The sequence below is a fragment of the Streptomyces sp. NPDC005141 genome, assembly GCF_053599975.1.
This window is the reverse complement of sequence record NZ_JBSFYW010000005.1, coordinates 55,529-106,485: the sequence shown is the minus strand read 5'-3', so window position 1 is coordinate 106,485 and position 50,957 is coordinate 55,529. Positions and strand designations below refer to the sequence as shown.

Annotated in this window: 47 protein-coding genes and 1 pseudogene (1 of these 48 cut by a window edge); 31 read left to right on the top strand and 17 right to left on the bottom strand. The window is 71.0% G+C overall.

From position 1 onward, the window contains the following. The 4 genes from ACWD68_RS05885 to ACWD68_RS05870 form a co-directional block, all read left to right on the top strand. Positions 1-462: SH3 domain-containing protein (locus ACWD68_RS05885; RefSeq protein ID WP_451805242.1), on the top strand; the 462-nt coding region annotated here is incomplete at its 5' end. 80 nt (positions 463-542) lie between these two features. After that, the gene (locus tag ACWD68_RS05880; protein WP_451805241.1) at positions 543-1,919 is read left to right on the top strand and encodes an FtsW/RodA/SpoVE family cell cycle protein; all 1,377 of its coding nucleotides are present in this window, start codon (positions 543-545) and stop codon (positions 1,917-1,919) included. Then, positions 1,916-3,373, top strand: coding sequence for a penicillin-binding transpeptidase domain-containing protein (locus ACWD68_RS05875; protein ID WP_451805240.1), 1,458 nt, complete (start codon positions 1,916-1,918; stop codon positions 3,371-3,373). The genes ACWD68_RS05880 and ACWD68_RS05875 overlap by 4 nt, the downstream gene beginning before the upstream one ends. Positions 3,374-3,511: 138 nt before the next feature. Beyond that, on the top strand, positions 3,512-3,985 hold the full coding sequence (locus ACWD68_RS05870) for a DUF3291 domain-containing protein (RefSeq protein WP_451805239.1): 474 nt from the start codon (positions 3,512-3,514) through the stop codon (positions 3,983-3,985). Here ACWD68_RS05870 and ACWD68_RS05865 read toward each other — a convergent pair. Together ACWD68_RS05865 and ACWD68_RS05860 are read right to left on the bottom strand one after the other, a co-directional pair. After that, a complete protein-coding gene (locus ACWD68_RS05865; protein ID WP_451805238.1) occupies positions 3,982-4,881 on the bottom strand; it encodes an ADP-ribosylglycohydrolase family protein in 900 nt (299 codons plus the stop codon). The genes ACWD68_RS05870 and ACWD68_RS05865 overlap by 4 nt on opposite strands. Positions 4,882-5,035: 154 nt before the next feature. Beyond that, on the bottom strand, positions 5,036-6,139 hold the full coding sequence (locus ACWD68_RS05860; RefSeq protein ID WP_451805237.1) for a ferritin-like domain-containing protein: 1,104 nt from the start codon (positions 6,137-6,139) through the stop codon (positions 5,036-5,038). Between the two features lie 140 nt (positions 6,140-6,279). Here ACWD68_RS05860 and ACWD68_RS05855 point away from each other — a divergent pair, with 140 nt between their 5' ends. The 5 genes from ACWD68_RS05855 (at position 6,280) to ACWD68_RS05835 (ending at position 10,518) form a co-directional block, all read left to right on the top strand. After that, positions 6,280-7,209, top strand: a complete 930-nt coding sequence (locus ACWD68_RS05855) for an AurF N-oxygenase family protein (RefSeq protein WP_451805236.1) — start codon at positions 6,280-6,282, stop codon at positions 7,207-7,209. A 483-nt stretch (positions 7,210-7,692) separates the two neighbouring features. Then, positions 7,693-8,418 (top strand): TetR/AcrR family transcriptional regulator, encoded by a 726-nt coding sequence (locus ACWD68_RS05850; protein ID WP_451805235.1) that lies wholly within the window; start codon positions 7,693-7,695, stop codon positions 8,416-8,418. A 10-nt stretch (positions 8,419-8,428) separates the two neighbouring features. After that, a complete protein-coding gene (locus ACWD68_RS05845; RefSeq protein WP_451805234.1) occupies positions 8,429-8,749 on the top strand; it encodes a hypothetical protein in 321 nt (106 codons plus the stop codon). Positions 8,750-8,858: 109 nt separating this feature from the next. Then, positions 8,859-10,016, top strand: a complete 1,158-nt coding sequence (locus ACWD68_RS05840) for an NlpC/P60 family protein (RefSeq protein ID WP_451805233.1) — start codon at positions 8,859-8,861, stop codon at positions 10,014-10,016. A gap of 79 nt (positions 10,017-10,095) precedes the next feature. Beyond that, on the top strand, positions 10,096-10,518 hold the full coding sequence (locus ACWD68_RS05835) for a hypothetical protein (protein ID WP_451805232.1): 423 nt from the start codon (positions 10,096-10,098) through the stop codon (positions 10,516-10,518). Between the two features lie 64 nt (positions 10,519-10,582). Here ACWD68_RS05835 and ACWD68_RS05830 read toward each other — a convergent pair whose 3' ends face one another. The 5 genes and pseudogenes from ACWD68_RS05830 to ACWD68_RS05810 form a co-directional block, all read right to left on the bottom strand. Beyond that, positions 10,583-11,836, bottom strand: coding sequence for a styrene monooxygenase/indole monooxygenase family protein (locus ACWD68_RS05830; RefSeq protein ID WP_451805231.1), 1,254 nt, complete (start codon positions 11,834-11,836; stop codon positions 10,583-10,585). Positions 11,837-11,867: 31 nt separating this feature from the next. After that, on the bottom strand, positions 11,868-12,506 hold the full coding sequence (locus tag ACWD68_RS05825) for a GTP-binding protein (protein ID WP_451805230.1): 639 nt from the start codon (positions 12,504-12,506) through the stop codon (positions 11,868-11,870). Then, the gene (locus ACWD68_RS05820; RefSeq protein ID WP_451805229.1) at positions 12,487-12,897 is read right to left on the bottom strand and encodes a DUF742 domain-containing protein; all 411 of its coding nucleotides are present in this window, start codon (positions 12,895-12,897) and stop codon (positions 12,487-12,489) included. Before ACWD68_RS05820 ends, ACWD68_RS05825 begins: the two co-directional genes overlap by 20 nt. Then, positions 12,894-13,433 (bottom strand): roadblock/LC7 domain-containing protein, encoded by a 540-nt coding sequence (locus ACWD68_RS05815; protein ID WP_451805228.1) that lies wholly within the window; start codon positions 13,431-13,433, stop codon positions 12,894-12,896. Before ACWD68_RS05815 ends, ACWD68_RS05820 begins: the two co-directional genes overlap by 4 nt. Before the next feature lie 923 nt (positions 13,434-14,356). Further along, positions 14,357-17,041, bottom strand: a pseudogene (locus tag ACWD68_RS05810) (sensor histidine kinase); the annotation flags it as partial. Between the two features lie 369 nt (positions 17,042-17,410). On the opposite strand from ACWD68_RS05810, the gene ACWD68_RS05805 reads away from it, so the two are divergent. Continuing rightward, entirely contained in the window at positions 17,411-18,199 is a 789-nt protein-coding gene (locus ACWD68_RS05805; protein WP_451805227.1) for a protein phosphatase 2C domain-containing protein, read from the top strand. 29 nt (positions 18,200-18,228) lie between these two features. Here ACWD68_RS05805 and ACWD68_RS05800 read toward each other — a convergent pair whose 3' ends face one another. Further along, positions 18,229-18,747 (bottom strand): MarR family winged helix-turn-helix transcriptional regulator, encoded by a 519-nt coding sequence (locus ACWD68_RS05800; RefSeq protein WP_451805226.1) that lies wholly within the window; start codon positions 18,745-18,747, stop codon positions 18,229-18,231. A gap of 280 nt (positions 18,748-19,027) precedes the next feature. Between ACWD68_RS05800 and ACWD68_RS05795 the strand changes: the two genes are divergently transcribed. Further along, positions 19,028-19,846 carry a lysozyme gene (locus tag ACWD68_RS05795; protein ID WP_451805225.1) on the top strand — a complete coding sequence of 273 codons (819 nt, stop codon included), beginning with the start codon at positions 19,028-19,030 and terminating at the stop codon, positions 19,844-19,846. A 207-nt stretch (positions 19,847-20,053) separates the two neighbouring features. Here the strand turns inward: ACWD68_RS05795 and lon are convergent, their stop codons facing one another. Next, positions 20,054-22,468: an endopeptidase La gene (lon, locus tag ACWD68_RS05790; RefSeq protein WP_451805224.1), complete on the bottom strand. Its 2,415-nt coding sequence runs from the start codon at positions 22,466-22,468 to the stop codon at positions 20,054-20,056. Between the two features lie 269 nt (positions 22,469-22,737). On the opposite strand from lon, the gene ACWD68_RS05785 reads away from it, so the two are divergent. The 7 genes from ACWD68_RS05785 to ACWD68_RS05755 all read left to right on the top strand — a co-directional run bounded on the left by ACWD68_RS05785 (position 22,738) and on the right by ACWD68_RS05755 (position 31,911). Continuing rightward, positions 22,738-23,439 carry a GNAT family N-acetyltransferase gene (locus tag ACWD68_RS05785; protein ID WP_451805223.1) on the top strand — a complete coding sequence of 234 codons (702 nt, stop codon included), beginning with the start codon at positions 22,738-22,740 and terminating at the stop codon, positions 23,437-23,439. Positions 23,440-24,105: 666 nt separating this feature from the next. Further along, the gene (locus ACWD68_RS05780; protein WP_451805222.1) at positions 24,106-24,501 is read left to right on the top strand and encodes a hypothetical protein; all 396 of its coding nucleotides are present in this window, start codon (positions 24,106-24,108) and stop codon (positions 24,499-24,501) included. A gap of 90 nt (positions 24,502-24,591) precedes the next feature. Continuing rightward, the gene (locus ACWD68_RS05775) at positions 24,592-25,269 is read left to right on the top strand and encodes a spermine/spermidine synthase domain-containing protein (protein WP_451805350.1); all 678 of its coding nucleotides are present in this window, start codon (positions 24,592-24,594) and stop codon (positions 25,267-25,269) included. 113 nt (positions 25,270-25,382) lie between these two features. Continuing rightward, positions 25,383-26,120 (top strand): response regulator transcription factor, encoded by a 738-nt coding sequence (locus tag ACWD68_RS05770; RefSeq protein ID WP_451805221.1) that lies wholly within the window; start codon positions 25,383-25,385, stop codon positions 26,118-26,120. 61 nt (positions 26,121-26,181) lie between these two features. Beyond that, the gene (locus tag ACWD68_RS05765; protein ID WP_451805220.1) at positions 26,182-27,321 is read left to right on the top strand and encodes a HAMP domain-containing sensor histidine kinase; all 1,140 of its coding nucleotides are present in this window, start codon (positions 26,182-26,184) and stop codon (positions 27,319-27,321) included. Between the two features lie 281 nt (positions 27,322-27,602). Further along, the gene (locus ACWD68_RS05760) at positions 27,603-31,412 is read left to right on the top strand and encodes a multifunctional oxoglutarate decarboxylase/oxoglutarate dehydrogenase thiamine pyrophosphate-binding subunit/dihydrolipoyllysine-residue succinyltransferase subunit (RefSeq protein ID WP_451805219.1); all 3,810 of its coding nucleotides are present in this window, start codon (positions 27,603-27,605) and stop codon (positions 31,410-31,412) included. 313 nt (positions 31,413-31,725) lie between these two features. Next, positions 31,726-31,911: a DUF6104 family protein gene (locus ACWD68_RS05755; RefSeq protein WP_030190019.1), complete on the top strand. Its 186-nt coding sequence runs from the start codon at positions 31,726-31,728 to the stop codon at positions 31,909-31,911. A 14-nt stretch (positions 31,912-31,925) separates the two neighbouring features. Here the strand turns inward: ACWD68_RS05755 and ACWD68_RS05750 are convergent, their stop codons facing one another. Next, positions 31,926-32,765: a hypothetical protein gene (locus ACWD68_RS05750; protein WP_451805218.1), complete on the bottom strand. Its 840-nt coding sequence runs from the start codon at positions 32,763-32,765 to the stop codon at positions 31,926-31,928. A gap of 165 nt (positions 32,766-32,930) precedes the next feature. Between ACWD68_RS05750 and ACWD68_RS05745 the strand changes: the two genes are divergently transcribed. Next, entirely contained in the window at positions 32,931-33,932 is a 1,002-nt protein-coding gene (locus tag ACWD68_RS05745) for a DUF4097 family beta strand repeat-containing protein (protein ID WP_451805217.1), read from the top strand. A gap of 1 nt (position 33,933) precedes the next feature. Then, positions 33,934-35,013 carry a helix-turn-helix transcriptional regulator gene (locus ACWD68_RS05740; RefSeq protein ID WP_451805216.1) on the top strand — a complete coding sequence of 360 codons (1,080 nt, stop codon included), beginning with the start codon at positions 33,934-33,936 and terminating at the stop codon, positions 35,011-35,013. Positions 35,014-35,394: 381 nt separating this feature from the next. Here ACWD68_RS05740 and ACWD68_RS05735 read toward each other — a convergent pair whose 3' ends face one another. The 4 genes from ACWD68_RS05735 to ACWD68_RS05720 form a co-directional block, all read right to left on the bottom strand. Then, the gene (locus ACWD68_RS05735) at positions 35,395-35,964 is read right to left on the bottom strand and encodes a Clp protease N-terminal domain-containing protein (RefSeq protein ID WP_451805215.1); all 570 of its coding nucleotides are present in this window, start codon (positions 35,962-35,964) and stop codon (positions 35,395-35,397) included. Next, the gene (locus tag ACWD68_RS05730; RefSeq protein WP_121405930.1) at positions 35,964-36,173 is read right to left on the bottom strand and encodes a helix-turn-helix domain-containing protein; all 210 of its coding nucleotides are present in this window, start codon (positions 36,171-36,173) and stop codon (positions 35,964-35,966) included. Before ACWD68_RS05730 ends, ACWD68_RS05735 begins: the two co-directional genes overlap by 1 nt. 196 nt (positions 36,174-36,369) lie before the next feature. Then, the gene (locus tag ACWD68_RS05725; protein WP_451805214.1) at positions 36,370-37,335 is read right to left on the bottom strand and encodes a zinc-binding dehydrogenase; all 966 of its coding nucleotides are present in this window, start codon (positions 37,333-37,335) and stop codon (positions 36,370-36,372) included. Between the two features lie 382 nt (positions 37,336-37,717). Continuing rightward, positions 37,718-38,941, bottom strand: coding sequence for an NAD(P)-dependent malic enzyme (locus ACWD68_RS05720; protein ID WP_451805213.1), 1,224 nt, complete (start codon positions 38,939-38,941; stop codon positions 37,718-37,720). 538 nt (positions 38,942-39,479) lie between these two features. Between ACWD68_RS05720 and ACWD68_RS05715 the strand changes: the two genes are divergently transcribed. Genes ACWD68_RS05715 through ACWD68_RS05705 form a run of 3 tightly spaced genes read left to right on the top strand, consistent with a single transcriptional unit; the run spans position 39,480 to position 42,194 of the window. Next, positions 39,480-40,442, top strand: coding sequence for an ABC transporter substrate-binding protein (locus ACWD68_RS05715; RefSeq protein WP_451805212.1), 963 nt, complete (start codon positions 39,480-39,482; stop codon positions 40,440-40,442). A gap of 28 nt (positions 40,443-40,470) precedes the next feature. After that, positions 40,471-41,436, top strand: a complete 966-nt coding sequence (locus ACWD68_RS05710; protein ID WP_451805211.1) for an amino acid ABC transporter permease — start codon at positions 40,471-40,473, stop codon at positions 41,434-41,436. Beyond that, entirely contained in the window at positions 41,433-42,194 is a 762-nt protein-coding gene (locus tag ACWD68_RS05705; RefSeq protein ID WP_451805210.1) for an amino acid ABC transporter ATP-binding protein, read from the top strand. Before ACWD68_RS05710 ends, ACWD68_RS05705 begins: the two co-directional genes overlap by 4 nt. A gap of 182 nt (positions 42,195-42,376) precedes the next feature. On the opposite strand, the gene ACWD68_RS05700 is transcribed toward ACWD68_RS05705, so the two are convergent. Beyond that, positions 42,377-43,135 (bottom strand): class I SAM-dependent methyltransferase, encoded by a 759-nt coding sequence (locus ACWD68_RS05700; RefSeq protein ID WP_451805209.1) that lies wholly within the window; start codon positions 43,133-43,135, stop codon positions 42,377-42,379. A 100-nt stretch (positions 43,136-43,235) separates the two neighbouring features. On the opposite strand from ACWD68_RS05700, the gene ACWD68_RS05695 reads away from it, so the two are divergent. Further along, positions 43,236-43,865, top strand: coding sequence for a CGNR zinc finger domain-containing protein (locus ACWD68_RS05695; RefSeq protein WP_451805208.1), 630 nt, complete (start codon positions 43,236-43,238; stop codon positions 43,863-43,865). On the opposite strand, the gene sodX is transcribed toward ACWD68_RS05695, so the two are convergent. After that, the gene (sodX, locus tag ACWD68_RS05690) at positions 43,769-44,203 is read right to left on the bottom strand and encodes a nickel-type superoxide dismutase maturation protease (protein WP_451805349.1); all 435 of its coding nucleotides are present in this window, start codon (positions 44,201-44,203) and stop codon (positions 43,769-43,771) included. The two genes, ACWD68_RS05695 and sodX, sit on opposite strands and share 97 nt — an antisense overlap. Positions 44,204-44,348: 145 nt before the next feature. On the opposite strand from sodX, the gene sodN reads away from it, so the two are divergent. Continuing rightward, positions 44,349-44,744 carry a superoxide dismutase, Ni gene (gene sodN / locus ACWD68_RS05685; RefSeq protein ID WP_451805207.1) on the top strand — a complete coding sequence of 132 codons (396 nt, stop codon included), beginning with the start codon at positions 44,349-44,351 and terminating at the stop codon, positions 44,742-44,744. 113 nt (positions 44,745-44,857) lie between these two features. Here sodN and ACWD68_RS05680 read toward each other — a convergent pair whose 3' ends face one another. Then, a complete protein-coding gene (locus tag ACWD68_RS05680; protein ID WP_326785570.1) occupies positions 44,858-45,055 on the bottom strand; it encodes a hypothetical protein in 198 nt (65 codons plus the stop codon). A 711-nt stretch (positions 45,056-45,766) separates the two neighbouring features. On the opposite strand from ACWD68_RS05680, the gene ACWD68_RS05675 reads away from it, so the two are divergent. The 6 genes from ACWD68_RS05675 to ACWD68_RS05650 all read left to right on the top strand — a co-directional run. Next, complete coding sequence (locus ACWD68_RS05675; protein WP_451805206.1) at positions 45,767-46,987, top strand: DUF2254 family protein; 1,221 nt, start codon at positions 45,767-45,769, stop codon at positions 46,985-46,987. A 629-nt stretch (positions 46,988-47,616) separates the two neighbouring features. Beyond that, positions 47,617-48,036: an SHOCT domain-containing protein gene (locus ACWD68_RS05670; protein ID WP_451805205.1), complete on the top strand. Its 420-nt coding sequence runs from the start codon at positions 47,617-47,619 to the stop codon at positions 48,034-48,036. A 200-nt stretch (positions 48,037-48,236) separates the two neighbouring features. After that, entirely contained in the window at positions 48,237-48,617 is a 381-nt protein-coding gene (locus ACWD68_RS05665) for a helix-turn-helix transcriptional regulator (RefSeq protein ID WP_451805348.1), read from the top strand. A gap of 120 nt (positions 48,618-48,737) precedes the next feature. Continuing rightward, positions 48,738-49,157 carry a VOC family protein gene (locus ACWD68_RS05660; RefSeq protein ID WP_451805204.1) on the top strand — a complete coding sequence of 140 codons (420 nt, stop codon included), beginning with the start codon at positions 48,738-48,740 and terminating at the stop codon, positions 49,155-49,157. A 194-nt stretch (positions 49,158-49,351) separates the two neighbouring features. Continuing rightward, positions 49,352-50,224, top strand: coding sequence for a hypothetical protein (locus ACWD68_RS05655; protein ID WP_451805203.1), 873 nt, complete (start codon positions 49,352-49,354; stop codon positions 50,222-50,224). Beyond that, positions 50,221-50,957 carry the 5' portion of a VOC family protein gene (locus ACWD68_RS05650; protein ID WP_451805202.1) on the top strand. It continues 16 nt past the right edge of the window, so 737 of the gene's 753 nt are visible here — the first part of the coding sequence; its start codon is at positions 50,221-50,223; its stop codon lies off the right edge, out of view. The genes ACWD68_RS05655 and ACWD68_RS05650 overlap by 4 nt, the downstream gene beginning before the upstream one ends.

Here is a 50,957-nt window from a genome sequence, read left to right as displayed (position 1 = left end):
CAGACGTGGAACAACGGCGGCGGCGGTGACGGCCGCGAACCGGCGACCGGTGGCGGCGGTGACGGCGGCACCGGCCAGACGTGGAACAACGGCGGCGGCGGTGACGGCCGCGAACCGGCGACCGGTGGCGGCGGTGACGGCGGCACCGGCCAGACGTGGAACAACGGCGGTGGCGGTGACGGCCGCGAACCGGCGACCGGTGGCGGCAACGGCCAGAACAACCCGCGCCTGTACCAGGGCAGGATCACCGCCCCCGGCGGACTGGACCTGCGCAGCGCCCCGACCCGCGGCAGCCAGCTGATCCGCGTCGCGCGGCACGGCGAGATCGTCTCCATCTACTGCAAGACCCCGGGCCAGAACGTCCAGGGCAACCCCCTCTGGTACCTCCTCACGGACGGCACCTGGGCCTGGGGCGCCGCCCGCTACATCGACAACATCGGCCCGTCCCCCCGCTGGTGCTGACACACCCGAAGACGAATCGGAACGGCCTGTTCGTCATCACATAACGGGACATCGGGTCGCCCGCTTGCTACGTTCCGGACATGATTCAGCCCGGAATGTCCGGAACGGCCGTGGCGGCGGACCCGGCCCCTCCCGCCGAACGCCTGCCCAGGCGCCGTGGCATCGAGTTCACCCTCATCGTCGTCGCCGTCCTGCTCTGCGTGTGCGGCTACTGCGCTGTCGGTCTCGCCAAGAACGGCACCGTCCCGCCCGGCGCCGCCGGTTACGGCGCCGGGCTCGGCGTGCTCGCACTGCTCGCCCACATCGCCGTGCGCCTCCGGGCCCCGTACGCCGATCCGCTGCTGCTGCCCATCGCCGTCCTCCTCAACGGCCTGGGCCTGGTGCTGATCTACCGGCTCGACCTGGAGACCCCGGCCGACCAGGCGGCGCCCATCCAGCTCATCTGGTCGACGCTCGGAGTCGCGTTCTTCATCGTCGCCGTGATCTTCCTGCGCGACCACCGTGTCCTCCAGCGCTACACCTACCTCTCGGTGGTCTGCGCGCTCGCCCTGCTCGTCCTGCCGATCTTCTTCCCGGCGGTGAACGGCGCCCGCATCTGGATCCGGATCGCCGGATTCTCCATCCAGCCGGGCGAGTTCGCGAAGGTGCTGCTCGCGGTCTTCTTCGCCGGCTACCTCGCCGCCAACCGCAACGCGCTCGCCTACAGCGGCCGCCAGATCTGGCGGTTCCGCCGGCTCCAGCTGCCCACCGGCCGTGTCCTCGGCCCGATCGTGGCGATCTGGCTGCTGAGCGTGCTGGTCCTGGTCCTGGAGCGGGATCTCGGGACCTCGCTGCTCTTCTTCGGCCTGTTCGTGATCCTGCTGTACGTCGCCACCGGCCGCACCGGCTGGATCGCGGTCGGGCTGCTGCTGGCCTGTGTCGGCGCGGTCGCCGTCGGCCGGCTGGAGCCGCATGTGCACAGCCGGGTGCAGGACTGGCTGGACCCCTTCGCGTCGATCGCCGCGGGCCGGGGCCCCAACCAACTCGCCCAGTCCCTGTTCGCGTTCGCGGCCGGCGGGATGCTCGGCACCGGCCTCGGGCTCGGCCACTCGATCCTCATCGGCTTCGCCGCCAAGTCCGACTTCATCCTCGCGACCGCGGGCGAGGAGCTCGGACTGGTCGGCCTGTCCGCGATCTTCCTCCTCTACGCCCTCCTCGTGGAGCGGGGCTACCGTGCGGGGCTCGCCCTGCGGGACCCCTTCGGCCGGCTCCTCGCGATCGGCCTCGCCTCGATCGTGGCCCTCCAGGTCTTCGTCATCGCGGGCGGCGTGACCGGCCTGATCCCGCTGACCGGCATGGCGATGCCCTTCCTCGCTCAGGGCGGCTCCTCGGTCGTCACCAACTGGATCATCGTGGCGCTGCTGATCCGGATCAGCGACTGCGCCCGCGGACAGTACGACGGGACACCGGCGCCATGACCAAGTACATCCGCCGGGCCATGGGACTGTGCGCCCTGCTGCTGGTCGCCCTCCTGGTCAACGCCGCCCGCGTCCAGGTCGTGCAAGCCCCCTCGCACGACCACAACCCCGCCAACCGCCGTCAGGCGATCGCCCGTTACGGCCAGCCCCGGGGCGACATCGTCGTCGACGGCCGCAGGGTCACCGGCTCCAAGGACACCGGCGAGCAGCTCCGCTACGAACGGACTTACCGGGACGGCCCGTTGTACGCGTCCGTCACCGGCTTCGCCTCGCAGGTGTACGGGACGACACTGCTGGAGGGCACCGAGGACGGCATCCTGTCCGGCACCGACCCGATGCTCGCCCCGTTTCCGCTGCTGAACGACGTCACCCGGGCACGGAACCCCGGCGGCGAGGTCGTCACCACGCTCAACGCGTCGGCGCAGCGCGCGGCCTACGAGGGGCTCGGCCTCCGCCGGGGGGCGGTCGCCGCGATCGAGCCGTCCACCGGCCGGATCCTGGCACTGGTCTCCACGCCGTCGTACGATCCCGCTGACCTGTCCGGGACGGGGCCGGCGGTCTCGACGGCGTGGGCGCGGCTGAACGGCGAGGACGACAAGCCGATGCTCAACCGGGCGATCCGGCAGACGTATCCACCGGGGTCGACGTTCAAGGTGGTGACCGCCGCGGCGGCGCTGGACGCGGGCGTGGTGGGCGATGTGGACACGCCGAGCACGTCGCCGAACCCCTACCGGCTCCCCGGCACCACGACGAGGCTCACGAACGAGATCGAGGGCTGCGAGGACGCCTCCCTGCGGTATGCCTTCACCTGGTCCTGCAACACGGTCTTCGCGAAACTGGGCGTGGACATCGGGCTCGACGCCATGACGAGGACGGCGGCGAACTTCGGCTTCAACGACCGCAAGCTGCGCATCCCCTTCTCGGTGGCACCCAGCAATTTCGACCTGCGGCTCGACAAGGCGCAGCTGGCGCTCTCCTCCATCGGCCAGTTCGACACCCGTGCCACTCCGCTGCAGATGGCGATGATCTCGGCGGCAGTCTCGGGGGACGGTTCGGTCAAGACGCCGTACCTGGTGGAGAGGACGACCACACGGGGTGGGGGGACGCTGACCACGACCGGACCGCGGACCCTCCACCAGGCGATGAGCCCGGCTACGGCGCGGCACATGCGTGACCTGATGACCGACGTGGTGGAGGACGGCACGGGAACCGTCGCCGCCATCCCCGGCGCCACCGTCGGAGGAAAGACCGGCACCGCCCAGCACGGCATCGGCAACTCCGGCACCCCGTACGCCTGGTTCATCTCCTGGGCGCGGGCCGACCACTCCATGGAGCCCGCGGTGGCCGTCGCGGTCGTCGTGGAGGACGCGGCGGCGGACCGGGGGGACATCACCGGGGGCGGGTTCGCGGGGCCGATCGCACGGGCGGTGATGGAGGCGGTGCTGGGGTCGTGAGGGGGTGGGCGAGAGGGCGCCGAACGGGGTGGGCGAGAGGGCGCCGAACGGGGTGGCGAGGGCGCGCGCGAGCAGGCGATCTCTCACTGCGTGAGACGGGGGGTGCGGCCGTCGCCTCGGCCGACCTAACGTTCGGTCATGACTCCGTCGACAGCCTCGTACGAGCTCGCCCAGGTCAACATAGGCCGCCTCAAAGCACCTTTGGACTCACCCCAGTTGAAGGACTTCGTCGAAGCCCTCGACCCCGTGAACGCCGTCGCGGACGCGGCGGACGGATTCGTCTGGCGTCTGCAGAGCGACTCCGGCAACGCCACGGACGTTCCGGTCCTCGGCGACGAATGGCTGATCATCAACATGTCCACCTGGCGCGACGCGAACGCGCTCACGGCGTTCATGTACCAGGGGCAGCACCGTGAGCTGCTGTCCCGCCGTCGTGAGTGGTTCGAGCGGCTGGAGGAGGCCATGACCGCGCTGTGGTGGGTCCCGGGCGGCCATCGCCCGACGGTCGCGGAGGCCGAGTCCCGCCTGCTGCATCTGCGGGAACACGGGCCCACCCAGCACGCGTTCACGCTGCGGACGTCCTTCCCGCCGGTGGCGCCGGCCACGCCCTAGGGGCCCCCGGGTACCGCTTCCCTGCGGTGCAGCCAGTCGGGGGCGACCGCGTCGACTCCCGTGCGGGCGGCCACGATCCCGCCGGCGATCGCGCAGGTCGTGTCGACGTCGCCGAAGCCCTCCGCGGTGCTCCAGAGGGCCGCGGTCAGGTCGTCGGGGTGACGGACGGCGCACCAGACCGCGAAGGGGACGGTGTCGTCGGCCCGGACGCGCTCACCGTTGCCCAGGATGTCCGAGGCCTTCCACGGCTCGGTGGAGAAGGGCAGGGCGGCCGCCCGCTCGAGACCGTCCCGGACGGCGCCCCGCGGGGTCGCCGAGGCGACCGCGGCGAGGTCCGGCTCGCCGCGCGCGGACAACGCGGCGGCCGTCGCCACCGCGACCGCGCCCGCGATGCCGTCCGGGTGGGCGTGTGTCACCTCGGCCGACAGCGCGGCCTGCTCCGCGACGGCCGGCAGGCTCGCGTGGAACCACGCCCCCAGCGGAGCGGCCCGCATGGCCGCGCCGTTGCCGAGGCTGCCCTCGCCGCCGAACAGTTCTCGGGCCAACTCCGGCCAGCGGTCCGGCTCCTGGACCAGGCGGGGCAGGAGTTCGCGCATACCGTGGCCGTACCCGCGGGCCGGGTCCGCGTCGTAGCCGAGCCCGAAGGCATGGGCCAGCTCCGTCCGCCGGATCTCACCGTGCTCGTCGAGGATCCGGAGGACGCCGAGCGCCATCGCCGTGTCGTCGGTCCAGTGCCACATGGGCTCCCGCGGTGGGCGCCGGGCGCGGATCTCCTCGTACGCCTGGAGCCGGTCCCGGGAGAGCGGGCACCAGCGCTCCCCGAAGGCGTCGCCGAGCGCCAGGCCTTCGAGGCTGCGTCGGGCGGCTGTGCGGTCGGCGGTGCTCGACGGGGTCATGAGGTGATGATGCCGGGCGCGGTGCCGTGCCGGGGAGCCGTTTTCGGACGCCTTCCCGGCACTCGCGGCTGCGGCGGTCGCGGCATGGCGACCGGACCGGGGCACCGCGCCCTCGGCCGCTCCTGGGTCTACGAGGCCTACGGGGCCCGTAGGCCTACGGGGCCCCCTTCTCGATCATCTCCTCGACCTCCGCGACGCGTTCCCGTTCCTCCGCCGCGAACCGTTCCGCGTCCAGCTGTTCGGCGATCTCCTCGTCCTGGGCCATCAGGAGGTCCAGGTTGGAGTTGCCCATGTCGAAGACGCCCATGTCGACGTAGGCCTGCTGGAGGCGTTTGCCCCACAGGCCGATGTCCTTGACGCAGGGGACGATGCGGCTGAAGAGCAACTGACGGAAGAGGTGCAGGAATTCGGACTGTTCGCTGTATTCCTCGGCTTGCGCCTTCGGGATGCCGAAGTTCTCCAGTACCTCGACACCGCGCAGCCGGTCCCGCATCAAGTAGCAGCCCTCGATGACGAATTCCTCGCGTTCGCGCAGTTCGGCGTCGGAGAGCTGTTTGTAGTAGTCGCGCAGGGCCATGCGACCGAAGGCGACATGGCGCGCCTCGTCCTGCATCACATAGGCCAGGATCTGTTTCGGCAGGGGCTTGTCGGTGGTGTCCCTGATCATCCCGAAGGCGGCCAGGGCCAGGCCCTCGATCAGGACCTGCATGCCCAGGTAGGGCATGTCCCAGCGGGAGTCGCGGAGGGTGTCGCCGAGGAGGGACTGAAGGTTGTCGTTGATCGGATAGAGCATGCCCATCTTCTCGTGCAGGAAGCGGGCGTAGACCTCCGCGTGCCGGGCCTCGTCCATGGTCTGGGTGGCCGAGTAGAACTTGGCGTCCAGGTCCGGGACCGATTCGACGATCCGCGCCGCGCAGACCATGGCTCCCTGTTCGCCGTGCAGGAACTGGCTGAACTGCCAGGAGCCGTAGTGCTTGCGCAGTTCGCCCTTGTCCCGGTCGGTCATCTTCGCCCAGTACGGGGTGCCGTACAGGGTCATTGCCTCGTCGGGGGTGCCGAGCGGATCACGGGGGTCGACCTCCAGGCCCCAGTCGATGCGCTTCTGGCCGTCCCACTGCTTGTCCTTGCCCTTCTGGTAGAGGGCGAGCAGCCGGTCACGACCGTCGTCGTACTCCCAGCTGAAGCGCGCCGCCCCCGAGGCCGGTACCTGCCAGAGGGGATCTCCCGAGTCCGTGGCGTACAGCTCATGCGTCGGCATACCTCGCAGGCTCACACGGGGTAGACGCGCCGTCAACAAGTCCGGCACAAGGGATTGACGAGCTTGCTGACAGGCAGTCTCATAAGTTGTGACCGCCGGTAACTCCTGAAGCGATCCCGTACGACGAGGTGGGAACAGCCATGACGACGGTGCCCGAAGCCGATGTGCTCCGTGACGCGCTCGGTCTGCTCAAGGACCGGGAGCAGGTGGCCGAGCGCTTCCTCGACTCGTCCGCCAAGCACTCCTTCGACCCCGACAAGGAACTCGACTGGGACGCACCCTTCGAGGAGGGCAAGTGGTTCTGGCCGCCGGAGCTGGTGTCGCTGTACGACACCCCGCTGTGGCGGCGGATGAGCGAGGAGCAGAGGATCGCCCTCTCCCAGCACGAGGCCGCCGCGCTGGCGTCGCTGGGCATCTGGTTCGAGATCATCCTGATGCAGCTGCTGGTGCGGCACATCTACGACAAGGCGGCGACGAGCGCACACGTGCGGTACGCGCTGACCGAGATCGAGGACGAGTGCCGGCACTCGAAGATGTTCGCCCGGCTGATCACCCGCGGGGGCACGCCGTACTACCCGGTGAGCCGGGCGCATCTCCAACTGGGGCGGCTCTTCAAGACCATCTCGACCACGCCGGGTTCCTTCACGGCGACGCTGCTCGGCGAGGAGATCCTCGACTGGATGCAGCGGCTCACGTTCCCGGACGAGCGGGTGCAGAACCTCGTTCGGGGTGTCACACGGATCCACGTCGTGGAGGAGGCGCGGCACGTCCGCTACGCCCGGGAGGAGTTGCGGCGGCAGATGGTCACGGCGCCGCGGTGGTCCCAGGAGTTCACCCGGATCACGTCGGGCGAGTTCGCCCGTGTCTTCTCGGTGGCCTTCGTCAACCCCGAGGTCTACACGAACGTCGGGCTCGACAAGCGCGAGGCCCTGGCCCAGGTCAAGGCCAGCGGGCATCGCCGGGAAGTGATGCAGACCGGGGCCAAGCGGCTGACGGACTTCCTGGACGACATCGGGGTGTTGCGGGGGGCGGGGCGGCGGCTGTGGAAGTCCTCGGGGCTGCTGGCCTGAGCGGCTCCTGCGGGCGGGCTCGGGTCGGCCGGGCCGGGCTGGGATCGGCTCCGCTCGACAGGGCTCGGGGCGCCGCGGTTTCGAGGGGGGCGGGGCCGCGCCGGTACATCCGCCCGCAGCCGAACGAATCGGACCGGCGTGCCGAGGAGACGCGTCTTTCGATCCGTCCGGCTGCGGGCATTCGATGTACCGGCACGTCCCCTCGCGCTGTTCGGCGGCTGCCGCCGTGTGGGGGCTTGTGCGGGAGGGCGGGGCCCTGTCGGTCGTACGACGCCAGGTGGGGACTTGTGCGTCGGGCGGGCTCGCCGGTCGTACGACGCCGGGCGGGGGAGGCGGCGGGGGCCTGTTTGTTGGCCGGGCGCCTCGGTCGTACGGCGCCCGGGTGGGGGTTGTGTGGCGGGGGTCGGCGATGGTGTCCCCGTGGGCGGTGACGGGGCCGTCGTCGTGCGGGGGGTTTGTGGGTGGGCGGTTACGCTGCCCGGCATGACCTCGCAGGCTCCTACCCCCGCATACCGTCGGCTCAGCGTCGAGGAGCGGCGCAGTCAGCTGCTCGAAGCCGCGCTGTCCCTGTTCGCCCAGCGGGTGCCCGAGGAGGTCTCGCTGGACGATGTGGCCGAGGCGGCCGGAGTGTCGCGGCCGCTGGTGTACCGGTACTTCCCGGGCGGCAAGCAGCAGTTGTACGAGGCTGCCCTGCGGTCCGCCGCGCAGGAGCTGGAGCACTGCTTCGCGGAGCCTCCGGAGGGGCCACTCACTCAGCGGCTCTCCCGGGCCCTCGACCGGTACCTCGCGTTCGTGGACCAGCACGACGCCGGGTTCAGCGCGTTGTTGCAGGGCGGGAGCGTCATCGAGACCTCGCGGACCACGGCCATAGTCGACGGGGTCCGCAGGGCGGCGGCGGAGCACATTCTCGATCATCTGGCGGTGAAGGATCCCGGGCCCCGGCTGAGGATGACCGTACGGATGTGGATCACGGCCGTGGAGGCCGCCTCGCTGATCTGGCTCGACGAGGGCAAGGAACCGCCGCTGGACGAGCTGCGGGACTGGCTCGTCGAGCAGTTCGTGGCCGCGCTCGTGGCTAGCGCGGGGCGCGATCCGCAGACCGCCGCGGTGGTCCGTGCCTCGCTCGCGATGGAGAGCCCGGACGGCATCGTGGGGGCCTTGGTCCGCCGGGTGCTGCCCGTTGTCGGGGATGCGGCCCACCTGCTGTGACACTGGTCCGGTGAAGAGCGAAGACACCCCCTTTGTCGGCGGCCCGCTGGACGGCCGCGTCCTGCCGGTCCTGCTCGGGATCACCGGTCACCCGCCGAAGACGTACCGGGTCCCGGTGCCCGACGCGGACGGCGGCAGGCCCACCGTGCTGGTCTACCGGCGCGTCCAGGCGGCGACGAGCAAGCGGCTCGGGCTGCACCAGGGGTGGAAGTACGAGTACGCCCCCGAGGGCGACGCGTCGGAACGCCGGTTCAAGTGGCCCTGGTCCTCGGGCACGCACGGCAGCCGGGACGGGGGCGGCGCCACGCCGGACCGCAACGCCGACGAGTGACCTTCTTGGGCCGAAGCGGTCACCCGGCGCGCGCCCGGGACGCGGTCGCCCGATCCTTCCGGTGCGAGACGGGTGGTGGACGGACCACCCCGGCACCGGAGGTGATGACGTGTCAGCAAGGCTTCTGCGTCTGGTCTGTACGGGGGCGATCGCGGCCGGGGTGCTGTTCTCGCCCGCGCCCGCGGCGGCCCTTCCCGAGCCGGGCCCGGGTTCCGGAACCGATGCCCAGCGGCCCGTCGCCTTGCTGCTGACGGATCTTCAGCGGCTGTACCGGGACGCCGAACGCGCCACCGAGACGTACAACGGGACCGCCGAGAAGCTGAAGAAGCAGCGCGCCGAGGTCGGCAGGCTCGACGCCGGACTCGCCAGGGCCCGCCTCTCGCTGCGCGACAGCCGCGGCGCCGCGGGGCGGCTGGCCCGGCAGCAGTACCAGAGCAGCGGCGAGATCTCCACGTACGTACGGCTGCTGCTCGCCCGGGATCCGCAGCACGCCCTCGACCAGGGGCATCTGATCGGACAGCTGTCTCTGGAGCGGGCCGAGACCGTGCAGCGGGTGGCGGGCAGCGAGCAGCGGACCGACGTGCTCGCGCGCGCGGCCCGGAAGGCGCTGGACGGTCAGCTCTCGCTCGCCGAACGGCAGAAGAAGGAGCGGGACGAGGTGCGCGAGCGGCTCGACGACGTCCAGAAGCTGCTCGCCTCGCTGACCGCGGAGCAGCTCGCCGAGCTGGACAGGTTCGAGAAGTCGGGGACGGCCACGGCCCAGAAGAAGATCATGGCGTCCGGCGCGCTCAGCAGCGTGCGGCCGCCGTCGCGGGAGGGCGAGGAGGCGCTGCGCTACGCCGTCGGGCAGATCGGGAAGCCGTACGAGTGGGGCGCGGAGGGCCCGAAGGCCTACGACTGCTCGGGGCTGACGTCGCAGGCCTGGGAGCGGGCCGGTCGGCCCATCCCCCGTACCAGTGAGGAGCAGTGGGCCCGGCTCCCGAGAATCCCGCTGAACGAGCTGCGGCCCGGCGATCTGGTGATCTACTTCCCCGAGGCCACGCACGTCGCCATCTACCTGGGCGAGGGGATGGTGGTGCAGGCGCCGCGGCCCGGTTCGAGGATCAAGGTGTCGCCCATCGCCGCGAACCCGCTGCTGGGCGCGGTGCGTCCGGATCCGCAGGGGTCGCCCCTGGCGCACTACACGCCGCCGAAGCTCCCCGAGGGCGCCACGGAGGGGTCCGACGAGGGCTACGCCCCCGTCGCGCCGGCTCCCGGGACGAGGTAGTCCCCGTCCCGCCCGGCACCGTCACGGCCCCACGCCCGCCGGGATCGAACGGAACGCGAACCCCGGGCGTCTTGGGACCATGAAGACATCGCGCCGAGCCGCCGTCCTGCTCCTGAGCGCCGGACTGTTGCTCACCGGCTGCTCGTCCCTGACCGACACCCCGACGGCCGAGGGGTACCACGGCCCCACCCTGCCCGCCCGCACCGTCACGAAGGGCGCCTGGCAGGAAGGACCTGCGAAGCCCGTGCAGCACAAGGCGTACCCGTACGACATCTATACGCACTGCGGAATCAAATGGGTGAAGTTCGGGGGCCGTTGGTGGGTCCTCGACACGGTCTTCCCCGGCGTCGAGCAGGTCAAGGGGGATCGGCCCCCGCCCTACAGCCAGTGGATCTCCGGCTACATGACCCTGATCGGCCCGGACACCGCCGACTTCGACGCCGCCGGGATGCCCACACTCCAGTTCGTCCCGGCCGGGAAGAACCCGCCCGGCTGCGAATAGGACCTGCCGGGGACGGCCACGGCCCGGCCGGTACGAGAGCGCCGGACGGCTGACCGTACTCCCGTCAGGCCCCGGTGACCGAGGCCAGGTAAGCGGCCGTCTTCTCCGGCTCGAAGAAGAAGTTCTCGAAGTCGGCCGGGTTGTTGAAGCCGTTGGCGAAACGGTCGGCGACGGGCGGGAGTTGGCCCGCGGCGCCGATCAGGTTGAGGACGTGCTCCGGCGGGACGCCCAGCATCGCGTTGGTCCACTTGGTGACGTGCTGCGCGGTGTCCCAGTAGCGGTCGAACGTCGCCTGCATCCACTCCTCGTCGAAGGGCTTGTCGCCCTGCTCGACGATCGAGGCGAGGTAGGCGGCGGCGCACTTGGAGGCCGAGTTGGAACCCTGGCCGGTGATCGGGTCGTTGGCCACGACGACGTCGGCGACCCCGAGGACCAGTCCGCCGCCGGGGAGGCGGCCGATCGGGTTGCGGACGGTGGGGGCGTACCGCCCGGACAACGTGCCGCCCGCGTCGGTCAGTTCGACGTTGGTGGCCCGCGCGTACTCCCAGGGCGTGAACCGCTCCATGAGTTCCAGGGTCAGGGAGAGGTGCTCGGCGGGGTCCTTCACACCGTTGAAGGCGTCGAGCGGGCCACCGGGTATGCCCTCCCAGAAGAGGATGTCGGCGCGGCCCGAGGTGGTGAGGGTCGGCATGATGAAGAGCTCGCCGACACCGGGGACCAGGTTGCAGCGGACCGCGTCGTAGTCCGGGTGCTCAGGACGCGGGCCGAGGCCGTGGACGTAGGCCACCGCGAGGGCGCGCTGCGGCTCGGTGTACGGGGAGCGGGCGGCGTCGCGGCCGAACATCGAGACGAGTTCGCCCTTGCCCGCCGAGACGAGTACCAGGTCGTAGGCGCGGGAGAAGTAGTCGAGGTCGGAGACCGCCGCGCCGTGGATGACCAGCTGGCCGCCGCGCTGAGCGAACGTCTCCATCCAGCCGGCCATCTTGACCCGCTGGTCGACCGACTGCGCGTACCCGTCGAGCTTGCCGACCCAGTCGATGGCGCGCTGCGAGGGGCCCGGGTCGAAGGAGCCGGGGGCCGCGACCGAGACGCCGAGACCTTCGATCTTCGGGGCCTGCGACTCCCAGAAGTTCAGCTGAAGATCGCGCTCGTGCTGGAGTGCCGTGTCGAACATGCACTGCGTCGACATGACCCGGCCGGACCGGATCTCGTCCGCGGTCCGGTTCGACATCAGGGTGACCTCGTACCCCTGCGACTGGAGGCCGAGGGCGAGCTGGAGTCCGGACTGACCGGCTCCGACGACGAGTATCTTCCGCATGCGGGTTGCTTCTCCTAGGACTTGGGCGTCCCTATTCGGGGCTGACTTCGAGCGCGTGGCCGACCAGGGCGAGCAGGGCCTCGACGACCGAGATCCGGCGACGTGCGTCCATGATCATGACAGGTATGTGCGGAGGAACCGTGAGGGCTTCGCGCACGTCGTCCGGCTCGAACCGGTCGCTGCCGTCGAAGTGGTTGACGGCGACGACGTACGGCAGTCCGCAGCTCTCGAAGTAGTCGAGCGCCGGGAAGCAGTCCGAGAGGCGGCGGGTGTCCGCGAGGACCACCGCACCGATCGCGCCGCGCACCAGGTCGTCCCACATGAACCAGAACCGCTGCTGGCCCGGCGTACCGAAGAGGTAGAGCACCAGGTCGTCGTCGAGCGTGATGCGCCCGAAGTCCATGGCCACGGTGGTGGTCAGCTTCTCCGGCGTACCCGTGAGGTCGTCGGTGTCCTCGCTCGCCCGGGTCATCAGCGCCTCCGTCTGGAGGGGAGTGATCTCCGAGACGGAGGTGACGAGCGTGGTCTTGCCGACGCCGAAGCCGCCCGCCACCACGATCTTCGTGGCGATCGGCGCGCGCGTGCGGTCCGTCTGCCAGGCCTGCAGATTCTCCTCGTCGTCGAGGAGAGGGGCGACGCCAGGTTCGGCGTCAGAGACGACGGAGTCCACTCAACACCCTTTCCAGCAGAGCGCGGTCCGGCTGTCCCGGGCCGTGACCTGTTCCGTACACACGGATCTTTCCCTGGTCCGCCAGGTCGCTCAGCAGCACCCGGACCACTCCGAGCGGCATCCTGAGGAGGGCGGCGATCTCGGCCACCGTGCGCATCCGGCGGCAGAGTTCGACGATGGCCAGCATCTCGGGCATCACCCGGTGGGTGAGCGAGCCGTTGGTCAGCTCCTTGCGCTCCTGCGGGGCCTCCAGCGCGGCCACGAAGGTCTCCACCAGCAGGACGTGGCCGAAGCGCGTCCGTCCGCCGGTGAGCGAGTAGGGGCGTACCCGGGCGGGCTTGCGGCCGCCGCCGCGCACCGGGAGCTTCGAAACACCGTTCGACACGGTCATCGGGTACTCCCGAGCGCCTCGGCCTCGGCGCCGGCCACGGTCTGGGCCTGGGCCTGGGCCTCGAGGGATTTTCGGAGCTCGATACGCAGCTCGGGGGTCAGGACGTGTCCGGCCCGGCCGACGAAGAGCGCCATGTGGTAGGCCACCACGCTCATGTCGCAGTCCGGGGAGCCGTGCACTCCGAGCAGCGAGCCGTCGCTGATCGCCATGACGAAGAGACTGCCCTCGTCCATCGCGACCATCGTCTGTTTGACGCCGCCGCCGTCCATCAGCTTGGCGGCGCCGATGGTGAGGCTGCCGATGCCGGAGACGATGGTGGCGAGGTCGGCGGCGGAGCCCTTGGGGCCGGTGGGCCTGGTGCTGTCTGCCGTCCGCGCCTCGGCGTTGCGGCCGGGGTCGGAGGAGAGCAGCAGCAGGCCGTCCGAGGAGACGACCGCGACCGACAGGAGTCCCGGCACCTCCTCGACGAGATTGGTCAGCAGCCAGTGCAGGTTACGTGCTTCGCTGCTCAGGCCGAAGGTACTGGTCGCGGTCAACTGCTTGCCTCCTCGACTGTGCCCCCCGATGCTTCTACGTCCTGTGCGTTGAGCCGGTGCGCCGTGGGCGCGTGTCCTGCGGGAGCGGGTGCGGTGGGCACGGGTGCCGACAGTTTCGGTCCGTCGGGCGCGGGGGTCTCCGCCGTCCGGTCGGCGATCTCCGCCTCCACGTCGCGACGCCCCTCGACCGCGCCCCGGTGGAAGCCGCCCAGCCTGCGGCGCAGGGCATCGGCGTCCACGCCGCCCACACGCGGCCGCGGGGCTGCGGCGGGGGCGGAGATCTTCGGCGTCCGCTTGGGCAGGCCCTTGTCGGTGACCCTGGGGTGCTCGTCGGGCGCCCGCTCGTGGCTGTCGGGGCCGATGGCGTACGGGTCGGTGGTGACCTCTGCGGACGGGTCCGTCGCCGGAGCGGCCTCGGCGACACCGGGGGCCGTCCCGCCCGGGGCGGGGGCGTCCGTGTCGAAGCCGGGAGCCGGCTCGGCGAGGTCTGCCGCCTGGGGGGAGACCGGTGCGGGTCCGGCGAGGCCGGGGTCCGGCTCGGCGGATCGGGGGGCGGGTACGGATGCGGGTCCGGAGCCGGGTGCGGGTGCCGCCCCCGGCGCGGTCGCCGCCCCGGTGGAGTCCGGTGCGGAGAATTCCGAAGCGTGGGACCCGGGCGCCGCGGCTCCCGGTGCGGGAGCTTCCGGTACGAGGGACTCGCGCGCGAGGGATCCCGGTGCCGAGATTCCCTGCGCCGGAGACTCGGGTGCGGGAGATCCCGGTGCCGAGATCCCCTGTGCCGGGGACCCGGGTGCCGGAGATGCCATACCGGAGGCGTCCGCTGCGAGGGACTCGGGTGCCGGGAACTCGGGTGCCGGAGATGCCGCACCGGGGGCGGCCGGTGCGACGGGCTCCGGTGCGAAGGGCTCCGGTGCCAAGGATCCCGGTGCCGGGAACTCGGGTGCCGGAGATGCCGCACCGGGGACATCCGGTGCGACGGGCTCCGGTGCGAAGGACTCGGGTGCGAAGGATCCCGGTGCCGGGAACTCGGGTGCCGGAGATGCCGCACCGGGGACATCCGGTGCGACGGGCTCCGGTGCGAAGGACTCGGGTGCGAAGGATCCCGGTGCCGGGGACTCGGGTGCCGGAGATGCCGTACCGGAGGCGTCCGGTACGAGAGCTTCCGGGGCGAGATCCGGGAGCAGCAGCTCCATCGTGGTCTCGGGCGTGAGTTCGGGCTCCGGCTCGGCGGCCGGCTGGGGCTCGCGGGGCGCCGGGATGAGCGGGGTCTGCGCGGCCGGTCCGGGCGCGGGAACGGGTGCCTGCCCGGGCGCCGGGTCCGCCTCGGGCCCGGCGTCCCGTACGGCCGCCTGGGCCGCCGCGATCACCGGGTCCTCGTCGCCGACCGGGGCCGACGCGGCGAGGGCCGAACGGCCGTGCAGGACATTGGAGTTGGCCTCGGCGTCGGCGCCGGGCAGGGCGACCTGGGGAGCGGCGCCGACAAGCCGGGTGGTGGCGGGGACGGTGGACGCGGGCGCGGCTGCCAGCAGTGCCTTCGGGAGGACGACCACGGCGGCCACACCGCCCTGCTTCTGCTCGCGCAACTGCGCCCGTACGCCGTGCCGGTGGGCGAGCCGGGCCACCACGTACAGGCCGAGCCCGAGTCCCTCGCCGCTCTCCTGGTCGTACGTGTCCTCGGGGTCGAACTCGTCGAGGCGGGCGTTGAGGTGGCTCATCCGCTCGTCGGTCATGCCGATGCCCTCGTCCTGCACGGAGAGCATCACCTCGCCGCTCTCCAGCAGCCAGCCGGAGACCTCGACGGGCACGTCGGGCGGCGAGAACGAGGTGGCGTTCTCCAGGAGTTCGGCCACCAGGTGGCTGAGGTCGTCGGCGGCGAATCCGACGATGTGCGCGTGCGGCGGCAGCGCGGCGATGCGCACCCGCTCATAGCGCTCGATCTCGCTGACCGCGGCCCGTACGACGTCGACGAGCGGGACCGGGCCCGCGTGGTGCTGGACGTGCTCGGCGCCCGCGAGGACGAGGAGGTTCTCGCTGTGCCGCCGCATGACGGTGGCGAAGTGGTCGAGCTTGAAGAGGGTGGCGAGGCGGTCCGGGTCCTGCTCCCGGTCCTCCAGGCCCTCGATGACGCCGAGCTGGCGCTCGACGAGGCCGAGGGTGCGCAGCGCGAGGTTGACGAAGGTGCTGTGGATGGTGCCGCGCACCTGCTGCAAGTGGGTCGCCGCCTCGGCGAGTTCGCCGCGCAGCTTGTCGCGCTCGTCGGCCATCAGCTGGCGCTGGCCGATGAGGTGCTTGCGGTCGCCTTCGAGGGTGGCGATCCGCTCGTGGAGCGTGGCGGCGTGCGTGTGCAGCGCGTTGACGGAGCGGACGACCTGGGCGAACTCGTCGTTGCGGCCGGTGAACTTGACCGGTTCCTGGGAGCCCGGGTCGGCGGCGAGCCGGGCCGAGCCGAGGCGCAGGACGGCGAGCGGCCGGGTGAGCGTGCGGGCCATGGCCATCGCGACGCCGACCGCGACGAGCAGCAGCACGCCGAGGGCGGTGATGCGGATCTCCAGCGCGGTGACGTCGTCGTCCCGCAGCAGTTCGAGGTCCTTGGTGCGGTGGTCGTTGAGGGAGGCTTCGGCTCCGCGCATCAGCTCGATCCGGGCGGACAGCGCGGCGTCCAGCTTCTTGGTGCCGGTGTCGAGCGCGGAGCCGGAGAGCTTCGGCTGAGCGGTGAGACTCGCCAGGTACTTGTCGGCGGAGGTGACGTCGGGGCCGGTGACGGTGGAGTCGTAGGACGCCACGGCCTTCTTGGGCGCGGTCTCGCGGAAGTCGGCGACGGCCGCGTCGGAGCGGAGGCGGGCCTGCTGGGCGGCGGCGCTCAGCGCGTCGCGCTGCTTGGTGTCGGCGGCCGACGAGGTGCTCGTGGTCGACGCCAGACCGGTGATCGGGTCGATGACGGTCTGGGTGGTGCGCGGGATGCCGAGGGCCGCGAGGAGCAGTCCGCGGGCGGCGGCGGACTGCTGGACGGCGGTGTCCAGTTCGGCGAGGGCGTGCGCTCCGGAGCCCGCGCGCAGCGGCGTCCGGTCGGCCAGGTCCTCGGCGAGGGCGTGGAGTTCGGTGATGGCCTCGGAGTACGCCTGGTGCGTTTCGAGGGCGGTGCTCTTCCCGGTGAGCGCCGCTCGCCGGAGGGCCGCGATGGCGTCGAGGTCCTTGAGCAGCGCGGCGGGGGCGTCCTCGTCGGCGCGCAGCTCGTCGACCTGCCGGTCGACCCGGGCGCTGCGCTGTTCGGAGGGCGCCTTGGCCTTGGGCCGGCCCGCGGCGACGTACGAGGTGACGTCGTCGCGCTCGTCGGCCAGCGAGTGCGCGAGGGTCAGCGCCTGCTGGGTGCGCTGGGAGAGCGTCACCAGGTTCTGGGAGTCGTTCAGTTGTTGCGAGGCGGACAGCACCGTGGGCGCGCCGGCTCCGGCGATGGCGGCCGCGACGACCGCCACGGCCACGATCAGCCGGTTGCGTACGTGGGCGGTCCTGCCCCGGCCCGTGGAGTCGGTGGCGTCGCCGACGGCGCCACTCTCTGTGGAGTTGGAGGCCGTCTTCTTGCCTGTGCGCCTCGGCCGCGTCTTCTGCACCGGTGCTCGCATTCCTGACTCGTGTACCCATTTGGGGCCCGGGTGACGTCCCGTCAATCGCGGCGTCCGCCCGGTACGGCTCCCGACCCTCCCAGTGCCGGTGGGCAGTGGTCCCGCATCATCTGACCCGCCACCCGAAGGAGTGAACATCGGAGGGGAGTTGGCGGGCAAGTTCCCGCGGCTCGCGTGTGGGGCCTGCGCGGCGGGCCGGTTGGACGTCGGGGACGTGCTTTGGCAGTATTCGCCGCCACGTGTTGCCGGAGTCGATCATTCCATGCCAAACCTGGCGCTGAGCTGCCGGTCCGCACGATCGCGCGACCCTTGCCGACGTTTCGCGGACCTTGTGAAGGGCTCGTGCAGACTGGCGGGATGCGCACTGAACTCGTCTCGGAGCCCGGTGACCCGGACCGCCCCAATGAGGACTTCGCATCGGTCGGACTTCCCGCCTCAGGACAGGGCGGTTCGCTGGTGGTGCTGGACGGGGTGACACCCCCTCGCGGCGACTACGGCTGCCTGCATCCGGTCTCCTGGTTCTCCGCGCGGCTCGGCGGGGCGCTGACCGAACTGTCCGTTTCGCAGGGGGATTTGCCCCTGCCGGAGGTCCTGTCACAGGCCATCGGCCGTGTGGCCGAGGCGCACGCCGGCACCTGTGACCTTTCTCACCCACGCACACCCCAGGCAACCGTCGCCCTCGCACGGTGGTCCCCGTCCAAGATCGAGTATCTGGTGCTCTCGGACTCGGCGCTGCTGGTGGAATCCCCCACCGGTGAGGTGAACGCCCTGCTGGACGACCGCCTCTCCCGCCTCCCGCGCGCCTCGCTCGCCACGGACGCCGTCGCCGACGCCACCGTCCGCAACAGGGAGGGCGGCTTCTTCACGGCGGCCGCGGACCCCTCGGTGGCCTCCCGCGCGGTGGCGGGCACACTCCCCCGGGCCTCCGTCCGCGCCCTGGCGGCCTTCACGGACGGCGCCACCCGCTGGGTGGAGCGCTTCCACATGGGCGACTGGGCCGAGCTGTTCGCCCTCGTGCGCAAGGAGGGGTCCTCGGCCCTCGTCGAACGCGTTCGGGTACTGGAACGCGCGGACGCGCCGGAGGGGTCGCGTCCTCTGCGGGGCAAGAGGCACGACGACGCGACGGTGGTGTTCGTGCAACTGTGAGGGGACGGGGACGGCGGCCGGACGGCGGGCTACTTCTCCATGCCGACGTTCAGCTGGTGCAGCAGCCGGGCGAGTTCCGCGACCTCGTCCTGGTCCCAGTGGGCGAGTTGGCTGACGTAGCGGGCCCGGCGGGCCTCGCGGACGCTGGTGACGCGGCCGCGGCCCTCGTCGGTGAGGTGCACGAGCCAGGCACGGCCGTCGGCGGGGTCGGGTTCGCGCGCCACGAGACCCAACTCCTCCAGGGCGCGCAACTGCCGGGACATGGTGGCCTTGCCGACGCCGATATAGGCGGCGAGTTCCGTGGCGCGCTGGCGGCCGCACTCCTCGAGGCGGACGAGCAGCCCGTACGCGGCGGACTCCAGGTCCGGATGGACCTCGCGGGCCATCTCCCCCTGGTTGGCCCGGGCGCGGCGCAGGAACACGGTCAACTCGCGTTCCAGGGACAGGAACTCGCGCTCCGCGCCGCCGCGCGTCACGGACCGGTCCACACCATTTCCCGACACGCCGGATTCGACCGGCCGTCCGCCGTCGTTTCCGTGCTCGTGCACGTCAGCACCCCTGACCCGGTTTCCCGATCCTGAAAGTTTCCGCCAGAACTCGCCGTTGCCGCAGCTCCGCCAGTATTTCGCAGGCGTAGACCAACGGCAGCCTCCGGCCCCTCTTCCCACGCCGCCGTCTACGTGCGTAGCTTCTTTATCAGACACTTATGTGCTGGCATGCGCACGCCACCCCAGGCCAGGGACGGCCTGATCCCCCCTTCGGCACGCGTGCCCGCGCTTCCCCCCACCGAGCTCCACCGGAGCTCCATCGCCCTTCGGAGGCACGCATATGCCCGTGCACAGATCCGGAACGGCCCACCGCCTGCGACCGCTCGTGGTAGGAACCCTGCTCGCCGCCTTCTCCCTTCTGTACTCCCTCCCCTCCTCCGCCGCCGACACTCCCGCCCGGGGATCCGCCCGGATGGGCATCGGGGTCATCGCCCACGACGGCCGGGACGGCACACCGTCCACCGGTGACGCCACCCGGACGGAAGGAGTGGACGTCTCCGGGTACCAGGGCAACGTCGCCTGGTCGACGCTGTGGAGCAGCGGGGTCAGGTGGGCCTACACCAAGGCGACCGAGGGGACGTACTACACGAACCCGTACTTCGCCCAGCAGTACAACGGCGCGTACAACGTCGGCATGATCCGCGGCTCGTACCACTTCGGGACCCCGGACACGACGACCGGCGCCACCCAGGCCAACTACTTCGTCGACCACGGCGGCGGCTGGTCCAGGGACGGCAAGACCCTGCCCGGCGTCCTCGACATCGAGTGGAACCCGTACGGCGCCGCCTGCTACGGCAAGACACAGAGCGCCATGGTCAGCTGGATCAGCAGCTTCCTCACCCAGTACAAGGCCCGCACCGGGCGCGACGCGGTGATCTACACGGCCACCACCTGGTGGACCCAGTGCACCGGCAACCACGGCGGCTTCGCCTCCGCCAACCCGCTGTGGATCGCGCGCTACGCCTCCGATCCGGGGACGCTCCCCGCGGGCTGGGGGTTCTACACGATGTGGCAGTACACCTCGTCCGGTCCGACGGTCGGGGACCACGACAAGTTCAACGGCGCCCTGGACCGCGTACAGGCACTCGCCAACGGCTGAGGCACGGCACGGGCGTACGGCGAGATCGCACGCCCGGACGCGCGTAGCCGGCGTACGGCCACGACCCCCGGCACCGGCGTACGGCGCAGGCCCGGGCCTCCCTCACGGGACCCGGGCCTTCCCTTCCGGCAGCGTCCTCCCCCAGTGCTCAACGCCTGGGAGGCGCCCCCGTCACCGCTACCGGAACCTTCGGCACGGCGCCGTCCGTCACGCCGCCACCGGAACCTTCGGCACAGCGCCGTTCGTCGCCGGCGCCAGTGCCAGCTCGAGGACCTGGCGGACGTCCGTGACGGCGTGGACGTCGAGCTTCTCCAGGACCTCGGCCGGGACGTCGTCCAGATCGGCCTCGTTGCGCTTCGGGATGATCACGGTCGTGACACCCGCGCGGTGCGCGGCGAGCAGCTTCTGCTTCACGCCGCCGATCGGCAGGACACGGCCGGTCAGCGAGACCTCGCCGGTCATGGCCACGTCGGTGCGGACCAGCCGGCCGGACAGGAGCGACGCCAGGGCGGTCGTCATCGTGACGCCCGCGCTCGGGCCGTCCTTGGGGACCGCGCCCGCCGGGAAGTGGATGTGCGCTCCCCGGTCCTTCAGGTCGCCGACGGGCAGTTCGAGCTCCGCGCCGTGCGAGCGCAGGAAGGAGAGCGCGATCTGTGCCGACTCCTTCATCACGTCGCCCAGCTGACCGGTGAGGGTCAGACCCGCCGCGCCCGTCTCCGGGTCTGCCAGCGACGCCTCCACGTAGAGGACGTCACCGCCCGCGCCGGTGACGGCCAGACCGGTGGCGACACCGGGCACCGCCGTACGGCGCTCGGCCGGGTCCTGAGCGGACTCGGGCACATGGTGCGGGCGCCCGATGAGCCCGCGCAGGTCGCCGTCGGTCACCGTGAACGGCAGCTCCCGCTCGCCCAGTTCGTGCTGGGCCGCGACCTTGCGCAGCAGCCGGGCGATGCCCCGCTCCAGATTGCGCACGCCCGCTTCCCGGGTGTACTCCCCGGCGAGCTTGCGCAGCGCGCTCTCCGCGAGGACGACCTCGTCCTTCTCGAGACCGGCCCGCTCCAGCTGGCGCGGCAGCAGGTGGTCCCGGGCGATGACGACCTTCTCGTCCTCGGTGTAGCCGTCGAGGCGGACCAGCTCCATGCGGTCGAGCAGGGCCTCCGGGATGGCTTCGAGCACATTGGCCGTGGCCAGGAACACGACGTCGGAGAGGTCGAGTTCGACCTCCAGGTAGTGGTCGCGGAAGGTGTGGTTCTGTGCCGGGTCGAGGACTTCGAGCAGCGCCGCCGCCGGGTCGCCCCGGAAGTCGGAGCCGACCTTGTCGATCTCGTCGAGCAGGACCACCGGGTTCATCGACCCGGCCTCCTTGATGGCGCGGACGATCCGGCCGGGCAGCGCGCCGACGTACGTACGGCGGTGTCCGCGGATCTCGGCCTCGTCCCGCACGCCGCCGAGGGCGACGCGGACGAACTTTCGGCCCATGGCGTGCGCGACGGACTCGCCGAGCGAGGTCTTGCCGACGCCGGGCGGACCGACGAGCGCGAGCACGGCACCGCCGCGCCGGCCGCCGACGACTCCGAGACCGCGCTCGGAGCGCCGCTTGCGCACGGCGAGGTACTCGGTGATGCGCTCCTTCACGTCCTCCAGGCCGGCGTGCTCGGCGTCGAGCACGGACTGGGCGCCCTGGATGTCGTACGCGTCCTCGGTCCGCTCGGTCCACGGCAGCTCCAGGACGGTGTCGAGCCAGGTCCTGATCCAGCTGCCCTCGGGCGACTGGTCGCTGGACCGCTCCAGCTTCTCGACCTCCTTGAGGGCGGCCTCGCGGACGTTCTCCGGAAGATCGGCGGCCTCGACGCGGGCGCGGTAGTCGTCGGACTCCTCCTCGCCGTCCTCGCCCCTGAGGTCACGCAGTTCCTTGCGTACGGCTTCCAGCTGGCGCCGCAGCAGGAACTCGCGCTGCTGCTTGTCGACGCCCTCCTGGACGTCCTTGGCGATGGACTCGGCGACATCCTGCTCGGCGAGGTGCTCGCGGAGCTGCTCGGTGGCGAGCTTCAGCCGGGCCACCGGATCGGCGGTCTCCAGCAGCTCGACCTTCTGCTGGACGGTCAGGAACGGTGAGTAACCGGAATTGTCGGCAAGGGCGGAAACATCGTCGATCTGCTGCACCCTGTCCACGACCTGCCAGGCCGCGCGCTTGCGCAGCCAGCTGGTGGCCAGGGCCTTGTACTCCTTCACCAGGTCGGCCACCCGGCCGGGCATCGGGTCGGGCACGGTCTCCTCGACACGGGTGCCCTCGACCCAGAGCGCGGCACCGGGACCGGTGGTCCCCGCGCCCACCTTCACGCGCCCGCGCCCGCGAATCAGCGCGCCCGGGTCGCCGTCGGCCAGCCGGCCGACCTGCTCGACGGTGCCGAGCACTCCGGTGCTCGCGTAGGTCCCGTCGATGCGTGGCACCAGGAGTACCTGAGGCTTGCCGGGCGTTGAACGGGCGGCGGCCTGGGCGGCCTCCACCGCGGCACGCACATCGGTGTCGTTCAGATCCAGCGGAACCACCATTCCGGGCAGCACGACCTCGTCGTCGAGCGGCAGCACGGGCAGAGTGAGTGATGCGGACGTCGAAGCCATGATCTCCCCTTCGGCAGTCAAGTTGAGCTATGCCGACTCAATGCACGGCGGCTCCCCAATGTTCCCCGGCGGCTGTTCGCTCTGAGCGATCACTTCCGATCGACTGTCACCCCGCACGCATCACCGCTGGTCATCACCGGTCCACGGGGCCGGGGGCCGATCGAGCGGGAAGCCGCCATCGGAGTGCCCTTCGAAGGGTGGCGCGACGTCGGCCCACCCTGGCATCATCACCGGATGAGTAATGGCTCAAATGGCAAAATGACCATTACATGAACCGGAAGCGAGCGCAGGGGGCAGCGGTGGACAGGATCGTGCGGGCCTGGGTGGACGGGTGGGTCGTCTCGCGCGGGGCGGCGCCGCCCGTCGTCGAGGGATGGGGGTACACGATCGACGTGGGGCAGAAGGGGCACGTCACGCGCCATGTCCTCGGGGCGGCGAACGACCACGTCGAGGAGGCCGCGGTCCGCAAGGTCGCGGACGCGGTGACCGCGGCCGGAGTCTGGCTCAAGGTCTTCGCCGAGCCTTCGGTCGTCCGGCCCTGGCTCGGCACGGGCTGGTGGATCGACCCCGAGCCCGGCTACCTGATGTCCGCGCCCCTGACCGATGCCGGGAGCGCCGCGCCGGAGCGTTCCCTGCCCGTCGGCTACCGGCTGCGCACCTGGACCCTCGGGGGCGTCACTCGCGCCCTGGTCACGGCATCGGACGGCTCCTGGGCGGCCCGCGGCCAGATCGCTCCCACCGGCAGGACGGCGGTCGTCGACCAGATAGAGACGTCGGTGGAGCACCGGCGGCGGGGGCTCGGCCGCCTCGTCATGCGAACCCTCACCCGGGCCGCCGCGGACCAGGGCGCCGAGACCGGAGTCCTGGCGGGAACGCCGGAGGGGCGGGCCCTGTACGAGTCACTGGGGTGGCGGGTGGAGGCTCCCCTGCTGAGCGGTCACCACGTCGGGAACCGGCACGAGGAGCCGTAGTCCGGCCGCTCCCGGCAGGATCACGGGGAACCTCCCAGGCCTGGGAGAGGCGCGCCCGACTCCGGCCCGGTGCAGGTGTCGGCTCGGCCGGTGCAGTGTCGGCTCGGCCGGTGCAGTGTCGGCTCGGCCGGTGCAGTGTCGGCTCGGCCGGTGCAGTGTCGGCTCGGCTGGCGCGGGCGTCCGCTCGGCTGGCGCGGGCGTCCGCTCGGCTGGCGCGGGCGTCCGCTCGGCTGGCGCGGGCGTCCGCTCGGCTGGCGCGGGCGTCCGCTCGGCTGGCGCGGGCGTCCGCTCGGCCGGTGGACGCGCCGGTTGGCCCGGTGGCGCTCCGGTCCACGGTGCGGCGCTCCTTCCGTCGCACCCCACCGTTCGCGCCCCCCGGGTCGCTGTCCATGACCGGCGCCCGTACCGGCCGACGCACAGCAACTCCTCGAGGAGCGGCTCCGCAGGAAGGGACCTCGGGGGTCAGGCATCCGCTGTAAGGCCCCGGCCCGCCACCGTGATCGACCGCAGCAGCCGGTCCGCGTAGGCGCGGAAGGGGCCCACCATGTCGAAGCCCTCGGGGCTGCTCGCCGAAGGACCGCCCGAAGCTGTACGTGCGGGGCGTCTCGGAGCGGACGGCGGGCGGACGGGCAGGTCGTCGCCGATCCCCTCGACGCGGACCTCTCCGTGCTGCGCCTGGCGACTCCGTACGAGCGGCGTCCCGGGCTCTTCGAGTCCTTCTTCCACGCCGGCTCGCTCGCCTTCCCCGAGGACGAATTGAAGGACGTCCTGCGGCTGCTGGACGCGGTGCCCACACTGGTGTGCGTCAACCTCGAACGGCCCGCCGTCCTCCCCGAGATCACCGAACGGGCCGCCGCCCTGATCGCCGACTCGGCGCGAGCGACGCAGCGCTCCTCGACGCGCCTTCGGGCGGGCGACGGCAGAGGGGCGGCTGCCCTTCGAACTGCCGCGCTCGATGGCGGCGGTGCGGGCGTCGCGCCCCGACGTGCCCGACGACACGCGGGATCCGGTGTTCCCGTACGGGCACGGCCTGGATCTCGTACGAGACGGCGGGGCGCCTGATCCCGCACCGCCCGGGGTCCGGACCGTGGGGGCCGGGCCCCGGGCGAAATTCCGGCCACCCATTCCGGCGAGAATGCCAGGATGGCGGCCATGACTGCCTCGTACGACACCCCCGTGGTCATCGACCGCCGCCAGGGCCCGTTCGGCGAGGTCGTGTTGCGGCGCCACGGCGCGCTGCTGCAGATCATCGCCAACGGCTGCTTCCTGATGGACACGTCCGACGGACGTTCCGAGCGGCTGCTCGTGGACGCGGCGTACGACGCCCTGGACGGGCGCCCGGAGCCGAGCGTGCTGATCGGCGGGCTCGGCGTCGGGTTCTCGCTCGCGCACGCGGCCGCCGACCCCCGCTGGGGGCGCATCACGGTGGTCGAGCGCGAGCGGGCCATCATCGACTGGCACCGGGACGGCCCGCTCGCCGGACTCTCGGCCCGGGCGCTCGCCGACCCGCGCACGGAGATCGTCGAGTCCGATCTCGTCGACTACGTCAATGAGATCTCCGCCACGTTCGACGTGTTGTGCCTCGACATCGACAACGGACCCGACTGGACGGTCACCGAGGGCAACGCGGGCCTGTACGGGCCGCCCGGACTGGCAGGCTGCGCAAGGGCGTTGAAGCCGGGCGGTGTGCTCGCCGTGTGGTCGGCGCAGCCCTCTCCGGAATTTGAAGGATCCTTGCGGAATGCCGGATTCCATCGGGTCCGTACCGAAGAGATCCCTGTTGCCCGGGGCGTTCCCGACGTGGTGCACCTCGCGGTAAGGCCTGGATAGCCGGGGCACGGCGACTGCCCGTACCCTGCTTGCCTGACGCGGATCATTCAAGCGTCAAGCGCAGTCATGGGATCACCCCACGGATTCCGGAACGCACACTTCAGGGGCGGGCGATGGAGCAGACACAGACCTCCCAGAACGGCACGGCGGCCACCCCAGGCGCTCAGCGCCGGGTATTGGTCGTCGAGGACGACCCGACGATCGTCGACGCCATCGCGGCCCGCCTGAGAGCCGAGGGATTCCTCGTGCAAACCGCGGGCGACGGTCCGGCCGCCGTCGACACCGCCGAGGCCTGGCAGCCCGATCTGCTGATCCTCGACATCATGCTGCCCGGCTTCGACGGTCTGGAGGTCTGCCGCCGTGTGCAGGCCGCCCGCCCGGTGCCGGTGCTGATGCTCACCGCGCGCGACGACGAGACCGACATGCTGGTCGGGCTCGGCGTCGGCGCCGACGACTACATGACCAAGCCGTTCTCGATGCGCGAACTGGCCGCCCGCGTGCACGTCCTGCTCCGCAGGGTCGAGCGCGCGGTGGTCGCGGCCTCCACGCCGCGCAGCGGCATCCTGCGCCTCGGCGAGCTGGAGATCGACCACGCTCAGCGCCGAGTGCGGGTGCGCAGCGAGGACGTGCACCTCACTCCCACCGAATTCGATCTCCTCGTCTGCCTCGCGAACACGCCGCGTGCCGTACTCTCGCGCGAGCAGCTGCTCGCCGAGGTGTGGGACTGGGCGGACGCCTCCGGCACCCGGACCGTCGACAGCCACATCAAGGCGCTGCGTCGCAAGATCGGTGCCGAGCGGATCCGTACGGTGCACGGCGTGGGCTACGCACTGGAGACCCCGACTCCCTGAGCCGGGGTTCCGTCGGAACGTCGGGACCTTCGTGATCGGGACTGCGTGAGGGGCTGATGTGATGAGCGGACTCGGAGAGCGAGGACGCGGGCTCGGCGAGCGCGCGTCCGGGGAGCGCAGGAGCGCGGGCCCCTGGGGCGGTGTACGGCCTTTCTCGATCAAGACCAAGCTGGGCGCGCTGGTCGTCATCTCCGTGCTCATCACCACGGGTCTGTCGATGATCGCGGTGCACACCAAGACGGAGCTCCGCTTCATCACGGTCTTCTCGATGATCGCCACCCTGCTGATCACGCAGTTCGTGGCGCATTCGCTCACCGCGCCGCTGGACGAGATGAACGCGGTGGCCCGCTCCATCTCGCACGGCGACTACACCCGCCGGGTGCGTGACGACCGGCGGGACGAGTTGGGCGACCTGGCCCAGACGATCAACCTCATGGCGGACGAGCTGGAGGCCCAGGACCGCCAGCGCAAGGAACTCGTCGCGAATGTCTCGCACGAGCTGCGCACCCCCATCGCGGGCCTGCGCGCGGTCCTGGAGAACGTCGTGGACGGTGTCTCGGCGGCCGACCCCGAGACGATGCGCACGGCGCTGAAGCAGACGGAGCGGCTCGGACGGCTGGTGGAGACCCTCCTCGACCTGTCCCGGCTGGACAACGGCGTCGTGCCGCTGCGCAGGCGGCGCTTCGAGGTGTGGCCCTATCTTTCCGGCGTGCTGAAGGAGGCCAACATGGTCGCCTCCGCGCGCGCGGACATCACCTCGGGCTCCGGCGGCGGCCACACCCGCACGGATGTCCATCTGCACCTCGACGTGTCCCCGCCGGAGCTGACCGCGCACGCGGACCCGGAGCGGATCCACCAGGTCGTGGCGAATCTCATCGACAACGCCGTCAAGCACAGCCCGCCGCACGGCCGGGTGACGGTGAAGGCACGACGGGGCGCCTACCCCGAGTCGCTGTCCCTGGAGGTCCTGGACGAGGGGCCCGGCATTCCGAAGTCGGAGTGGCACCGCGTCTTCGAGCGGTTCAACCGCGGCGGGGTGCCCGCGCCGCACGGTCCGGGCAGCGACGGCGGTACGGGTCTGGGCCTGGCCATCGCCCGCTGGGCGGTCGATCTGCACGGCGGACGGATCGGTGTGGCCGAATCTCAGCGGGGCTGCCGGATCCAGGTCATCCTTCCGGGACTCCCTTCTCTGCCAAGTTGACGTAAAGTTCGAACCGGAGCCGCAAGATCCACCACTGTCGCCGCCGGCGTACACGTGTGATCAGGCACAGGACCGCGTGAACCGTGCCGTGGCCTTCGGTCGACGTACCCATTCCGAAGCGGAACCCCGCTTGTTTCCCGCCATTTCCCTGGGCGAAACACGGATTCTGATGTGACTTACACGACGTTGGACGGGCCCGGCCTGACCTTCTCGGCCAGGGAGGCGTAGCCTTTATTCCCGCTGTCCATCACCTTGTGAAGCGGAAGAGGGCGGTTGCCGCCGTGTCGCCACAGTCCCCCAGTAACTCGAGTATCTCGACCGATGACCAAGCCGCCGGGAAGAACCCCGCGGCCGCCTTCGGTGCCAACGAGTGGCTCGTCGACGAGATCTATCAGCAGTACCTCCAGGACCCGAATTCCGTAGACCGAGCCTGGTGGGACTTCTTCGCCGATTACAAGCCCGGGGCGCCCGCCGCCTCGGCTACGGCGGGTACTGCGGCCGCGGGGGCCGCAGGGACCACCACCCCGGCCGCGCCGGCCGCCCCTGTGCCGCCCGCCGCGCGCCAGGCTCCCCCTCAGGCGGCCCCGGCCGCTCCGGTCGCGCCCGCGCCGGCTCCGGTGGCCGCTCCCGCGGCTCCGAAGCCCGCTGCCGCCGCCCCGGCTCCCGCGAAGGCCGCCCCGGCCGCCGCGAAGCCGCAGGCCGCTCCGGCCACCGAGGCGCCCGAAGGCCCCGAGTACGTCACCCTGCGCGGTCCCGCCGGTGCCGTCGCGAAGAACATGAACGCCTCGCTGGAAGTGCCCACGGCCACGTCCGTGCGCGCGGTCCCGGTGAAGCTGCTGTTCGACAACCGCATCGTCATCAACAACCACCTGAAGCGCGCCCGGGGCGGGAAGATCTCCTTCACCCACCTCATCGGGTACGCGATGGTGCAGGCCATCAAGGCCATGCCGTCGATGAACTGGCACTTCGTGGAGAAGGACGGGAAGCCCACCCTCGTCAAGCCTCCGCACATCAACTTCGGCCTCGCCATCGACCTGGTGAAGCCCAACGGTGACCGCCAGCTGGTCGTCGCGGGCATCAAGAAGGCCGAGACGCTGAACTTCTTCGAGTTCTGGCAGGCCTACGAGGACATCGTCCGCCGCGCCCGTGACGGCAAGCTGACGATGGACGACTTCACCGGTGTCACGGTCTCCCTGACCAACCCCGGCGGCCTCGGCACCGTCCACTCTGTCCCGCGTCTGATGCCCGGACAGTCGGTCATCATGGGCGTCGGCTCGATGGACTACCCGGCGGAGTTCCAGGGCACCTCCCAGGACACCCTGAACAAGCTCGGCATCGCGAAGGTCATGACGCTCACGTCGACCTACGACCACCGGGTCATCCAGGGCGCCGCCTCCGGCGAGTTCCTGCGCGTCGTCGCGAACTCCCTGCTCGGCGAGACCGGCTTCTACGACGAGATCTTCGAGTCGCTGCGGATTCCCTACGAGCCGGTCCGCTGGCTCAAGGACATCGACGCCAGCCACGACGACGACGTCACCAAGGCCGCCCGCGTCTTCGAGCTGATCCACTCCTACCGGGTCCGTGGCCACGTCATGGCCGACACCGACCCGCTGGAGTACAAGCAGCGCAAGCACCCCGACCTGGACATCACCGAGCACGGCCTCACCCTCTGGGACCTGGAGCGCGAGTTCGCCGTCGGCGGCTTCGCGGGCAAGTCCCTGATGAAGCTGCGCGACATCCTCGGTGTGCTGCGCGACTCGTACTGCCGCACCACCGGCATCGAGTTCATGCACATCCAGGACCCGAAGCAGCGCAAGTGGATCCAGGACCGCATCGAGCGCCCGCACACCAAGCCGGAGCGCGAGGAGCAGCTGCGCATCCTGCGCCGCCTGAACGCGGCGGAGGCCTTCGAGACCTTCCTGCAGACGAAGTACGTCGGCCAGAAGCGCTTCTCCCTGGAGGGCGGCGAGTCCGTCATCCCGCTCCTCGACGCCGTCATCGACAGCGCCGCGGAGTCCCGCCTGGACGAGGTCGTCATCGGCATGGCCCACCGCGGCCGCCTGAACGTCCTCGCGAACATCGTCGGCAAGTCGTACGCGCAGATCTTCCGCGAGTTCGAGGGCAACCTCGACCCGAAGTCGATGCACGGCTCCGGCGACGTGAAGTACCACCTGGGCGCCCAGGGGACCTTCACCGGCCTGGACGGCGAGCAGATCAAGGTCTCGCTGGCCGCCAACCCGTCCCACCTGGAGACGGTCGACCCGATCATCGAGGGCATCGTCCGCGCCCGGCAGGACATCATCAACAAGGGCGGCACGGACTTCACCGTCCTGCCCGTCGCCCTGCACGGTGACGCGGCCTTCGCCGGCCAGGGTGTGGTCGCCGAGACGCTCAACATGTCGCAGCTTCGCGGCTACCGCACGGGCGGCACGGTCCACATCGTCATCAACAACCAGGTCGGCTTCACGGCCGCCCCGGAGTCGTCGCGCTCTTCCATGTACGCCACCGACGTGGCCCGCATGATCGAGGCGCCGATCTTCCACGTGAACGGTGACGACCCCGAGGCCGTCGTCCGCGTCGCGCGCCTGGCGTTCGAGTTCCGTCAGGCGTTCAACAAGGACGTCGTGATCGACCTCATCTGCTACCGCCGCCGCGGCCACAACGAGTCCGATAACCCGGCGTTCACGCAGCCGCTGATGTACGACCTGATCGACAAGAAGCGCTCGGTGCGCAAGCTCTACACCGAGTCCCTGATCGGTCGCGGCGACATCACCCTCGAAGAGGCCGAGCAGGCGCTGCAGGACTTCCAGGGCCAGCTGGAGAAGGTCTTCACCGAGGTCCGCGAGGCCGTCGCGCAGGCACCCGAGGCTCACGTCCCGGACGTCCAGGCCGAGTTCCCGGTCGCCGTGGCCACCGCGGTCTCCCAGGAGATCGTGAAGCGGATCGCCGAGTCCCAGGTCAACATCCCCGACAACGTCACCGTGCACCCGCGGCTGCTCCCGCAGCTCCAGCGCCGCGCGGCGATGATCGAGGACGGCACGATCGACTGGGGCATGGGCGAGACCCTCGCCATCGGTTCGCTGCTCCTCGAGGGCACGCCGGTCCGGCTGTCCGGCCAGGACTCGCGCCGCGGCACCTTCGGCACGCGTCACGCGGTGCTGATCGACCGGGTCACGGGCGAGGACTACACCCCGCTCCAGTACCTCTCGGACGAGCAGGCCCGCCTGAACGTCTACGACTCGCTGCTCTCCGAGTACGCGGTCATGGGCTTCGAGTACGGCTACTCGCTGGCCCGCCCGGACGCGCTGGTGATGTGGGAGGCGCAGTTCGGCGACTTCGTCAACGGCGCGCAGACGGTCGTCGACGAGTACATCTCGGCCGCCGAGCAGAAGTGGGGCCAGACGTCCGGCGTCACCCTGCTGCTCCCGCACGGCTACGAGGGCCAGGGCCCGGACCACTCCTCGGCCCGCATCGAGCGCTTCCTCCAGCTGTGCGCCCAGAACAACATGACGGTCGCCCAGCCGACGTCCCCGTCGAACTACTTCCACCTCCTGCGGTGGCAGGTGCACAACCCGCACCACAAGCCGCTGGTGGTCTTCACCCCGAAGTCGATGCTGCGCCTCAAGGCGGCGGCCTCGAAGGCGGAGGAGTTCACGACCGGTCAGTTCCGCCCGGTCATCGGCGACGACTCGGTCGAGGCGGCCGCCGTGCGCAAGGTCGTGTTCTGCGCCGGCAAGCTGTACTACGACCTGGAGGCCGAGCGGAAGAAGCGCGGCAGCACGGACACGGCGATCATCCGTATCGAGCGCCTGTACCCGCTGCCGGGTGCCGAGCTCCAGGCGGAGATCGCCAAGTACCCGAACGCCGAGAAGTACCTGTGGGCCCAGGAGGAGCCGGCGAACCAGGGTGCCTGGCCGTTCATCGCGCTCAACCTGATCGACCACCTGGACCTGGCGGTCGGTGCCGACGTCCCGGGCGCCGAGCGCCTGCGCCGCATCTCGCGTCCGCACTCCTCCTCGCCCGCCGTGGGTTCCGCGAAGCGGCACCAGGCGGAGCAGGAGCAGCTGGTGCGTGAGGTGTTCGAGGCCTAGGCCCCGCGGCACGGCAGTACGCATCGCCTGTACGGCGTCGGAGACCCGGTTCCCTTTCGAGGGGGCCGGGTCTCCGGCCTGTGGGGCGGATCTCCGGTCCCTGGGGCGGTCCGCTCCGGCGACAGCTCACCGCGTTACTCCCTGAGCTCGTCCGCCCCGAGATCCGGGCCCCACCGGTGCGTTCCGTCCGGCGTCCCGATCCGTGCGACCCGGGTCACCGCGCCCCTCACGCCAGAGGCCCCGGGGAGCCCCGCGCCCCCGCCTATCCTTTTGTCCAGCGTTCCCCTTCCCTTTCACCGACGGAGCACCAGTCATGTACTTCACCGACCGCGGCATCGAGGAACTTGAGAAGCGGCGCGGCGAGGAAGAGGTCACCTTCGAGTGGCTCGCCGAGCAGCTGCGTACGTTCGTCGACCTCAACCCTGACTTCGAGGTACCGGTGGAGCGGCTGGCGACCTGGCTGGCCCGGCTGGACGACGAGGACGAGGACGAGGAGTAGACACTCCGGCGGCGTCAGTCGAAGGCGCGCAGACGGTCGTAGGCCAGGCCGAGGGCGCCGCGGAGCATCAGGACCGCGCCGACGACGATCCAGCCGCCGCTGCGGCGTCGTACGCCCCAGGCGGTGAGCGGGAGACCGACGGCCAGCTGGGCCGCGGCGAGGGCGCGCGCCCTCGGACCGCGCAGCCAGGGCCCGAGGCCGCCGCTCTCCACGACGTCGAGTTCGGCGCCGACGGCGGCACGCCAGCCGGTCCACTCGATCTGCTCGGCGTCGGGCCGGATCCGGGCCGCGTCGCGGAGCCGGTCCGCGGGCCGGCCGGGTTCCAGTCCGGCCGGAAGGACCAGCCCCGCGTGCGTGAGGACGGCGAGGAGCCCGCTCACGCGCGCGTGGGCGTCGGCCACCGGATCGGGCTGCGTCAACGGTTCCAGGGACTGCATGTCGAGCACCGGGTCGAGACCGAGGCGGGCGGCGAAGGTGCGCATCGCCTCGTCCTCGCCGACCGGGGTGCCGTTCGCCAGCCATTCGTAGCCCACGGTGCGGCGGAAGCCCGAGGCCAGGGTGAAGCCGCTGCGGTCGGTGTCCCACCACAGGGCGAGGACGGGCCAGGGGGCGCCGACGGCGAGCGCCGCGGCCCAGCCGGTGAGCACCCGGTCGACGGGTTCCTCGCCGTGCTGCCAGGGCCTGCCCTCGGGAATCAGCACGCTCCACTCGGGCCCCGCCCCGGCGAGCAGCATCCGCTCGCGCAGCAACTGGGCGGCGGGACCGACCGACTCGGGACGGGCCCGGCAGAGGAGCAGGGCGCCGGGGGCCTGGACCGGGTGGTCGTCCCGGGACTCGCCGGAGGCAGTCGACATAGCCCCATTTTAGGGCGATTTGCCCACATCGACGCACCGGTGATCCCCAGAACGGGTGTCTTGACTTTCCCCATCCGCGATATATCGTGAATGACGGAAGACGCGATATGGCGCGTCGATTTCGGACTCGCGTGCGGGTCCGGTCCGGGTGAGGAGGTCTGCACCATGTCCGAGTGGTCCGTGGCAGAGCCGAAGAAGCTCTCCTTCGACGACCCCGTGACGACGCTGCGCGTACGCGTCGTCAACGGAACAGTGAACGTCGTGGGGACCGACGAGGGTTCCGCCCGGCTGGAGGTGTCCGAGCTGGAGGGCCCCCCGCTCCAGGTGACCCAGGAGAGCGGCACCCTCACGGTGGCTTACGAGGACCTTCCCTGGAAGGGCTTCCTCAAGTGGCTGGACCGAAAGGGCTGGCGCCGTGCGGCTGTGGTCTCGCTGGCCGTCCCGACCGGCACACGCGTCGAGGTGGGCGTCGTCGTCGGCGCCGCCGCCGTGGTCTCCGGGATGGACGGGCGGGTCGAGGTGAAGGGCGTCACCGGCGACACGACCCTCGTCCGCGTCGCCGGCCCCGTCCGGGTGGACACCGTCTCCGGGAATCTGGAGGCCCAGGCCGTCACCGGCGACCTCCGCTTCCACTCGGTCTCCGGCGACCTGACCGTCGTCGAGGGCTCCGGCTCCTCCGTGCGGGCCGAATCGGTGAGCGGCTCGATGATCGTGGACCTGGACGCCACGGGCGCGCCCACCGACGTCCAGCTGTCGAACGTCTCCGGCGAGATCGCCATCCGGCTCCCCCACCCGGCGGACGCCGAGGTGGAGGCCAACACCGCGAGCGGCACCGTCTCCAACGCCTTCGAGGACCTGCGGGTCAACGGCCAGTGGGGCGCCAAGAAGATCACCGGCCGCCTCGGCGCGGGCAACGGCAGGCTGAAAGCGGTGACCGTCTCGGGCTCCATCGCCCTGCTGCGCAGGCCCCCGGCGGAGGACGAGTCGTACGACGAGGCTCCCAAGCCCCGGGACGCGGCCCCGCCGCCCGGCCCCGCCGACACCGCGGGCCACCCCACCGGCGACACGACGAGCGACACCGCGAAGGACATCGCGAGCGACCCCGCCGGGGACGATGCCGCCGAAGGCCGGCCGGCCGACACCCCGACCGACAAGAAGGTGCTCTGACATGGCTCCCGTCTTCGCCCACGGCCGACTGCGCCTCTACCTCCTCAAGCTGCTGGACGAGGCGCCGCGCCACGGGTACGAGGTGATCCGCCTCCTGGAGGAGCGCTTCCAGGGCCTGTACGCACCCTCGGCGGGCACCGTCTACCCCCGGCTGGCGAAACTGGAGGCCGAGGGACTCGTCACGCACACCTCCGAGGGCGGCCGCAAGGTGTACGCGATCACCGACGCGGGCCGCGCCGAACTGGCCGACCGCAGCGGCGAGCTGGCCGACCTGGAGCTGGAGATCCGCGAGTCGGTCGCGGAGCTCGCGGCGGAGATCCGCGCGGATGTCCGGGGAGCGGCCGGTGACCTGCGCCGCGAGATGCGGGCGGCCGCCACGGAGGCCCGGCGCGGCTCCAAGGGCGGCGCCGGGGCGAAGCCGCACGACGCCTCGCCGGGTGAGTCCGGCGGCCCCGACGACTACCAGGACAGGGAGTCGTGGCGGGCGGCGAAGGAGGAGATGCGGCGCGTCCGGCAGGAGTGGAAGGAGCAGGCCCGCCGCGCGAAGGACGAGAGCCGCCGCGCTCGCGACGAGGCGCAGCGCGCCCGCCGCCAGGCCAAGGAGGCGCAGGAGAAGGCCCGCGCCCAGGCCCAGGCGGAGATGCAGCGCATGGCCAAGCACGTCCAGGACCAGGTTCAGGACCACTTTGCGCGAGGCGACTGGCCGACGGGCGTCCGCGAGGGACTGACCGAGCTGGCCAGGGAGTTCGGCGACTTCGGAAAGAACTTCGGCAAGGACCTGGGGAGGGACTTCGGCAAGGAGTTCGGCTTCGGCCGCACGGCCTCCGGAGCGCCCGCGGAGCCTGAGTACACGACCACCCCGGAGGACTTTCCCGCCGAGTACGAACCGGCCTGGGCCCACGAGGACCCCACCGGCAACCCCGGCCGCGATCTGGATCGCCTGCTGGACCGCTTCCGCGACGACATCCGCGACGCGTCCCGCGACCACGGGGTCTCGGAGGATCAGCTCCGGGACATCCGCTGCCACTTGTCGGCGGCGGCGGCCCAGATCGGATCGACTCTGCGGAGCAAGCGCCCATAGCCCCTCCGGCGCTTCCGCCCGGGAGCCTGCCGGGGGCGCCGGGGACTGTACGCACAGCCCCCTCCCCCCGGCCCGCAGGCCCTGACCGGCCCTGACCGGCATCGATCCGCTGTCACCGACTCCGTCGGCCTCCAGGGATCTCGTCGGCCGGCAAGGAAGTCACTTCGCCCGCCCTTCCCGGCCCGCGCCGGTCTTCCCGGCCGGCAGGGACTTGCGCCGACCTTCCCGGCCGGCACGACCTTCATCGGCCTTCGCCGACTCCCGCCGAGCCTCACCGACGTTCTAGGCCCTCACAGCTCTCGCCGGTCGGCATGGATCTCGTGCCCGGCACGGATCTCGGTCGTCCGGCGCAGACCGCGCGGGCTTCCTTCGTCCCTCGCCTCACCCGGCCTCGGCCACGCCACCCTCCCCGTACAGGACCCGGGTCACCGACTGGTAGGTGACGCCGTGATCGGCCAGTACCTCGCCCGCGACCCCGCCCCGCAGGGTGATCGCCAGCAGCAGGTGCTCGTCCCCGATGTGGCGGTCCCGTCGGGCGAGAGCGACGCGCAGGGCCCGCGTCAGCACATCCTTCGCCCCCTGCCCGAAGGGCCGGCGCCAGGACCGTCGGCCGTTGCCGCCGCGCCTGCCCGACTCCAGCGCTCCTTCCCCGTGCGCCTCCTCGATCCGGGAGACGATCTCGGACAGGTCGATTCCGAGCCCGGAGAGGGCGTCCGCGTCGGCGCGCGACAGCCCGCCCCGGCGGCGTGCCTCGGCGAGGTCCCGCTCCAGCGACTCCCGGAACCCCGCCGCCCCGAGCGACGTCAGGGCGAAGGAACCCCGGCTGCCCTCCCGGTCGAGGAGGGCCAGCAGCATGTGCTCCTCCTCGACGGTCTCGGCCCCCACCCGCTCGGAGTGCGACACCGCCTCCTCGACCACGGCCCGCGCATCCTTCGTGAAGCGTTCGAACATCACTGCCTCCCGTACTTCTTGTGCACGGCCTGCCTGCTCACTCCGAGTTCCGCGGCGATCTCCTGCCACGACCAGCCCTGATTGCGCGCACTGCGCACCTGTACCGCTTCCAACTGCTCCAGCAGCCTCCGCAGCGCGGAGACCGCTCGCAGCCCGACCCGCGGATCGCGATCACCCGCGCGCTCGGCAAGATCCGTTGCTTCGGTCATGATGTCAACTTACGTTGACGGACTCTTCGTGTCAACCAACATTGACACCCGTGCTCGGCCGGGCGCACACAACCGTCCGGACACACGAAACGGCGGGCCCGGAAACCCGGACCCGCCGCAACACGCCACTTCTCCGATGCCGGCCGGCATCGGACTCGCCCCAGGGCGTCGGCCACGCGTCCGCGCGGCCCGGGCATCAGCCCGTGGTCAGCACGATCTTGCCGAACTGGTCGCCGGACTCCAGCCGCTCGAACCCCTCACGGGCCCGGTCCAGCGGAAGCACCTCGTCGACGACGGGCCGCACACCGGTGGCCGCGCAGAAGGCCAGCAGATCCTCCAGCTCGTCCTTCGTCCCCATGGTGGAGCCGACCACCTTGAGTTCGAGGAAGAAGATCCGCGTCAGTTCGGCGTGCGAGGGCCGGTCGCCGCTGGTGGCACCCGAGATGACGACGGTGCCGCCGGGACGCAGCGACTTGACCGAGTGCGACCAGGTGGCGGCGCCGACCGTCTCGATGACGGCGTCCACCCGCTGCGGCAGCCGCGCCCCGGACTCCAGCGCCTCGACGGCGCCGAGTTCGAGCGCCCGCTTCCGCTTGGCCTCGTCGCGGCTGGTGGCGAAGACCCGCAGCCCGGCGGCCTTCCCGAGCACGATCGCGGCGGTGGCCACGCCCCCGCCGGCACCCTGGACGAGCACGGAATCGCCGGGCCGCACCCCGGCGTTGGTGAACAGCATGCGGTACGCCGTCAGCCAGGCCGTCGGCAGACAGGCGGCCTCCGCGAAGGACAGCTCCTTGGGCTTCGGCAGCACGTTCCACGCCGGTACGGAGACCTGCTCGGCGAAGGTGCCCTGGTAGCGCTCGGTGAGGATGGACCGGGGCTCCTTGGGACCGACCCCGTGCCCGCTCTGGCCGATGACGGAATGCAGGACGACCTCGTTGCCGTCCTCGTCGATTCCTGCGGCGTCGCAGCCGAGGATCATCGGCAGCTTGTCCTCGGCGAGGCCGACGCCGCGCAGCGACCACAGGTCGTGGTGATTGAGGGAGGCGGCCCGTACGTTCACGGTCGTCCAGCCCGGCCTCTGTTCGGGGGCCGGACGCTCCCCCAACTCCAGGCCGTTCAGCGGCTGGTCACGGTCGATTCGGGCGGCATAGGCAGCGAACATGACCTTGACGATAGGCTCCGCCGCCGGCCGGGGGAACCGCCTCTCCGTGTGACACACGTCCCCCGCCGCCCCGTGCGGGGCCTGCGGCGGGCAGCCTTCCCTCACCCCCTCCGCCCCCTCCCGTCCGTACACGGGGCTCCGCCCCGGACCCCGCTCCTCAAGCGCCGCAGGGGCTGAATTCTTCGTCTCCGGCGCTGGAAGGTTTCAGCCCGTCCGGCGATCGAGGACGAGGCCGTCCAGCCGAAGCGGGAGTCCGGGGGCGACAGCCCCCGGGACGATGAAGGTCCCCCTGGTCGAGGAAACACCCGTCCGGACGCTCCCGCGGGTAAAAAAACTGGCCCCGCCGGAAACCTCCCGGCGGGGCCAGGCAAGACGCACCACGTCAGCGGCGGGCGACGCCCTCCGCACGGGCGGCCGCGGCCACCGCCGCGGTCACCGCCGGAGCCACCCGCTCGTCGAACGGCGAGGGAATGACGTAGTCCGCGGCGAGGTCGTCCCCGACGACCGCGGCCAGCGCGTCGGCGGCGGCGATCTTCATGCCCTCCGTGATCCGGGAGGCCCGGACCTGGAGCGCACCGGCGAAGATCCCCGGGAAGGCCAGCACGTTGTTGATCTGGTTCGGGAAGTCCGACCGCCCGGTCGCGACGACGGACGCGTACTTGTGGGCGATGTCGGGGTGCACCTCGGGGGTCGGGTTGGCCATCGCGAAGACGAAGGCGCCCTCCGCCATCGAGGCGACCGCCGGCTCCGGCACCGTGCCGCCGGAGACACCGATGAAGACGTCGGCGCCCGCGAGCGCCGTCTCCAGCGAACCGGAGATCCCGGCCCTGTTGGTGATCTCCGCCAGCTCCCGCTTGACGTCCGTCAGGTCGTCCCGGTCCCGCGACACGACGCCCTTGCGGTCGGTGACCGCGACATCGCCGAGGCCCGCTTCCAGCAGGAACTTGGCGATGGCGACTCCGGCCGCGCCCGCTCCGGAGATCACCGCGCGCAGGTCGCCGAGCGAGCGCCCGGTGAGCTTCGCGGCGTTCCGCAGGGCCGCGAGGGTGACGACCGCTGTCCCGTGCTGGTCGTCGTGGAAGACGGGAATGTCCAGACGCTCCTGGAGCTTCCGCTCGATCTCGAAGCACCGGGGTGCCGAGATGTCCTCCAGGTTGATGCCACCGAAGGAGGGAGCGAGCCGGGCCACCGTCTCGACGATCTCGTCGACGCCGGTGCATGCGAGCGCGATCGGCACCGCGTCCACGCCACCGAACTGCTTGAACAGGATGGCCTTGCCCTCCATGACGGGGAGCGAGGCCTCCGGCCCGATGTCACCGAGCCCGAGGACTGCCGTGCCGTCGGTCACCACAGCGACCACGGACGACTTCCACGTGTAGTCGTGGACGAGTTCCGGCTGCTCGGCGATCGCGCTGCACACCTTCGCGACGCCGGGCGTGTAAGCCAGGGACAGGTCGTCCTTGTCGCGGATGGGCACCGTGGCTTGCACAGCCATTTTGCCGCCGCGGTGCAGCGCGAAAGCCGGGTCGAAGGAATCGAGGGGCTCGGCCCCGCCTTCCTGATCCGTACTGCTGTCGCTGCGAGGATTGACGATCTCCGCTGCCACTTTGTTTTACCCCTTAAGTCTTTATTGTTTGAGGGTGACCACTCCTGGTTGAGGGGTGGGCGGGCACCGCGCAGGCCCTGCCGCCGTGGTTGCGTACGGGCGGTGCGCGACGGGCGCGCCGCACACGCGCCCTGAGCCCCGGATGAGGGGTGTAAAGAACCTTCTTACCCGACGGACCGTGCCGAGGACGAGTCCATAACGCCGAGATCACACGTCGGTGAGATGACTCATCCCTTGATCCATTGACACATCAGGACATGTCCTCGTTCGGTCGCGAGTGCGGCGTAGCGGCTGTCCCCATCGCGCGTTACGCCGAAGATCCTCCGGCCGGAAGGAGGGATTCCCGCACAAGATCCGGCCTTGTCGCACCGGCCCGTAGCGGTTCGGGGGTGACCCGTTATCCGATTTTGACATAGCGGGCACCCTGAATGCCGCAATCCGAATGGCAAGATGCCGTCATTACACGAGGTCGCGACACTCGAAGGTGTGTGTTCTCGTCGACCTATCGGCTACTCCCTCATCCGCCGGAGGAACCCTCATGACCGCACGCACCACCCGTCGTACCACCGCCGCTCAGTCCCGGATAGCAGCGGTCGGTGCGATCGCGGTCGCCGGCGCCCTGGTTCTCACCGGCTGCGGTGACCAGACGAACGGCGGCGGCGGCAGCTCCACGGAGTCGGCCAAGTCCAACAGCGCTCCGCTGTTCTCCAAGCTGCCCAAGAAGATCCAGGACGCGGGCGTCATCAAGGTCGGCACGAACGCCGAGTACGCCCCCATGGAGTCGACCGAGGGCGGCAAGATCGTCGGCGTCGACCCCGACCTGGCCGACGCGCTGGGCAAGCAGCTCGGCGTGAAGTTCACGTTCACCTCGGGCTCCTTCGACGGCCTGATCACGGCCGTCAACTCCGGCCGCTACGACATCGCGATGTCGTCCATCACGGACAACAAGCAGCGCCAGGAAGGCCTGGACGACAAGGGCAAGAAGCTCGGCGAGGGCGTCGACTTCGTCGACTACTTCACGGCCGGTACGGCCATCTACGTGAAGAAGGGCAACCCCCAGGGCATCAAGGGCCTCGAGGACCTCTGCGGCAAGACGGTCGCCGTGCAGCGCGGCACGACGTACGAGAAGGCCCTCCAGGACCAGTCCAAGAAGTGCACGGACGGTGGCAAGAAGGCTCTCAACATCGAGTCGTTCGACAACGACACCGAGGCCCAGACCCGTGTGAAGTCCGGCGGCGCCGTGGCCGGCATCAACGACTACCCGGTGGCGGTCGACCTGGCCAACAAGGCCGACGGCGGCAAGGCCTTCGAGGTCATCAACAAGCAGTACGACGCCGGCCCGTTCGGCATCGTCCTGAACAAGAAGAACACCGAGCTCCGTGACGCGCTGAAGGAAGCCGTCGACGCGATCATCAAGGACGGCTCGTACCAGAAGGTGCTGGAGAAGTGGGGCGCCCAGTCCGGCGCGATCGAGCAGTCCGCGATCAACGGCGGCAAGTAAGCCGAGCGCACCACTGAAGGGCAGTCACGTGACTGACAAACTCGACAAGTCCCCCTCGGACACGCCGCCCCCGGGCGACACCGTGTCCAAGAGCGGGGCATCCGGGCCGTCCCCGGAAGCCATCAAGGCGATCCCCGTCCGGCACTGGGGCCGGTGGGTCAGCGGCGTCATCGTCATCGCGCTGCTTGTGGCGCTGATCCTCGCGTTCGCGCAGGGCAACATCCAGTGGAGCACGGTCGGCGACCAGCTCTTCGTGTCCAGTGTCGTCCAGGGCGCCGGCCGCACGCTGCTGATCAGCGTGCTCGCCATGGTCGTGGGTGTGGTGCTGGGCGTCGTCCTCGCGGTGATGCGGCTCTCGAAGAACCCGGTGACCAGCACGGTCGCCTGGCTGTACATCTGGTTCTTCCGCGGTACGCCGGTCTACGTCCAGCTCCTGCTCTGGTTCAACCTGGCGCTGATCTTCCCCGTTCTGAATCTCGGTCCGATCTACAAGAACGAGATGACGGACGTCATGACTCCGTTCATGTGCGCCCTGCTGGGACTCGGTCTGAACGAGGCCGCGTACATGGCCGAGATCTGCCGCGCCGGCCTGCTGGCCGTCGACGAGGGTCAGACGGAGGCCGCGCAGGCCCTGGGCATGAGCCACACCAGGACGCTGCGCCGGATCGTGATCCCGCAGGCGATGCGCGTGATCGTGCCGCCGACCGGCAACGAGTTCATCAACATGCTGAAGACCTCGTCGCTGGTGTACGCCGTCACGTACAACGAGCTGCTGCGCTCCACCTCGGCGATCGGCTCCACGTCGTACGCCGTGATGGAGATGCTGTTCGTCGCCTCCATCTGGTACCTGGCCATGACCAGCGTGTTCAGCGTCTTCCAGTACTACCTGGAGCGCTACTACGCCCGCGGTTCCAGTCGCAGTCTGCCGCCCACCCTCTTCCACAAGATCAAGGCGAACATGCTTGGGCTCGGCAGTGAAAGGGGCAAGGCATGACCGCGATGGTGAAGTCGGAGGGCGTCCACAAGTCCTTCGGTCTGGTGGAGGTCCTCAAGGGCATCGACCTGGAGGTGAACACCGGTGAGGTGTTCTGCCTCATCGGCCCGTCCGGCTCCGGCAAGTCGACCTTCCTGAGGTGCATCAATCACCTGGAGAAGGTCAACGCCGGTCGGCTGTACGTCGACGGGGAGCTGGTCGGCTACCGCCAGAAGGGCGACAAGCTGTACGAGCTCAAGGACAGCGAAGTCGCTCTGAAGCGCCGGGACATCGGCATGGTCTTCCAGCGCTTCAACCTGTTCCCGCACATGACGGCCGCCGAGAACGTCATGGAAGCGCCGATCCAGGTGAAGGGCACGAAGAAGTCGGAGGCGCAGCAGCGCGCGCTGGAGCTGCTCGAGCGCGTCGGCCTGGCCGACAAGGCGAAGAACTACCCCTCGCAGCTGTCCGGCGGCCAGCAGCAGCGCGTGGCCATCGCCCGCGCGCTGGCGATGGACCCGAAGCTGATGCTCTTCGACGAGCCGACCTCGGCCCTGGACCCGGAGCTGGTCGGTGACGTCCTCGACGTCATGCGCGACCTCGCCGAGTCCGGCATGACGATGGTCGTCGTCACGCACGAGATGGGCTTCGCCCGTGAGGTCGGCGACAGCCTGGTCTTCATGGACGGCGGTGTGGTGGTCGAGTCCGGCAACCCGCGCGACGTCCTGACGGACCCGCAGCACGAGCGCACGAAGTCGTTCCTGTCGAAGGTCCTCTGACCGGGACGTCGACACCCCTGAGCACAGGGAAAAGGGGCGGTACGGGTCTCCCGTACCGCCCCTTCCTCGTGCCCTCTGCTTCCTCGTGCCCGCTCCCTTCCAGCAGCGGTGGCAGGTGCCGCAGGACGCGGAAGAGGCGGTACTGATCTTTTCCGTACCGCCTCGGCAGAGCGTGCGAGGGTCTACTTGACCGCGAGCACCAGCGCGTCCGACGGGGAACGCCACACCGGCCGGGCCTCCCCGAAGCCCTTCTCGCGCAGCACGCGCGCGTGCCAGTCGGCGGACGGGGTGTCGCCGTCCGCGTGCTCTCCGTAGATCTCGAAGCGGCGCGCGGTGGGCTCGGCGAGGACGGGGTCCTGGGCGGCCACCTCCCACCATTCGGCCCAGTCCAGGGCGCCGTCCTTCTTGGCCTGATCCATACGGGCGTGCCGCTGGGCGCGCTCGGCCGCGTTGATCCGGGGCGTCGTCTCGTCGATCATGTGGTCGGCGTTCATGAACACACCGCCGTCGCGGACGAGTTCCGCGATCTGACCGTAGAGGGCCGCGAGGGGTTCGCTGTGCAGCCAGTGCAGGGCCGTGGCCGTCAGTACGGCGTCGTACGTGGCGTACGGCAGCCGCGTGCGCCAGTGCGGATCCTTGAGGTCGGCCGTGACGAAGGTGACCCGGTCGTCGTCGGCGAAGGTGCCCTCGGCGATGGCGAGGAGCGCGGGGTCGAGGTCGACGCCGGTGCTGGTGGCCCCGGGGAGGCGGGTGAGCAGCCGGTCGGTGATGGTGCCGGTGCCGCAGGCGAGGTCGAGGACGCGGGGCTCGGGCCCGACGAGGGCCTCGACCATGTCGAGCATCACCCGGAAGCGGTCCTCGCGGTCCGGCATGTACCCCTCCTGCTGCCGGTCCCAGCTCCGCTGCCAGGCGTGCCAGTCGGTTCCGGTGCCGATGGCCATGAAAGACCCTCCTTCAGGCGACCACGTAATACCCTGTAAGCGCGATCATCTATTACCCGACCGCCGGCACAACGATAGAGCGCCTCCGTAAGGACTACAAGTGGAACTGGCCTATTACTCGGACTACGCCGTCCGTCTCGTCAACAGCGAGGAGCCGGCCCGGGGCAAGGACTCGCTGACCTCGGTCGAGGCCGTCCGTGACCTGTTCGAGGGCAACTCCTCGGCGGCCCGCCGCGCCGCGGAGGCGGACGTCACCCGCTTCCGTTCCGTACGAGCCCGGCTGCGCGCGGTCTTCGAGGCGGCGGACACCGGCGAGGAGACCCTCGCGGTGGACCTGCTGAACTCCCTGCTCCTCGAATTCCCGGTGAGCCCGCAGATCTCGGGGCACGACCACCGCGACGACGACGACCGCCCGCTGTGGCACATGCATCTGGCGGACCACCCGTCGAACGCGACCGCGGGCTACGCGGCGATCGCGGCGATGGGCCTGGCCTTCCATCTGACCGAGTACGGCGTCGACCGCCTCGGCCTGTGCGAGGCGCCACCGTGCCGCAACGCCTACCTGGACACCTCGACCAACCGCTCCCGGCGCTACTGCTCGGACCGCTGCGCGACCCGCGCCAACGTCGCGGCCTACCGGGCCCGCAAGCGCCTGGAGGCGGACCGGGCGGAGAGCACCGGCCTGGCCGCCACCAGCACCCAGCGGGCGACGGCGAACGGCGAACGCTGACCCGACTTCGGCGGCCGGTAGCGGAACCGCACCTTCCCGAGGACGAGTTCCTCGGGAACGGTTCCGTAGTCGGTGCTGTCCCCGCCCGCGTAGGCGTTGTCCCCGAGCACCCACCAGCCGCCCTCGCGCCGCTCCGCGATCCGCTTCACGACGAGCAGGTCCTGCTGGAACGGATGCCGCAGGACGACGACGTCACCCGGCCCCACCCGCGCCCCCCAGTGCACGACGAGCCGATCCCCGTGCTGGAGCGTGGGCACCATGGACGGGCCCGTCACCTCCGCGGCCCCGAACGGCAGCAGGGCCCTCCCCCGCTCGGTCTCCTGCGACAGCTCCGGCATCACCGGCACCTCCCCGGTCCTATCCTCCACCAGTCCCAGTTTGACCCTGGACTTTTGTCCTAAGCCCATGGGGGCACTCGCGAAAACCCGTCTCCTACGGAGTAATGTCCCACCTGAGAAGACGATCACGAGGAAGGACAGCTCAATGCTCTCCCGCCTGTTTGCCCCCAAGGTCAAGGTCAGCGCGCACTGCGACCTGCCCTGCGGTGTGTACGACCCGGCCCAGGCCCGCATCGAGGCGGAGTCGGTGAAGGCCGTTCAGGAAAAGATGGCCGGTAACGACGACCCTCACTTCCAGGCTCGCGCCACCGTCATCAAGGAGCAGCGCGCCGAGCTCGCCAAGCACCACGTGTCGGTGCTCTGGAGCGACTACTTCAAGCCCCCGCACTTCGAGAAGTACCCGGAGCTGCACCAGCTGGTCAACGACGCGCTCAAGGCCCTCTCGGCCGCGAAGGCGTCCACCGACCCGGCGACGGGCCAGAAGGCGCTGGACCACATCGCCCAGATCGACAAGATCTTCTGGGAGACCAAGAAGGCCTGATTGTTCGTCCGGGCCGTCCGACCCTCGTTTTCGCGGGTCGCGTCGCCCAGTCGATCGCACTCGGTCCGCGGGACACCGAACACGGTGTCCCGCGGACCGAGTGCGTTCCCCCGTCATACGGGCAGCTGGCGCATCTCGATCACTCGCAGGCCCAGTGCCTGGAACCGGGTGAGCAGTCCATACAGATGGGCGTCGTCGATCACGGTGCCGAAGAACAGGGTCTGTTCCTTCGTACGCACCCTGTCGAGTTCGGAAAAGGCCGAGGCGAGCGTGTCCGAAACGATGCCGGCGATGCGGAATTCGTAGCGCATACGAGCACTTCCCTCGGGGCCGGGTCACGGGGTCCGCTGCGATCCCCTGCCATCGTCGGCCCCCGCGCGCCGATGCCGCATCCCCCGGTGCGGGCGACATCCGCCCACCTCAGGAGACTCCCGCTCACCACACCCCACTCTCCACCCGCGCGTCGGTGGTCCGCGCGTCGGTGGTCCGCTCTCCACCAGCGCCGTGGCGCTCTGTTCTCCATCCGGCCGACCTGTCGGTCGTGAGGCCGTGCCGCGGGCACCGATCCGGTTCTTCCGGTCCGTACCGAGCCCCAAAAGGGTGAGCGGGCGGCGCCCGGCGCGGGGGCTCACCTTCGGCGGGTGATGCGGGTGCTCGCGCGGGCGGCGAGCCTTGAGGGGCGGGTCCGCGCTCCGCCGGCCCCGGCACCGCCCCGGAGGATGTCCGATGAACGCTCGCGCGGCAGTCGACCGGAGTGCCCTCGCCGCCGTCTCACCAGCGCCCCGCGCACGGCAGACCGCGCGCCGTCACCCGTCGCACCGAACCGCCGACCGCGTTCCGCGCCCCGGCGCGAGCGCCCCGCACGCCGTGAGGGCTCGCGCACGAACGCCTCGCTCGGGCGCACCCCCCGCGGGGCGGCCGGCCCCAGGTCCTCCGGCGCCCCGGGAGTGACGGTGGCCCGCTCCGCCGGTCACGGTGGCTCCGTCCGTACCGGCCACTCCGCATTCCGCCGGAGGCGGCGGTTGCGCGCGGGCCTCCTCCAACTGGTGTTCATCGCCGTCGGACTGGGCCTCGGCCTCGTCGTCCCCGAGTTCACCCGGGGACCCGTGCTCCCCTCCCGCCAGGTGGCGGAGATGCTGCTCGCGACCGGTTTCGGGGTGCTGGGCGCGGCCACCGTCATCTTCTCCGTCCTGTTCCTGGTGGTGCAGTGGGCGGCCACGACGTTCACACCACGCCTCACCCTGTTCCGGGACGCGCCGATCGTTTGGCGGACGTTCGCCTTCGCCGTCGGACTGACCGTCTTCTGCGCCACCGCCGCCCTGACCATCGCCAACCGCGACGAGGTCTCGGTGGTCGTGCCGATCAGCGCGGGCGTCCTGCTGCTCCTGCTGCTGACGCTGCTGCGCACCCTCCTGCTCAAGGCCGTCGCCGCGATCCAGCTGGCCCCGGTGCTCGACTCCATCACCGAACGGGGCCGGCACAACCTCGACGTCCTGTACACGAGTGGCCTTGGAGATTCTCGTGGCCCGGGTGATCCGGAAGGTCTGGGTGACCCGAGAGGTCCGGGTGACCCCGGAGGCCCCGAGAGGCCGCGGTCCACGGTCTGCTGGCCGAAGGCCGCCGCGGTGCTGCAACGCGTGGACGTGGACCTGTTGGCGGGCGCGGCACGGGCGGCGAACGCGGTCGTCGTGCTGCGGGTGGCCCCGGGCACCACCGTGCAGCGCGGCAGTGCCGTAGCCGAGGTGTACGACGGTGAACTGCCCGACTCCGCCGTCCTGCGCGGCCTGGAGACCGGCGCCGAACGGGTCTTCGACCAGGACCCCGGACTCGCGTTCCGGCTGCTCGCCGACATCGCGCTCAGGGCGCTGTCCCCGGCGGTCAACGACCCCGCCACGGCGGTGCAGGCGCTGGACGCCATGGAGGATCTGCTGCGTCGGCCGGCCCCGGCGCGGGGCGGGTCGCGCGAGGTCGCCGACCGCTCGGGCATCCTGCGCGTGGTCGTCCCGCTGCCGGGCTGGGAGGCCTTCCTGCGGACCGCTCTGGACGATGTGATCCCGGCCGCCCGGAACTCCCCGTTGGTCCTGATCCGCCTCCGGACGCTCCTGGAGGACCTGCGGAGCGCGGGCCACGACCGCGGCGAAACGCTGCTCGCCGGGCGACTGGCCTGGGTGGACGAGGAGCTCGGCGCCCGTTTCTCCCGGCTGCGGGACGTCCTCGCACCGGAGCGCCGGGACGACGGATGAGCCGGTCACCGAGAAGCCCGGGGCCCGGCCGGCCGGTCGCCGGGGGCCCGCGACACCGGATCCGAGAGCTCACCCGCGGGGGGTGAGGCGGCGGGGCGGCGGTGACCGCACTCTGGAGCCGAAGCATGACGTCTCGCGTCAGAGAGGGCACCGCTCATGGCCTGCATCCAGCGGCAGATCCGGCCCGTGCCGGGCGTGCCGCGTCCCGGGCCGGTCCGCAGAGGCCCGAATGACCCCGAACCGTCCTTCGCGCCGTCGTGGCCCGCAGGGCCCCCGCCGCCCGCGCCGTCCATGCGGCCGCTGCCGCCCCCGGACCACGCCCCGGACGTCGCACCGAACACGCCGATCACGACGGACGACGTCCTCACGACGCGCCCCGTGTGTTCGGGCGGCCCCGCTCGCCCCCCGCCTTCGAGCATCTGTCCGCCGGCGGACTCCGTCGCACCGTCCGCCACACCACCGCGCTCCGCGCACCGATCCGCCAGGCCCCGCTGAACGGCCGTGACCCCCCGCTGGACGGGCCCGGGCGGAATCCCCGAGATCGCGACCCGGCGCCCGGCGACAGTTCGATCCGCCCGACACCAAGGCAACGCTCGCGGAGATGTCGCACAACCGACAGGAGTTCGACCATGAACGGCTCGACGCTCAATCTGGCAGCGGACTACCCCCTGCTGAACGTCTTCTGGACCACGATGTGGTTCTTCCTCTGGATCCTCTGGTTCATGCTGCTCTTCCGCGTCATCGGAGACATCTTCCGCGACGACGAGCTGAGCGGCTGGGGCAAGGCCGGCTGGTGCGTCTTCGTCGTCATCCTGCCGTTCCTGGGCATCTTCGTGTACCTGATCGCACGGGGCCGCGGAATGGGTGAGCGCGAGGTGAAGCGCATCCAGAAGAACCAGGAGGACGTGGACTCCTACATCCGTGAGACCGCCGGGACCACCGGCACCGGGAAGGCCGACGAACTGGCCAAGCTCGCGGATCTCAAGACCCACGGCCACATCACGGCCGAGGAGTTCGAGAAGGCCAAGGCCAAGGTCCTCGCCGCCTGACGGCCGGGACACCCCCGCGCACGAAGGACCGCCGCCGTCCTCCGGGGCAGTGATCCCCCGGAGGACGGCGCGCTGTCGATCGTGACCCGGGAGCCCCGGGCGTTCAGGACCCTGTTGTCGGTGGCGCGTGCCATTCTGGTGATGTGGGCAATCCCAGACTCCTCGAAGACCTGGTCCGGTTGCGCCAGGCCCGCGACCGGATGAACCGCGATTACGCGGAGCCGTTGGACGTGGCCACGCTCGCGCGCACCGCGCTGATGTCGCCCGGGCACTTTCAGCGCAGTTTCCGGGACGCCTTCGGCGAGACGCCGTACACCTATCTGATGACCCGCCGGATCGAGCGCGCCAAGGCTCTGCTGCGGCGGGGCGACATGACGGTGACCGAGGTCTGCTTCGCGGTGGGCTGTACGTCGCTCGGCTCGTTCAGCTCGCGCTTCACGGAGCTGGTGGGCGAGACCCCGAGCGCGTACCGCGCCCGCCCGCACGACCACGGCGCCCCCATTCCGTCCTGCGTGGCGCGCCGCATGACCCGCCCGCCCCGCCACCGCAACCCCGAAGCGGAACCGGGCACGCGCCTCTAGGACGTGTCCGGGCGGATCGGCCGGATCGAGCGGATCGAGCGGATCGGGCCACGGAAAGGCGGGGGCGCCCGCTCCCCGAGTCCCGGGCATGAGCCGCCGGACAAGGCCTAGGTTGGACGCATGGATCTGAAACTCTCCCAGTGCTTCATCTCCGTCGACGACCACGACAAGGCGCTCGCCTTCTACCGTGACGTGCTGGGCCTGGAGGTCCGGGGTGACGTCGGGTTCGAGGGCATGCGGTGGGTCACGGTCGGCTCGCCGCTCCAGCCGGACGTGGAGATCGTCCTGGAGCCTCCGGCCGCGGACCCGGACGCCTCTCCCGCGGACAAGCAGGCCATGGCCGAGCTGCTGGCCAAGGGGATGCTGCGTGGTGTGATCTTCTCGACCACCGACTGCGACGAGCTCTTCGAGCGCGTCCGCGCCTCGGGCGCCGAGGTCCTCCAGGAACCCGCGGACCAGCCCTACGGCCTGCGGGACTGCGCCTTCCGCGACCCGGCGGGCAACCTCCTGCGCTTCGCGGAGAAGCCCCGCACCGGCTGACCCGGGCAGCGCCCGGCCGGCTCACCACCGCGAAGGTCGGCGCTGCGCCATCCGTCGCTCGGCGGTGGCAACGGGCACCGCGCAGGGTGCCGGACAGCCGCAATCGCGCGGGAGGGACACTACGTCCATATGTTCCGCGGGCCCCGTGCCTCTCCCGCGGAGTGAACCGTCCGAGCGCTTTCGAGGAGTCACCCGTGCCGTCCGCGCGCCCCCGCATCCTGTACGTCAGCGACCTGGCCTATCCGGCCAAGGGGCGGCGGTACTGCGACGAGGACATCGTCCTGACCTCGCGGCTGCGCGAGGAGTTCGACATCGCCGTGTGCCACCCGCTGGACGCGGCCGCGCTGATGTCCGGCTTCGACGCCGTGGTCGTACGCAACAGCGGGCCGGTCCTGCACTACCAGGCCGCGTACGACGCGTTCCGGGAGCGGGCCCTCGCGGACGGCGTCCGGGTCTACAACCAGCTGTCGGGCAAGGGGGACATGGCCGGCAAAGGGTATCTGCTGGAGCTGACCGCCGCCGGATTCCCGGTCATCCCCACCGTCGACAGCGCACGGGACCTGGACCTGCTGCCCGAGGCCGACACCTACGCGGTGAAGCCGAAGCAGGGCGCGGACTCCATCGGCCTGGAGTTCGTGCCGCGCGAGAGGCTCGCGGGGCAGCCGTTCGGCGACATCCTCGTCCAGCCGCGCATCGACTTCCGCTACGAGGTGTCGTTCTACTTCGTCGACCGCACTCTCCAGTACGCCCTGTACGCGCCCGACCCGAAGCGGCGGTGGGCCCTGGAGCCGTACGAACCGACCGCCGAGGACCGGGAGTTCGCGCAGCGCTTCGTCGACTGGAACGACATCGCGTACGGCATCCAGCGCGTGGACGCCTGCCGGGCCCCCGGCGGTGAGCTGCTCCTCGTCGAGCTGGAGGACCTCAACCCGTATCTCTCGCTGGACCTCCTCTCCCCCGAGGTCAGGGACGCCTTCGTCTCCCGGATGAAAACGTCGTTGCGCGCCCTGATCGGGCAGGAGACGGTACGAGCCGTACCGCCCGTCCGACAGGGGGATCACCCATGACCACGCCACCCGTCCGGTGGACCTACGCCTTCGTCGACCGGCCCGGCCCGGATCTCGGTGCGGCTCTCGGCTTCTGGACCTCGGTCACGGGGACGAAGCTGTCCGAACCGCGCGGCGATCAGGGCGAGTTCGTGACGCTGCTGCCCGGCGGGGCCGACGCGTGCCTGAAGGCTCAGGGTGTCGCGGACGGGGCCGGGGGCGCGCATCTCGACCTCGCCGTCGAGGACGTACCGGCGCTGGTGGAGTCGGCTCGGCGGCTGGGTGCCGAGGTGGTCTCCGGCCATGACGGGTGGGCCGTACTCCGGTCGCCCGGCGGGCAGTTGTTCTGCGCGGTGCCCTGGCAGGGGGAGTCCGCGCGGCCACCCGTGGTCGAGGGACCGGGCGGCGCGACGAGCCGGCTCGACCAGGTGAGCATCGACCTGGCACCGGCCGTGTACGCCGCCGAGATCGCCTTCTGGAGCGAGCTCACCCGGTGGGAGTCCCACCCCGGCGCGCTCTCCGAGTTCCACCTGATCAAGCCGCCCGCCGGGCTGCCGCTCCGCATCCTGCTGCAACGCCTCGGCACCGACCGCCCCACCTCCGCCCACCTCGATCTCGCCTGCTCGGACGTCGAGGCGGTCCGGGCCAACCACGAGGGCCTCGGGGCCACGCCGGTCGGCCGGGGTGCGCGCTGGACGGTGATGAGGGACCCCGTCGGCGGCGTCTACTGCCTGACCGGCCGCGACCCCGGAAC

Excerpts from the sequence above, each read along its gene's own strand:
- ACWD68_RS05880 (WP_451805241.1), top strand. The coding sequence starts at position 543 with ATGATTCAGCCCGGAATGTCCGGAACGGCCGTGGCGGCGGACCCGGCC.
- ACWD68_RS05875 (WP_451805240.1), top strand. The coding sequence starts at position 1,916 with ATGACCAAGTACATCCGCCGGGCCATGGGACTGTGCGCCCTGCTGCTG.
- ACWD68_RS05870 (WP_451805239.1), top strand. The coding sequence starts at position 3,512 with ATGACTCCGTCGACAGCCTCGTACGAGCTCGCCCAGGTCAACATAGGC.
- ACWD68_RS05865 (WP_451805238.1), bottom strand. The coding sequence starts at position 4,881 with ATGACCCCGTCGAGCACCGCCGACCGCACAGCCGCCCGACGCAGCCTC.
- ACWD68_RS05860 (WP_451805237.1), bottom strand. The coding sequence starts at position 6,139 with ATGCCGACGCATGAGCTGTACGCCACGGACTCGGGAGATCCCCTCTGG.
- ACWD68_RS05855 (WP_451805236.1), top strand. The coding sequence starts at position 6,280 with ATGACGACGGTGCCCGAAGCCGATGTGCTCCGTGACGCGCTCGGTCTG.
- ACWD68_RS05850 (WP_451805235.1), top strand. The coding sequence starts at position 7,693 with ATGACCTCGCAGGCTCCTACCCCCGCATACCGTCGGCTCAGCGTCGAG.
- ACWD68_RS05835 (WP_451805232.1), top strand. The coding sequence starts at position 10,096 with ATGAAGACATCGCGCCGAGCCGCCGTCCTGCTCCTGAGCGCCGGACTG.
- ACWD68_RS05830 (WP_451805231.1), bottom strand. The coding sequence starts at position 11,836 with ATGCGGAAGATACTCGTCGTCGGAGCCGGTCAGTCCGGACTCCAGCTC.
- ACWD68_RS05820 (WP_451805229.1), bottom strand. The coding sequence starts at position 12,897 with ATGACCGTGTCGAACGGTGTTTCGAAGCTCCCGGTGCGCGGCGGCGGC.
- ACWD68_RS05805 (WP_451805227.1), top strand. The coding sequence starts at position 17,411 with ATGCGCACTGAACTCGTCTCGGAGCCCGGTGACCCGGACCGCCCCAAT.
- ACWD68_RS05795 (WP_451805225.1), top strand. The coding sequence starts at position 19,028 with ATGCCCGTGCACAGATCCGGAACGGCCCACCGCCTGCGACCGCTCGTG.
- lon (WP_451805224.1), bottom strand. The coding sequence starts at position 22,468 with ATGGCTTCGACGTCCGCATCACTCACTCTGCCCGTGCTGCCGCTCGAC.
- ACWD68_RS05785 (WP_451805223.1), top strand. The coding sequence starts at position 22,738 with ATGAACCGGAAGCGAGCGCAGGGGGCAGCGGTGGACAGGATCGTGCGG.
- ACWD68_RS05775 (WP_451805350.1), top strand. The coding sequence starts at position 24,592 with ATGACTGCCTCGTACGACACCCCCGTGGTCATCGACCGCCGCCAGGGC.
- ACWD68_RS05770 (WP_451805221.1), top strand. The coding sequence starts at position 25,383 with ATGGAGCAGACACAGACCTCCCAGAACGGCACGGCGGCCACCCCAGGC.
- ACWD68_RS05765 (WP_451805220.1), top strand. The coding sequence starts at position 26,182 with ATGAGCGGACTCGGAGAGCGAGGACGCGGGCTCGGCGAGCGCGCGTCC.
- ACWD68_RS05755 (WP_030190019.1), top strand. The coding sequence starts at position 31,726 with ATGTACTTCACCGACCGCGGCATCGAGGAACTTGAGAAGCGGCGCGGC.
- ACWD68_RS05750 (WP_451805218.1), bottom strand. The coding sequence starts at position 32,765 with ATGTCGACTGCCTCCGGCGAGTCCCGGGACGACCACCCGGTCCAGGCC.
- ACWD68_RS05745 (WP_451805217.1), top strand. The coding sequence starts at position 32,931 with ATGTCCGAGTGGTCCGTGGCAGAGCCGAAGAAGCTCTCCTTCGACGAC.
- ACWD68_RS05740 (WP_451805216.1), top strand. The coding sequence starts at position 33,934 with ATGGCTCCCGTCTTCGCCCACGGCCGACTGCGCCTCTACCTCCTCAAG.
- ACWD68_RS05735 (WP_451805215.1), bottom strand. The coding sequence starts at position 35,964 with ATGTTCGAACGCTTCACGAAGGATGCGCGGGCCGTGGTCGAGGAGGCG.
- ACWD68_RS05730 (WP_121405930.1), bottom strand. The coding sequence starts at position 36,173 with ATGACCGAAGCAACGGATCTTGCCGAGCGCGCGGGTGATCGCGATCCG.
- ACWD68_RS05725 (WP_451805214.1), bottom strand. The coding sequence starts at position 37,335 with ATGTTCGCTGCCTATGCCGCCCGAATCGACCGTGACCAGCCGCTGAAC.
- ACWD68_RS05715 (WP_451805212.1), top strand. The coding sequence starts at position 39,480 with ATGACCGCACGCACCACCCGTCGTACCACCGCCGCTCAGTCCCGGATA.
- ACWD68_RS05705 (WP_451805210.1), top strand. The coding sequence starts at position 41,433 with ATGACCGCGATGGTGAAGTCGGAGGGCGTCCACAAGTCCTTCGGTCTG.
- ACWD68_RS05700 (WP_451805209.1), bottom strand. The coding sequence starts at position 43,135 with ATGGCCATCGGCACCGGAACCGACTGGCACGCCTGGCAGCGGAGCTGG.
- sodX (WP_451805349.1), bottom strand. The coding sequence starts at position 44,203 with ATGCCGGAGCTGTCGCAGGAGACCGAGCGGGGGAGGGCCCTGCTGCCG.
- sodN (WP_451805207.1), top strand. The coding sequence starts at position 44,349 with ATGCTCTCCCGCCTGTTTGCCCCCAAGGTCAAGGTCAGCGCGCACTGC.
- ACWD68_RS05680 (WP_326785570.1), bottom strand. The coding sequence starts at position 45,055 with ATGCGCTACGAATTCCGCATCGCCGGCATCGTTTCGGACACGCTCGCC.
- ACWD68_RS05670 (WP_451805205.1), top strand. The coding sequence starts at position 47,617 with ATGAACGGCTCGACGCTCAATCTGGCAGCGGACTACCCCCTGCTGAAC.
- ACWD68_RS05665 (WP_451805348.1), top strand. The coding sequence starts at position 48,237 with ATGAACCGCGATTACGCGGAGCCGTTGGACGTGGCCACGCTCGCGCGC.
- ACWD68_RS05660 (WP_451805204.1), top strand. The coding sequence starts at position 48,738 with ATGGATCTGAAACTCTCCCAGTGCTTCATCTCCGTCGACGACCACGAC.